We start from the raw sequence: 52,163 nt of genomic DNA on the forward strand, positions 1-52,163 counted from the left end.
ACCCTCAGATTTGGCGCTTACCTACAAGGTTATTTTGTCCTTGATTTATGCGGATTTATTGGCGTTGAAGTGGCGGGGTAAGGGTTTTATATGTCTCCCCTTAAAAATGACGTTCTATTGCGTAACATATATCTGGCAAATTATTGACAAAATATGCATAAGTATAGCATAATATTACTAATCTAATAAGCGGAGGGAAACAAAATGTTTTTTACAGAAAAATTCCAAGTAAGTAGTGACGCATTAAAGTCATATGGCGCTGTTGATATTTCTCTAATATGTGACGTCCCATTATTTGTTGACCCTATGCTGATTTTTAACAGCAATAATGAGAGATATACTGAATTACATAACAATATTATTCATTATTTTTATTTTTTATATACCAAAGCCACACAAGGGCTTACCCCTAAAGAAATTGACGCGTGGTTCAACTTTAGTGAAGTTCCAAATAACTGGTTAGGATATTCACTGTATGGAAATAAAGGATTAGCTCTAGGGAAAAAATATGCCAATTTTTTATATGATAATATAGCATTTGCGGTAGATTCACATAGTATATCTAAATCCACACATATAGAAAAAGTAATGCTCTTATATGAAGGCAGTGGAAAGGATAAAATCAGTGATTTGACTGTAAATTTAATAAAAGGTTTTCTTTGTGAGTATACAGAAACATTTGCCTTAAAATATATCAAAAAAGAGTTCCTTGAAACATTTCCTGTAGACAAGGCTTATTTTAACTATGATACAGAAAGTTTTGTTAGTAAAGAATTTATTCTGCCATACATCTACAATGAAGACAATAAAAAAGAATATGTCATTTTAACTCCATATGATATTTTAAGAGAGGACGAGCCAGCAATAAATAAAAAGGATTTTTTGAATAGTTATGACCGCATCCGTACAGTGATAGAAAATGATTCCTTAAGGGCTTATTTAAATAATTACATTGGTTTAGCTGTTAGGAGATATGAAGAAAATCAGCGAAAAAACAAAAGACCAATAAAAGAAAAGTCTATTGTAAAAATTGAAAAACAAGCATTTCAAGAAGTGGTAAGAGAATATCCAGAGCTTTATGATTACTATATTAAATTAAAAGAAACGGATACTGATGAAATACGTTTACAGTGCCAGGACGAGTTAGATACACAATTAAAGAAATTGTTTGTTGCATCAAAAAATATGATTACACTTTTTGAAAGCAAAAATTATCCCCAAAACGAAATGTTGACAGCAAGAGAGGAAGCAAAACAACGATTAAAATTTTTTAAGCATATTATTGAGGATTGTGATGGCTACAAAAATTTATATGTAAAAGGCGTTCAGATAGCCCAAGAGAATGATTTACAGAGGCTTTTCCGATTTGTTTGGTATGGAACAACTTACAAGGTAGATGCGGAATCGAATAATGGAAGAGGACAAACCGATTTTATTATTTCTAAAGGACAAGCTAATCAAAATATTGTTGAGTTTAAGTTGGCAAGTAATTCTAAATTAGCCCATGTATTTACGCAGGTAAAAATTTATGAGGCGGCAAATTGTGCAGACGGAAGCTTAATTGTAATATTCTACTTTTCAGAAGAAGAACAAGTTTATTCTGAAAAGGTAATTAAGGATGCAGGATATGAAGATATGATTGATGACGCTATTTTTCTAATTGATTGTAGAAATGATAATAAAATTTCTGCTTCAAAAGCATAGCCAATGATAAAAGAAGGGAGCAACCACATATTTACCATAGTGGTTGCTTCCCTCTTTTGCATACTGTTTGTCAGCGTTGATGATATGTTGTTGTGAATACTTCCTTATCACCATAAAACTAATACTAAACTGGATTGCTGTTTTGGTAGAGCATCGTTTGTTTCCTATTAAAACGCCTGTAGCTGGTCGGGCAAAGAAATACTTGATTGAGAACTTTGGCATCAATGTAAATGCATTTGATTTGATTATCGGATATCGTGCAGATGATTCTTACTTTGATTATGCGCAGCTTCTTCTTAATAATGGTCTCACGGTGGAGCAGCTTGCTTACGCTATGCAGCTTGGAAAGTTAGGCGAGCAGATTGTGATTAAATCAAGATTAGCCTTTTCTAATTTGATGTATAAAGGATTTAGCGCCGCTGAAAAAGATCAATATTATGTCCTTCGCAAAGCAAGAAATGATGAGGCAAATCAGCTATATTTAGAAATGCTTGAGAAAGAAAAGGACGGACTTTATATTCAGGATATTATGAGAGGAGGCATTAAAAACGATGACCCACGCATACCGAGAAATATATCTAAGTAATGCCCAGTCAGTACTTGGCGACGCCTTTGATTACGCAGTAAACACTTGCGGCATTAGCGGAAATGATTTTGTGAATCTGTTTATTGTGAGTTCTGTCAGCAAGAGAATGGAAAATGGAGAGCCTGCTTGTCTCACGGGGAAAAGCGGCATAGAAATCGCAAGAGAGGTTGTCCTGGAAACAAAGGGACAGGAACTTCAAAAGGCCCCGCAGGAACGTTTTGGACGTTCAAAGGAGTATTGGATTGGATGGGCAGTTGCCTACTACCAATGGGCTTCTGGCAGAAGATACAGCGAAATCTTTAGCGTTAATACCTTTGAGGACTTGCAGAAAATGTACGATACCCTTCATGAGGCGGATGTAACGAAATTCGCTGATATTGTAAATGTACGAATGAAAGAGTATTATTTTGAAACCAATTTGAAACGGATTCGTACAATTTATGGACTTACGCAGGCAGAGTTAGCGGAGCGTGCCGGTGTTACCCTGCGTTCTATCCAAATGTATGAGCAGAGGAATAAAAACATTAATAAGGCAAGTGTGGATACGGTGTATAAACTTGCAAAAACGCTTGGATGTACAATAGAGGACCTGATTGAGAAATGATTTTGAGAATCCTTACGGAAAAGAAGGACGTGCGGATATCGGTGCAGGCACATCATTCTTTTGTTGACGGCATACATGTCGGGAAATTTGAGGAAAGATTACAAGCGCATTTGAACGGGAAGATATAATAAAATGAAAAAATATAAAAAGAAAGACATAGAAGTTGCCCTCAAACAGATTGCAGAGAGTATCGCATACTGTAGAGCTCAGTTGGAAAATTTAATCAGGGATACACAAGAGTACCTCGAGTTTAGTAATAAAATAGAGGCTTTGCAAATTTCGGAAACCTTGGTGAAAGGTGGCGATGGTACCCAATATAGTTTGAAGGACTTGAGAAAATCCATTAATCTGGCAATGGTGGCTATTAATGATGCATTAGAGGAAGACTGCAATTTAACAAAAGAAATAGCAACGGCATTTGTTTCTGAGGAACTGTGTACGAGACTAATCAGAAAAGCCCAAGAGGAAGCTGTGCAGTGTAAGAAGGAACTGGAAAAGCTAAAAATGAAGTATGAAAAAGATTTTGATTTGTGGAGTTATGAAAAAGGACTTCATGTTGTTGCTCACAAGTATCATGAGAATTTTAGTATAAGCACGCTGTTTTCAAATACTGGGGAAGAATTATTTCGTGAAGGCAAAAAGGAAGAGGGCATGGCTTTCATTAAGGCAGCAATGAAAGATTTTGATGATATTTCTGATGAGATAACGTTATACCTTCTAGCGGGACAATATTATATCGAACATGGTGAAATTCAGGAGGGAAAAGAGTATCTGTTAAAACTCTGCACGGAAACTGCCGAGAATTATGAGGAAGCGATTGCGTCTCGCGGCCTGACTGATGTTTGGGAAGCGTATTGCTATTTGGTTGAGGAACAGATTGAAATGTCTGAAAAGCCAAATCAGCCAAAACCTATTGAGCAATGCACAATGCTTATTGGGGATATATTAAAATTACCAGAAGACAAAATGATTATTGCATTATCTGAACATTTAGATGAAAGAACTAGATACGGGGACAATCTCTCACATTTGAACCAATGGGAGAGAAATATCTATGACGTAATCACTCTGAGCGGCGAAGTGAATTCAGGGGGCTTTGATTTTTATTTGACGCATCACTGCCAGCGCTTTAATCAAGTGCGAAAAGCCCTGCTGGCTATGGGTGCTGTGAGCATGGTGCAGTTGTTAGATGATGTACAGGAAAAGTTTCCTACACAAAAAATACCAAGCAGTATGCGTCAAATTGAGGATGTTCTGGAAGAGATGACCATGCGAGGAATTGATTTTGAAAAAGAGGATATGCGTTATTATGACGCAGAAGAGGAAAATTTGATGGAAAAACTATATTTGTATATTGAGACAAATAGGAAAAAGCTTCGGTAGTTGGATTTAAAATAAAAAATTAAAGAACTGTTCGTTTTAGAGTGTGGCAAATCAAAATGAAATTTTCCTTTTCGGACAGCCAAAGTCTAACGGAATGGTAAGAGAGACAGAACTTTGACGTATTGAACAGATAATCAAACCGGAGGTATATATGAAACGAAACCCGATAAAACTGGACATCGAAGTATATCCTGAAGCAGTGACAAATTACATGAAGGATGCTGCGCTTTACGACAGCAGCTGTTCACCTCAGGCGAAGGTGATTTTTATCGATAGGGACGACGGCTATTTTCTGAAAGAGTCTGCGGCAGGAACGCTGAAGACAGAAGCGCAGATGACAGCGTATATGCACTCTTTGAAGCTGTCTGAAGAGGTGCTGTATTATGATACGTTTCATGGAAAGGATTACCTTCTGAGCCGGCAGGTGCAGGGCGAGGATTGTACTCATCCGGATTATTTGTCAGAGCCTGAAAGGCTTTGCGATACTATGGCGCTGCAGCTTCGAAGACTGCATGAAACGGACGGGAAAGGCTGTCCGGTGCAGAATAGAATTACGACGTATATGGAGGTCGTAAAGTGTGGACTTGACGGAAAAAGTTTTGAGCCGGATTTGTTCAAGGGAATTTGGCAGTTTGACTCCTTTGAAGATGCAAGACGCGCTGCCGAGGAGGGCATGCCCCTTTTAAAGAAAGAGGTTCTGATTCATGGGGATTATTGCCTGCCCAATATTATCCTGAACAATTGGGAGTTTTCAGGGTATATTGACCTTGACTGCGGCGGCATTGGAGACCGGCACATTGATGTACTTTGGGGAATCTGGACTCTGAACTATAATCTTGGGACGGCCCAGTACACGGAGCGTTTTATAGATGGTTACGGCAAGGATTTGATTGAGCCCGAAAAATTGAGAATGATTGCCGCTATGGAAATGATTGGAGGGTAACATCGAAAAAGTACACTTCGTCAGATAAAAAGGCTGCTATAAAAGAGGTGTTTTACACATTGCACAGTGGCATTTTGTGAAGTATAATAATATCAAATCAATTGGAAGGGAGGCGAACTGCTTGAAATCATTATCAGGTTATCTGATGTCAGAGGATAGAAGAATCGCCACAATTGAAAATGGAGAGATTGTTGCGGCTGACGATGCCTTGCTGCCGCTCTATTTAAAAAGGACAAGGAACATAGAGGGTTGGCTGGCAAGCCGTGCAATCGACACGCATAGGGCAAATTCACGCCTTCTGAAAAAAGTACTTCGCTTGCGCACAGCTGATGATGCGGAGACGGCGCTGTCGGTCAACGGTGCAACGATCACGGATACCTATTGGATTTGTCCTGCGGGTCAGTCGCTGAATTACGCGGATATTTGCTTTAAAGAAAATTATTTCGATGGACTTGCCCTCTGTGGTGACCCTAATAGCTTTTCGCTGAAACCGTCCAGAACGCCGGAACTTACTAATATAGGCAGTTATGAAAAGTGCTGGCGGCAAAAGGATGGCGTTTGGTGGCTTTACAAAGCAGGCACAATTCAGGAATACTTTTCAGAGCTGTTCATCTGCAGGCTGGGCATAGCGATGGATTTTTCTATGGCGTATTATGAGATGGACGGAGATTATATCAGAACCAAAGACTTTACAGAGGGTGCTAAAGTGAACTTTGAAACTGCTGACGGTTTTATGGGTGATGATGACGATTACAGCAGATGTTATGACCAGTTGTGCGAGATGGGTCCTGATTTGAGAGCGGACTACCTGAAGATCCTATGGCTGGACACGCTTTGCTTTAACATGGATCGCCACACAAAGAATTTTGGTCTGCTGAGAGAACAGGTTACCGGTAAAATTTTAAAAATGGCGCCGAACTATGATAATAATATTGCATTGATTTCCAGAGGATACAGTAAGGATGTTACGCGCAGCACTGATGGACTGATTCGATTCTTCCGTGAGTTTGTAGATGAAAATCCGGGCGCAAGGAAACTGCTTGGCGAAATGGTTCAGAATGGTGAAATTCCAATCGTAACAGAGGAAATGATTTTGCGGGTCTTTGCGGAAACAGATGCACAGCTGCTTGAGGCAGTAATTAATGAAACTTACGTGCGGGAATTTATAATGAATGGACAGGCACAGTTGTTGGATATGCTGAGAAATTCTTAAAGCAGCAGTAATAAAGCGGAAGGGAAAGAGATGAATTTAAGTATACCCCGGAGGATAGTAAAAGTTTCAAAGTATCCTCTTTTCCATGGGCAATACAGCGAGAGTGGTGAGGGTGCAATCGCTTGGGCAGGCAGTCGTCCCAATATTTTGAATGTAGCAGTTACAAGAGCAAAACAACGGCTTTACATCGTGGGAGATAAGGATAAATGGACAAGAGAGCGATATTCTAAGATTGCTTATAAATTTGTGAAAGGTAGTCCGGCCGCACTCCTGCAGAGTGTAAGTAACCCTCCCTCCTTGGGTCGTCCGTTCTTTGTGCATAAAACATTTTAAGGAGGAACTTTTATGGACAAGGTATCGGGAAAACTGACTGTATTCTTTGAGGAACCCTTTTGGGTGGGCGTCTTTGAGCGCATAGATAGGAACAGGCTGTCGGTGTGCAAAGTGACCTTCGGCGCGGAGCCGAAAAGCTGCGAAGTATACGAGTTTGTGCTAAAGAATTACAATCAGCTGCGATTCAGTCCGGCTGTGGAGACGGCGATAAAAAAGACCAGCCGCAATCCAAAGAGACTACAAAGGGAAGCACACAAACAGATGCAGAGCCAGGGTGTCGGAACAAAATCTCAGCAGGCTTTGAAGCTGCAGCATGAGCAGATGAAGGCAGAGCGTAAGCAGCAAAGTCTGGCTCAGAAGGAAGCTGAGAAAAAGCAGCAGTTCGCATTGAAACAGCAAAAAAAGAAAGAAAAACATAGAGGCAGGTGACTGTCTCTATGTTTTATTGCAAGAGAAAATAAAAACCGCAAAAAATGTTAGGCTTTTGTTACGGAACTTTGATATCCTTAAAACAGATTATAAAACAATTTAGAGCGAAAGGAGGCAGCTATAGAAAATGAACCGCAAGATATTAAACTGCTGCCTGCAATATATTGAAAGAAATTTAAAGGAACCGCTAAGTCTGGTGGCAATTGCAGAACACGCAGGTTATTCCGCATATCATTTTTCCAGACTGTTTCAAGAAGAAATGCGATGTACCGTTATGGAATATGTACGGAAAAGGCGTTTGTATAAAGCGGCAGAGGAAATTCTTAATGGAAAGAAAATTATTGATGCCGCTTGTGAGTATGGCTGGGAATCGCCAAACAGTTTTGCGAGAGCATTTAAGCAAGAATATGGTTTTGCGCCATCGCTTCTAAAGGCAATAAAACTAGGATTAGTGTTAGAAAAAGGAGAAGGGGAAACGAAAATGATCACATGTAAGAACATAAGTCAAACCGTAACAAAAGAGCAGTTAATAGAAATTTTAACAGAGACGATGAATGAAAAGGAAATTGATTATAGTTACAAAGAACTGGAGAAAATGTTTATGCTGAGTTGTCGGTCTTATGACGGTATGAAAAGATATTCCGGTGTCGAATACATCACCCATCCACTGCATGTGGCGATTTTACTGGCAGACTTAGAAGCCGAAGAGAAGCTGATTTATGGAGGCATGTTCTGTGATGTATTGAAGAAGACAGCGGGCAAGGTGCAGTACCTGGAAAAGGAACTTCCAAAAGATGTATGGGACTTAGTGAGAAGGGTTAACGACTGTGAAAGCATATGCGACAAAACGGACTCAGATGTGCTGCTGATAAAATTAGCAGAGCGGCTTCACAATATGAGAACCATTGAATTTTTAACACAGAACCAAATTGAAAGGAGAGCGCGAGAAACGCTTAACCTTTTTATGCCTATGGCAAGAAAATTAGGGAATCAAAAGATTGTTTCTGAGCTGAATGATTTGGTGATGAAATTTATGTAGTGAGGCTATAGCTACTGCGACAATTCGTTTTATGTAATCTTAAAAGAGAGATATAAGCCGGTATAGGGAAATGACCAGCCATATCTCTCTTTTTGGCTATTTTTACAATACCTCCTAGAAGTGCAGAAAACGCAGCCCGCTTCAAAGTGGCTGTACCACAGCAATCTGCACGCCTGCACCTTTGAGGGTGAAATTGAGGTTCAAGGAAGTGTCCACCTGCGCTGCATGGGTGGAGGTATAAGGCTGCGTACATAGCAGCTGATGCCAATGATTGCCCAGAGGACTCTGCTTGGGAAAGCCCAGCTGAGCCATATAGCTGAAGATGGAATTTTCATTAGTCAGAGAAAATCTGATCACTGTATATTTTCCTGATGGAAGGGAAAGGTTGAAATCCAGACTGAGTTCATCGACAAAGGCACTGATGATTTCATTGGTTTCATGAATGGTTGCATTTCGCTGGCATAAATTTTCCATCTCATCATTATAGTTGAAAGCAGTCAGGACATAGGCATAACTATCCTGCAGTGTGGTTTTTACAACAGAGTGATATTTGCTCCAGGAGATCAGGTCCCCTTTGACCGTAGAAAGCTGCTGATAGGCATAGAAAGAAGGCTTGCGAATCAGCCCTGAAGTGAGACAAGAGGGAGCGCCTTTCAAGATCGTTTCGATGTCTCCCTGGTCGCGCAGCTTGCATTGGACGAAGGCTTCCTTTGAGAGAAAATATTTTTTGGATAGGTGGATATATGCTGCGATGGAATCATAGCCGAAGGCAGAATCAAATGTCAGCTTGTTTTGCACCAGAATATTTGCGGTATCGCAGTATTTTTCTAATATCGCTTTCAGTCTGCATATTTCGGAAATCGGATCTGTATCTTTGACAGCCAAGCTGATCTTTGCGGGTGCAAGTTCGCGCAGCATAGGAAATAACATGTCGCCCATAAGCTGAAAGTCTTCCAGAGTGATGACGATATCCAGCTTATGATCGATGGACATGATGGAAGGGCTGTCTAGATCAATTTGAACATTTAACTGCATATGATTTACGATAGAGGCGTTGTTTTCCTGTCCGCTGACGGCAGAAAGGCAGCGCTTTGTTATATTGACAGCGTCATTATCAGATAATAGGTCAACCTTGGCAGGTCGATGTTCACTGAGAACGAGAGGGAGATTTTGCTCTCTGTGTATCTGCGGTGAATGACCGAACCATTTTTCGAAAAACTTTTCGTAGTAATAGGTTGTGGAAAAACCGGCATCCTTTCCGATTGCGCTGATGGTTTTCGTCGTTTCTAATAACAAAATTTCCGACAGCTCAACTCGAGCTAGGGAAAGCAGTTCGCGAAATGTGATACCGACATAATCTTTAATCAGATGCGAAATATAGTCGGTACTTAAGTGCTCGACTTCAGACAATTTTTCCAACGTAATCTTATCCGCATGATTTTCGTAGATATAATTGATGATGCGGCTGATTCGCTCTATGATGACGGGGTTGTCGCTTTTAAAATTGACGATGACTTGATCTTCGAAAGTGAAAAGGTTGAAATTTTCGTTCAAGTATTTAATGACGTCAATCATCATATAAGTGCATTGATTTTTATAGTTGAAGCTCTTCTGAGAATAATTCAGCAGTATTTGCAGCAGCATCTTACGCAACGCATCTAATTGGAGATACAAGTCGCGGTTGGCGTAGGTGAAATAGCAGCCTTTGTTCATTGCAGGAAAGTACTGTGTAAAAAAGCGGTTGCTGACCTGAATGATAGCGACAATATTTTCCTTTTCTGAAGCGGTAAGTCCGTGTACCTCGTGACCGCTGTTTGTGAAGATGTCTCCTTCTTTTAGGAGATAGTTGCAGTATCCATTTCGCAGCCAGATTTCACCTTTCAGGACGTAGACAAATTCCACATCCTGATGGTAATGAATCGGGTATTCCTCTACCCTGACGATTCTGATATTGATAGGAAAATCGTCCAGATAAGTTGTCTTCTCGTAAAGCACTGCAGCACCTCCTTTGATTCAATTATAGCTTATTTGTAATAAAATTTGCAAATTTAGCTTGACTTATTTTAGCGAAAAAATGAAATTTTATAACGATATAATTATTGTAAAGGCGATTTTTTGTTACTAAAATTGTGAATATCAGAAAATTGTTAAGTTTATTTCGCTCAAAAGTGTTAGGAGGGAAGGATATGTTAACCCCGAGAGTTAAGAGAATGAGGGAGAAGTATTTTGAAACAATTCCTCAAATTACAGCAGAGAGATTGGTATTGGCAACGGAAGCCTATCAGAAGTTTGCTGGTGATGCAGTGCCTGTTTTCAGAGCCAAGGTTGTCAATTATATCATGGAGAATATGACAACGCTGATTATGGACGATGAATTGATTGTGGGAACCGCAACCAACGCATACCGAGGCGCCAATCTGCATCCGGAATTTCAGTCCAGTTCATGGTATATCAGCGATATTGACGAGTTTTCTTCAAGAAGCAAGGATCCGTATTACATTTCGCCGGAGGATAAAGAGACGATTCTCGAAACCCTGAAATACTGGGAAGGAAAGTCCATGGAGGATCTGTCAGATGAAGCCATGCCTGCGAAAATTAAGGAACTTGAGAAGGACGACATCATCTGTGTTGGTCTGGAAAACGGTGTTTCGGGAGAAACTACCTGTGACCATGAGAAGATTTTGACCATAGGTCTCAGAGGATATATGGAAGAGTGCCAGAAAAATATCGACAGCATCATTCCGCAGACTATGGAGGAACAGGCTAAGGTGGACTTCTGGAAAGCTTGTATCATTCAGTGTCAGGGTTTGATTACATATGCGCACAGAATGGCTGAAGAAGCAGAGAGAATGGCTTTTGCATGCGCAGATGAGAAGCGGAAAAAAGAACTTCTGACCATTGCGGAAAACTGCAGAGTCGTTCCGGAAAATCCTCCTAAGACTTTCCAGCAGGCACTTCAGGCTGTGTGGTTCGTACATGTTTACTTTTATATCGAAGTTTGTACAACAGCTTGCGGATTCGGCAGATTTGACCAGTATATGTGGCCTTTCTATGAAAAAGATGTCATAAAAGAAAAGAACATCACTAGAGAAGAAGCACTGGAAATGCTGGAATGCCTTTATCTGAAGACCTGTGAAGTATATGAAGTGAGAGATAACTGGTACGCTACAGCTTTTGCAGGATATCCGATGTGGCAGATTCTGGTCGTAGGCGGGCAGACGCCGGACGGCAAAGATGCTACCAATGACTTGTCTTATCTTTGTCTTGAAGCAGCAGATGATCTTCAGATAAAGCAGCCTGTTATGGCGGTAAGAGTATGGGAAAATACGCCGGAAGATTTAATCCGCTTCGGCTGCAAGATGATTCAGGAAGGACAGGCAAATCCGGGATTTTTCAGCGACGATGCTGGAATAAAAATCAGTCTTGATAAGGGCAGAGGCTGCACTATCGAAGAGGCCAGAGATTGGACTATTGTCGGCTGCACACAGCCTGCTGCGGGCGGCGGTGCTTCAGACGGTTCCCCTGATGCAGGATATGTAAATATGGGAAAAATGATTGAGTTCGTTCTGCATAACGGTGTGGACCCAGCCACCGGCAAACTGATGGGACTTGAAACGGGAGATCCAAGAGAGTTTAAGAATATAGAAGAATTTAAGGATGCACTGAAAAAGCAGATTCTTCATCATTATGATCTGATCAGAACTGGTTACAATCTGATGCAGAGTATTCACATGAACAGATATCCTGTTATTTTCGCCTCCATGGTAACAAAGGGATGTGTGGAAAGCGGAAAATCTGTACAGCACGGTGGCGCCAAGTATTCCACGGCAGGTCTTTACGTTACGGGACCGGCTAACTTGGCGGACAGTATCGCAGCAGTAGAAAAATGCGTATTTGAGGACAAAGACCTCACCATGGATGAATTAATCAAAGCCTGCGATACCAACTTTGAAGGACAGGAAAGACTTCGTCAGCTCCTGCTCAATAAGCCGGAAAAATACGGTAACAATCAGGCGCATGTGGATGGCATCTACAAAGAGATGATGCATTTCATTGCAGAAAATGTGCAGCAGTGGCCGGATGCCAGAGGCGGATATTATGCTTTCGGCATCGACTCCCAGACCATGAATATTCCACATGGTCAGGTGACCGGCGCACTTCCTGATGGAAGACTGGCAGGCGAGCCTTTCTGTGACGCATCTTCTCCAATGATGGGAAGAGATATCAACGGACCGACTGCTACGGTAAAATCCGTTGCCAGTATGACACCGGCTGATCTCCATGAAGGTGCGCTGTACAACCTGCGTTTTGACCCGCATGGCGTACAGGGAGAAGAAGGAAAAGACCTCATAGAAGGTGTGATCAAAACCTATTTTGAAGACGGCGGACAACATATTCAAATCAATGTAGTAGATAATGAAACTTTGAAGAAGGCACAGGAAAAACCTGAAGATTATAAAGGTCTTATGGTTCGTGTTGCTGGTTACATGGCTTATTTTACTGAACTTGATAAGAGCGCGCAGGATGTAATTATTTACAGAACGCCGCACTTGAATCAGCGTTAGTAATCAAGTAGTCAGACTGACAGAAAGGAGGTTTCAATGAGTCATATAGCTGAAAGGGTTCTTGTGGGAAGCCTCCAAAAGTTCTCTGTTGAAGACGGACCGGGCATCCGGACAACGATATTTTTTAAGGGTTGTCCTCTTGACTGCAAATGGTGCCATAATCCTGAATTGATCGATGAAAGACAAGAGCTCATCAAGTCGCAAAATAATTGCATCGGCTGCGGACATTGCGTGAAAGCGTGTCCGCGGGATGCAATAACCATTAGTGCAGAAGAGGGCGTTATCATTGACAGGACAAAGTGTGATTTGTGTCTTGTCTGTGCAAATGAGTGTTATGCAAAAGCACTGCGCCCTGTAGCAAGATTCATGACTGTAGATGAGATTCTGGAGATTGCAGCACAGGATAAAGGGTTTTACGACAAAACCGAAGGCGGAATTACTGTCAGTGGAGGAGAGATCCTTATGCACGCAGGTTTTGTAGGAAGGCTCATCGATGAGGCGGGGAAACTGGGCATCAACGTGTGTGTGGATACCTCTGGATTCGGGGATTCACAGGCGCTTATGGAACTGGCACAGAAGAAAAATGTTACAAACATTCTCTACGATATGAAGTCAATCGATGATGAAATCCATAGAGCGTATACGGGTGTCAGCAACCGGCAGATTCTCGATAATTTGCGGCAGTTGTCAGCGGATCCGGAAATCGTGGATAAGCTGATTATGAGAATGCCGCTCATAAAGGGCGTCAATGACAGCGAGGATATCATTGTGCGTACAGGGGAGTTTTTCAGAGAACTTGGAATCAAGAAAGTCAATCTCCTGCAGTATCACAATCTTGGGATCAGCAAGAAGAGAAATATAGGAGGCGTGCAGGAGGAATTTCTTCCGCCAACAGAGGAGCGGATGAACGAAATAGAAGTTTATTTCAAAAATGAAATAAATCTAAAGGTGGAGATTTTGGGTAGAGTATAAAATTCAATGAAATGAAAAGGAGTAAACACTATGGATGGAACAAATTTAGGCATTCTCACCTTAATCCCTGTGGTGAGTTTCTTTGTCCTGGCGTTTCTGACAAAGAAATGTATTCTCAGTATTGTAGTATCCGGCATTCTTGGATACGCATTATACTATAAAGCGGGATTTTTTATGCCGATGCTGGATGCAATGCTGGACGCATCTTGTGATGGGGACAATAATTATATCGTAATCATTTGTTTGTTATTTGGATGTTTGGTACAGCTTCTCAGAGAGTCAAAGGGTGCGATTGCCGTAGGCGATTTAGCTAGAAAGTATGTCAAGTCGGAAAAGCAAGTGCTATTTTTGACATGGTTATGCGGAATTATAATTTTTATTGACGATTATCTCAGCATTCTTGTTACAGCTAACTGCGTATTAACTTTGTCGGATGAACATAAGACGCCAAGAGAAATGCTTTGCTACATCATCAACACAACTTCGGCGCCTGTATGCCTGATCATACCGATTTCTGCTTGGGTTGTATTCTTCTCCGGCGTATTTGGACAGCAGGCTGAAGCCGCAGTGGTTGGCGATAGTGCAATGGACATTTACTATCATATTATGCCATACTTCTTCTATCCTTTCCTCTGCGTCATCTTCGTACTTCTGGTTATTTTAGGCGTTGTTCCTAAGATGGGCGGTATTAAGAAGGCGTATAAGAGAGTGGAAGAAACTGGACAACTCTGGCCTGAATCAAGTAATTTACAGAATCAGGGAGATGAGCTTGGTGAAGTGATGGGCGCAGCTAGTACCAACAGCGGTAAGGAAGAAAAGGAAATCAAGCCGCACCTTTGGGCTTTTGTAGTACCTATGGCAGTGGTGATCTTCACAACGCTGTGGCTGGATGATATTCTTTACGGTGTAAGTATCGGTATTTTTGCTTGCTTTATTCTCTTCATTCCGACTAGAATTATGACTCTCGGCAAGTTCTGCGACGCTTGTTACAAAGGGCTGGAGGACATGCTCTTCATTGCGGTTGTATTGATTACATCGCTGTTCTACAGAGAGGCCATTAACCTGATTGGTCTGCCACAGTTCCTGATTGATGCAGCAGGTCCGTATATGAGTGCAGCATGGCTTCCGGCAGTTTCCTTTGTACTGATCGGTCTGGTATGCTTTGCAACAGGTAATATCTGGAGTGTGCCTGCTCTGTGTACACCGATTATTCTGCCGCTGGCTGCATCGACCGGTGCGAACATTCCGCTCACTTTGGGCGCAATTATTTCCGCAGCTTGTTTCGGTGCACAGGCTTGCTTCTATTCAGATGTAACCCTGATGTCCGCTTCTGCCTGCAGAATCAATAACGTGGACTATGCGGTTGCGCAGCTTCCATACATTGGAATTGTTACAGCGATTTCCTTTGTGGCTTATGTTATTGCAGGTTTTGTAATGGTGTAAACAAATAGAATGAAATGTAAGAGTCGTCCTTTATGTTGACGGCTCTTTTTTTATTTTTGTGGTATCATAAAATTTGACGATACTGCATCCTTTGATTATAATAATACCAGACAAGAACGTACAAGTAAGGAGACTCATATGCCAACTAAAGTCGGTGTAATTTCGGATACTCATGGACTTTTGCGGCCGGAGGTTTGCGCAGCGCTTTCTGTCTGCGACATGATTATCCACGGTGGTGATATCAATAAGCCGGAGATTATAGAAGAACTGGAGCGCATTGCGCCGCTTTATGTAGTGCGCGGCAATAACGATAAGGAATGGGCGGAGCATTTGCCTGCATCCTTAACTTTTACAATCGAAGACTGTAAGTTTTTCCTGATTCACAATAAGAAAGAAGTGCTGGGAAAGCCAGAGGCGCTGGCAGGAATTGATGTGGTGATTTACGGACATTCTCACAAGTATGCGCAGGATATGATAGATGGCAGACTTTGGCTTAATCCGGGCAGCTGCGGCAAGCGGCGCTTCGATCAGGCGATTACTTTTGCCATTATGGATGTGGATGGAAAGGATATCAACGTAGAAAAGATTACTATTTCGCATAACAACCCAATAAAATAATAGGTATTTAAATGAAGAGAAGCATTTCTTTAACTATGGCGGCAGCGGTTCTGATCATTTGGCTGGGCGCATCGATCAATATGATGATCCGGTATAACATGGACTGGATCGACTATACAAAATACAGCATGGATCTGACGCCTTCCCAAAAAGAGTATTTCAGCAAGGCGCATATTACTTGCGGTGTGCAGTACAATAGACTGCCCATTTCCTTTCTCAACGAGGAACAGCAGAATGACGGGATTTTTATCGATTTTATCAATCTGCTTTCTGTGGAACTGGAAAATGACATGGATATCAAATTGAATCAGGAAAGTGATTTGACTCGGGATTTTGAAACCGGGGCGATTCAGGCTGCCATTGTGGATAAGAGTCAGCTGCCGGCAGAGGACTTTCTTTTTACAGAGCCGCTGTATATCATGCACGGGAAGATACTGGTCAAGGAAAATTCGAGCTTTGATAATATTAATCAGCTTGCCGATGTGAGAATTGCAGTAGAAGAAGGAGAAGAAGATGTTGCAGAGCGGATTGAGGAACTTTACGGCGCCAAAGGCGTCAGCGTGGTCTTTGCAAAGGACTTTCAGCAGTCGCTGGACATGTTGGAAAATGATCGAGTGGCAGCGGTAGCAGGGGATGAGACGAAGCTGTCTTATCTGATTAACCAGCAGCGCAGCAATCGGTATTATAAATTCCTCAAGTATTCTTTTTCCAGAAAAGAGATCTGTGTGGCATTGAACAAAGATAACGAAGGGCTTTTAAACGCTTTTAATAAAGCGGTACTTTCCATGAAAAAGAAAAATCTCATTACCAAGACTCAGAGCAAATGGTTTGGTGCTATGGAGCCGGAGATTACCGACATGACGGAAGTAGATGTGATCTATAACATCGGTTTTTTCTTTATCATATGCGGTGCGGCTTTTACCATATGGAATTTGTCTACAGCGAAGAAGGTAACGGAAAAGACCAGAGAGCTGTTCAACAGCAAGGAACAGCTGCGGTTGATCATAGATACTTTGGACAGGGGGCTGATTATCGCTTCCGGCAGCGGAACGATTTTGGAGGTCAACGATGAGATCTGCAGGATCGCAGGCTGCAGCAAGAGGGAACTTTTGAAGAGCGATATTCATACCAACAAGTGGGTCATGCCTTATTTGCAGCAGGAGGACGAGACTGTCTACAAGCTGAAGGAACACTACTATATGAAGAATACCATGGATCTCAACGAAGGGGATAAAAAACTTTACATTGTGGAAGAGTGGACCCAGCGGTATATCAATGAGCGACGAAACATTCAGGAGGAAAAGATGATTGCGGTGGGGCAGCTTTCAGCAGGGCTTGCTCACGAGATTCGAAATCCTCTGGGGCTGATAAAAAGCTATATGTTCTTGATCCAGGACTTTGTAAAAGGTGAGGACGGCATTCATGCAGTGCGGGTTATTGATGACTCCATCAAGCGGATCAATCGCCTCATCGACAGCTTGCTGAAGTTTTCCAGGCTTTCCGGTGAGGATAATAAGGAAGTGGATATCGGTGAGCTGATCAGCAACATTTTGATTCTGGAAAAGAAACAGATGGACAGCAAGGATATTGATGTGACATTTTCTTTGAATGGAGAAAAGGCGAAGCCGGTGCTGCTTAATGAGGATCTTTTAAAGATTACTATGATCAATCTTTTGAATAATAGTATTGACGCACTCGCGGAGGTAGAGCGCAAGCGAAAAATTGAGATTCGTGTCACAATCTGGGAAAGGACGGTAAATATCGTATTTCGTGACAACGGATGCGGTATCGAAAGTGAAAGGCTTTCGGAAATTTTCAATCCGTTTTATACCAGCAAAGAGAGGGGAACCGGTCTTGGACTTTACCTGGTGCATTCTCAGCTGGAGCAGGCGGGGGGTGCGATTCGCGCAGAAAGTGTGCAGGGAGAAGGCTCTGTGTTTTATGTAGAAATTCCCGTTAAAATGGCTTAAAGTAGGAGGAAGAATATGAAGACAGGATACAATATTTTAATTGTTGATGATGAGTTTGAATATCAGAAAGTGGTGTCTATGATTTTAAGCCGGAAAGGATATCAGACCAGTACCTGTTCCAACGGGAAAGAAGCGTTGGCATATCTTAAGGATCATGAGGTCAATCTGGTGATTACCGATTTGCGCATGCCGGAGCTTTCCGGGGAAGAGCTGATTCGTACCTTGACCGCTGAAAACGAGGACATCGATATTATCGTCATGACGGCTTATGGATCCATTGAAAGTGCGGTGGATTCTATCAAATACGGCGCAAAGGACTATTTTGTCAAGAGCAGCGATCTGGAGGAACTGATTATGAAGGTAGAGCGGCTGGCGAAGCTGAAGCGCCTGGCGGAAAAGAGCGATATTCTCCTTCGGAACCAATACGAAGAAAACGTATTCCTGGAGTCCAAGAATCCGCAGTATTTGCGGCTTCTGGAACTTTGTGACAGGACCGCAGACACCAATATCAATGTGCTTTTACTGGGAGAGTCCGGTGTAGGAAAGGAAGTTTTTGCCAACTATATTCATAGCAAGGGGAGCCGAAGAAAGGAGCCTTTTGTGCCGATCAACTGTCAAAGCCTGCCGGAAAGTGTCATTGAGTCAGAGCTGTTTGGGCACGAGAAGGGCAGCTTTACCGGCGCTGTGGCGAAACGAGTCGGAAAATTTGAAGAAGCCAACTTTGGCACATTATTTTTGGATGAAATCGGAGATCTGCCTCTGGGCATGCAGGGAAAACTGCTCAGAGTACTGGAGAGCAGAAAGATTGAACGGATCGGGAGCAATAAGTCAATCGATCTGGACGTGCGGCTGATCTGCGCTACTAATAAATCCCTGGAAGAAGAAATTGCAGCAGGTAAGTTCAGGGAGGATCTGCTTTACCGAATCAACACCTTGACTTTAATTATTCCGCCTATTCGTCAGAGAAAAGAGGATCTGGAGGGGCTTATAGAGTTTTTTATCAGAAAGACGGAAGCGGAACAAAAGAAGAAAATCGAACATATTGACGGGCAGGTCATGTCTATGCTGCTGGGATACGACTATCCGGGCAACGTGCGGGAACTGAAGAATATCATTGAGCGCATGGTGGCGTTAAGCGATGGCGGCAGAATTACCATGGACGATTTGCAGCAGCCTTTGTGCGGAAAACTTCCAAAGGAACCATTATTTATGGGGGAACAGAAAGCTTTGAAAGAGGCTAGAGCGGATTTTGAGAAGTACTATATAGAAAGGGCATTGAAAAGCACAGAAGGCAATGTGACAAAATGTGCTGTGGTCTTAGGGATTACCTCGCGGCAGCTTTGGAATAAGTTAGGCGAATATGGAATAAATCCGAAAACTGTGAAATAAATTTCATCATGAAAATTATGAACCAGGAAATAAATTTCATACTACACTGGAAATGACAGCAGGTGCAGCGGCGAAATTCCTTGAAAAATGGGGATTTTTGTTTGTGGCACAGTTCTTGCTCTTAAATATACCTGAAATATCTAATTAAAGGAGGAAATTTTATGGGTAAGAAAAGAACCCCAAGGCTTCCTAAGGTTTGGGAAGCACTCGTTCCAATCGTTTTTATGATGGTTATTATTATTTTAAGTACTGTAAAATGGGGCTTGGATCCGCATATGCCAATTATAGCATCCTGTGTTGTGGCGTCCTTGATCGCAGTAAAATGCGGTTACAGCTGGGAGGATATCGCAGCAGGCGCATATGACAGCATTCGCAGAACTGTAGAAGCATTTCTGATTATCATGTGCGTTGGTATGTTGATCGGTTCCTGGGTTTGGTCAGGCACCATGCCGGCTATGGTTTACTATGGTCTTGAAATTATTTCACCGGGCGCATTTTTAGTAGTAGGTGCGATTTTGACTGCTATTGTAGGACTCGCAACGGGGTCTTCCTGGACTGCATCCGGTACGGTAGGCGTGGCTCTGATGGGTATTGCAATGGGTCTTGGCATTAACCCTGCTCTTGCAGCAGGTATGGTAATTTCCGGCGCATACACAGGGGATAAATTATCTCCGTTGTCTGACAGTACTAACGTTGCGGCAGCAGGGGCGGAAACGCCTTTGTATGATCATGTGGCTGCCATGATGACAACAACAATTCCGTCATTTTTGATTTCTCTGGTGCTGTACGGCATCGTGGGCGCTATCGTTATCGACGAATCCGGCTATGACGCTTCTTTGGCGATGGATATTCAAAATGCTATCGCAGATAACTTCTATCTGTCTCCTTGGATTATGCTGCCAGTACTGGTGGTTATCTTCGGTGCAGTAAAGAGGATTCCGGCAATTCCGTCGCTGCTTCTTGCTGCAGTTTGCGGCGGCGCAGTAGCAATGATTGCGCAGGGCGCGACTTTCCCGGAAGTGTTTGGTGGTATGCAGACCGGTTTCAGCATTGAATCCGGCAACGAAGTGACTGACAGCCTGCTCAACAGAGGTGGTATCGACTCCATGATGTGGACGATTTCCTTGATCATGTTCGCCTTGTTCTTTGGCGGCGTACTGGAAAAATGCGGATTTATCGAAGTACTGCTGGGCGGTCTTGTAAGAAGAGTAAAGAGTGTCGGCGGTCTGGTGCTGTGCACTATCGTAACCGGTATTATCTGTGATGTTGTGTTGACTGACCAGTATCTGGCAATTCTGGTGCCTGGCAGAATGTACATGAAAGCCTTTGATGAAAGAGGACTGAGCAGAAGCTTCCTGTCAAGAACCACAGAAGATGGTGCGACTCTCTGGTCACCAATGATTCCATGGAATGGCTGCGGCGCTTATCAGTCTGCAACCTTAGGCGTGTCCAACTGGGCATTTATGCCGTACGCATTTATGAACCTGATTAATCCGGTTCTGGCAATTACAATTTCATATCTCGGCATTGGTATCAAATACAAGGAATATGATGGAAAATCCAGAGCAGAGATTAAGGAATTAAAAGCAAAGAGAAAGGCAGAAAAACGCAATGGATAAAATCAAGGCATATGATGACAGAACAATGCGGAAATCCACAAAGTTTGCAGCAGTCATATTTGGCGCAGGGCTGATTGTGTTCAGCTTCTATTCTACAGTCAAATATTCTGCAATTATCGGTGTGGTGCTGCTTCTTGCGGTGGTTTTCCAAAAGGAAACCTATGTCAGCAAGGAGGGCGTAGTTCTGGCATATGACTTTATCCTGCGCAAGCATAAAATTGTGTGGTCTTTTGAAGAGATTACAGATATTCACATCGAATATGTGGCGGATCCAAATTACGTGGTGCTTCATTTTCTTAGAGATGTCATGTCGCGGAGACTGGTGTTTCAAAAGAGGGAGCTGGAGCAGGTTTTGGAACTTGCTCGCAGTGTGAAACCGGATATTCATATTGAAAATGTGAAGTGATTTTTAAAGTATAAAATTGAAAAAACAGTGGTCGAGGAAGGCCACTGTTTTTTGTGCGTGGATTAGTGAGACGTATTGTGATAGGAAGTGGCACTGCGACGAATTTAGGTAAAAATGTGTAATAACTATTAAAGAATAGCGTAAAAATGTGAAAATATTGATTGATAGACTGCGTAAAAAGTGGCATAATATATAAAAGATAGGAGGAGAGCTTAGCATGGAACGACTTATAATGCGGAAAATGATTGAATGGAAGAATAGCAAGTCCAGAAAGCCGATGATTTTAAAAGGGGCACGGCAGGTTGGAAAGACGTGGATTATGAAAGAGTTTGCAAGGAGATATTTCGGGAATTATGTCTACTTCAATTTTGATGAAGAGGAAGAACTCTCGTCTATCTTTGAGAAGAATAAGAATCCGCAAAGAATTATTGAATTGCTATCGTTAATTTCTGGGGAAAGAGTCGTGCCGGGGGAAAGTTTAATCATACTTGATGAAATTCAGGAATGTCCACAGGCACTAAACAGTCTTAAATATTTTCGTGAAAATGCAAATGAGTACCATGTGATTGTGGCAGGAAGCCTGCTGGGAACTTTGCTTGCGCAGCCGAAATCATATCCGGTTGGGCAGGTGAATCTCTTAGAACTTGGGCCGCTGAATTTTGAGGAATTTTTATTGGCAACGGACGAGGCGCTGTATCATTATTATCAGACCATAGAAAAGGGGCAGCCCATTGAAGAGATTTTTCACCAGAGACTTCTCGACAGCTATCACTATTATTTGATTATTGGGGGAATGCCGGAATGCGTATCATCATGGATTGATAGTAAAGATCCGCAGCAGATTCAAAAAATACAGAGGGAACTACTAGCGATATATGAGAATGACTTTTCCAAACATAATGGAAAAGTAAACAGTGGTCGACTGCTGATGGTTTTTCGGAGTATTGTATCGCAGCTTGCAAAAGTAAACGAAAAATTCATATATGGCGCAGTCCGCACTGGTGGGCGTGCACGAGACTTTGAGGAGGCGATAGAATGGCTGGTATCGGCAGGGATGCTGAATCGGGTCTACAATGTTTCGAAAGCGGAACACCCTTTACCAGCTTTTGATAAGCTGGACTGTTTTAAGCTGTACCTCTTTGATACGGGATTATTAAAATGCATGGCGGGGATAGATAACAGTGCCATTTTGTTAAAGTCAGATTATCAGTTCAAGGGTGCATTGACGGAGAATTTTGTTTTACAGCAGCTGAAAGGACAGTATGAACTGGCGCCTAGGTATTATGGAACACGCTATGGAGAGATAGACTTTCTGCTGCAGGATGGTCAAAATATTATCCCTGTCGAAGTGAAAGGTGGAGCAGATAAGAGTGCACCAACCTTTAAAAAGTATATAGCAGAGGTAAAACCAGTTTCAGCGGTTCGATTTTCGGAAATGGGCTATTTAAAAAATGGAATGATTACCAATGTACCGCTGTATTTGGCAGCTGACCTGAAGAGGGTGCTGTAGAAGTCTGCCTTATTATTGAAGGAATGTTTTGAGAAAGGATACAACAAAAAGATGAATTGCAAGGAATGTGGTGCGGTATTCAGTGATGAAGCTGCTTTCTGTCCAATGTGTGGCAAGCCTGTAGGTATTGGGTAATGGAAATGCTTTGATACAAAAAGCGGAAAATTTAACCATTGAATCGAATAAAAGAGGAAAGAAAGAGTTTGGTGATTGCAGTAGTAATTATTGCAGTGATAGGATTTGCATTAAATTATAGCCGCGTATCGGCAGAATACTACTCTAATATGGTGGACGCATACAACACCATGTTGAATGAATTTGTTGAGGGCGAAGAAGCAGCGGAATTGATTCATGATGTATGGTATAATGCTATTTGGGATTGGAGCAATAAAGATACATATAAATATGTAAAGGGAACTGATGATTTTAATGAGGCTTTGGAAAATTTGTTTGCAGACAAAAATTTTGTAAAAAGAATGGAATCAATTGGAAATAATATGTCAGGAACTTTGAGCTTGATGAAAACGCTGAATCATCCACCAGAACAATACGAGGAGGCTTATCAAGACCTGAAGGCATTATATGATTTTTATTTTGATTATAGATTATTAGCAACGAATCCTAAAGGTAGAACTATTATGGAGTTTACGGAAGAATATAACGATTTGGAACAGAAAATTTTAAAGAAAATGGCAGACGTATAACTGCATTTTGATTGACAACACACACAAGGGCGCCGGTAATTCTGCCGGCACCCTTGCTGCTGGAAGGGTACTTTTCCTAAGAGGAAAAGTCTCGAAAGAAAGTATTATGTAAATGAACTTAACTGCTTTGATCACTTCTGTCGAAAATAATCTTCTATTGCATCTGCAACCTGTTTCATTTCGGGAATGCCGTATCTTTGGTCGCACTGCAGCATCAGATTGTGTGCGGATAGATACTGCGCGTCCTCGCCCGGCGTGTAATACTCCGTTGGCAGAATCCACTGAATTTCCGGGATAATATTGTGCTGAACCAGATGCTGATAAAGTCCGTTGCGGTCATCAGCTAAAATAGTCAGCCCAAAAGGAACGCAGTCACCATCTTCACCGATATCCCTGCTGAGCATGGTAAGTTCCGGAATTTGAAGAAGTCTGCTATAGAGATAGCGGAAGTTTTCGATACGCCGTCTCATGAGTGCTTGCGCGTCAGTGTCAAAGAAAATTTGTTTCGACTCCTCGGTCATTTTCCTCGGGGTCAAATTGACATAGCGGCTGGCGTTAGCTTCTTTTTCGCAAGCTAGATAAGATTCTTTTTCTAACTCCGGATTCGACGCATACAGCGGTCGCATGACTGAAATCAAAAGTTCTTTATATACGCTTTCGTCATAAGCGCTGGCAAGGGCTGGAACTGAATCACGGCTTGCATCTTCAAACACGTCATTTCTAATGGCGCAAATGCCGCCGTCGGTCATTGGAAACCATTTTCTAGTGCTGCCGACGATGTAGTCGCCAAAACCCATGCGGCGAAAAGCCGAATCCTTCGACGTCTTAGAAAAGAGAGCCTGCGTGATGTCCTCCATAATTAGCAGATTGTGCACCTTTGCAAGCTGACAGAGATATTTTACGGTATCCGAAGGCTGCGGCATGCTGAAGTAGTGAATTACATAAATCATGCCGACAGTTTCGTCCAGCTTAGACTCCAGATCTGCAAGGTCGATTTCCAGATCCTTTGTGACCCGATAGAAATCGTAAGAAAGTCCTTCCCAGCGGACGGCGCTGATGATGGAAAGGCATAGATAGTCGGGAAGAAGCACTTTTTTTCCTTTCATTTTATCTGCGCAATGCTCCATGGCATAAACCGAAGCAGTACGTCCGTTATTGGTATAAACCTTGTGCGTATATTGAGAACTTTTGCTTGCCGAACAGTCCAGCCGCAGTGCAAAATCATTGTTTTTCGGGCGCTCCATAAGCAGCGCACCGTCAACGCTGTAAAATCCTCCGATTAACATGACTTAGTCCTCACAAACGGGATAAACAGGGATATCATCGCGTTTTAAAAATGCGGTCAGGCAATGAACGGAGCCGCCGCCTTTTTTGATTTCGTCAAGGTCCAGCTCGATGACTTCGATACCTTTCTTGTTCAAAAGTTCCACAGTGCGCGGAGATCCCTTTGGCATGATAATCTTGCCCGGCTCCAGTGCGACGGAGTTTGCGGCAAAATTAATCTTTTCTTCAAAAGTCGGAATTTCTACAAATTCAAATCCCCGCTTTTCCAGCTCTTCATAGATGATATCCGGTGTGATATATGGATATGTTACGGCAACATTGGTATCTACGATGGATAGGAAGCCATCCAGGTGGTTTTGGTTTCTGGCGATGCTGAGGGTGATGACATTTTTTACGCCCATGTGATGAAAGGTGTCTGCAACCTGCGCCAGTCCTTCTTTGTTGCAGCGGCTTCCAGTTCCTACGAAGACCGTTTCTCGGTCTACCCAAGTAGCGCAGGCGCCGTCAAAGATTCCGTTTCCATGGATGGTTTTGACGATGGGAACGCCGTGCTTAGAAACTTCCTGCGCAGCATATTTTACTTCGTTGTGGCGAATTTTAATTCCGGGTCTTGTTACGATGACGCCCTCCGGTGTGCCCAGTACTAAATCGTGGCAGTACATGGCGTTAGGGCAGCCTGGATCAGTTTCGTCGATATTGTAGACTGTAATGCCGTGATCGCGATAGACCTGTACCAACTGATCGTGTTCCCAGCGGGCTTTATCCACATCGATAAAATCACGGAAATAAATCGCAGACGGATCTGTGATGTTTTCAATTTCTTTGCCCGGACGATGAACGAGTACGGTGCGCAGTTTTCCGATTTCGGAAGTGACACTGAAATTGTCGCCCCAGACAGTGGGCATATCTTCATAAAATGTATTGAACTTTTCCATAAAAGTGAGTCTCCTTTTTTCTTAACCTCTTGCCAAAGTCGCGCTACAGCAGTGAACCGATCCCCAGCCCTTCAGCACTTCGTCGAAATCCAGACTGATGACTTCTACGCCGTTTTTCTCCAGCGCATCCTTAGTTTTAGGATTTCCCTGTGCCTGGATGACGACGCCGGGACGCAGTGCAACGATGTTCAGCCCCAGGGAAAATCTGGCTTCGTCCTGATCCGGCGCGTCGATGATATGATAGCCTGCGTTCATCAGGTACTCTACCACATCGTAAGACACTTGGCGTGTGTTGATGATGACCTTGTCCACATCGACAAAATTCATGATACCGTCCAGGTGCGCATTGGTATAAGGAATTGGAACTGTCAGAATGGTTTCCACGCCTTGTTCACGGAGTACGTGAGCAACCTGATTATAGCCGGATTCGTTGGTGCGGGAGCTTCGTGCCAGAATTGCTGTCTTTCTGTCTACCCAGAGACAGTCTGCTCCTTCAAAGGTCCCCGTACCGGTAATGGTTTTCACAATTGGCACGTTAATAGCAGCAAGTGCTTTTGCCATAGCGACTTCTTCGCCGCGGCGGCAAGGTAGTGCCGGTCTGCAAATAATAGCGCCTTCCGGCGTCATAAACATCAAATCTCGGCAGTAGACTGCGTTAGGACGGTCAAGCCGCTGGTCTTCAAGAAAGTGGACTTCCACGCCCTGACTTAGGTAAAGATCCACAAGTCTTTGATGGGCCTGTCTGAATTTATCGGGATCAATGCCTTCGCGGAAACGGGCTTCCTCCCAAGAAAAGTCATCGATTTCAGCACCGGGGCGCCTGAGCATGACGCTTTTTAAAGGTGCAACCTGGGAGCAAATACCAAAGTCGCCCCAGTAAGTGGTGAGCTGATCTAAAAAAGGCGTTTCATCACGCCGCAGATTTTTATCTTTGCTGAGTTCTAAAAATGCCATACAAAACCTCCAAGATGAAAAATAGGGCGAAGCCCTCCTGTATCTTTTACATTGGGGGGAAGGCAGGAGGCTTCGCTTCATAACTGTGCAAGAATTATGCTTCAACTTTCTTTCCGTAAAGTTTGGAAAGCGTAAGTACTGTTACGATCAGCAGGGCGATACCAACTGGCAGAGCGATCACGCTGCCGGTCATGCCTGCTACTGCGTAAGTCACGATTGATACACCGCCGACCATGAGTGCGTACGGAAGTTGAGTCTTGACATGAGCCAAAAGATCACAGCGTGCGCCGTTAGCGGATAAGATCGTAGTATCAGAAATCGGTGAGCAGTGGTCGCCGAAGAGACCGCCGGATAATACGGAAGCAATCGCTACGTGCATTGGTGCGTTCAGTGCCATAGCAGCAGGCACGGCGATGGTCATCATAATGGAGAAGGTTCCCCAGGAAGAGCCGGTGGAGAAGGAAATCACAGCACTGGCTACGAAGATAATCACTGGAAGAATCCAAGCTGGTACGCTATCCTGCAGCATATTTACAACAAATTCCGGTCCGCCCATCGTTTTTGTTACGCTGCTCAGTACCCATGCCAAAAGCAAGGTGATAAATACGCTGGCAATACTTTCAAGCCCTAATACGTAATCCCGACAAATGCTTTTAAAGGATTTGATTTTCAGTGCAACGACTAAAATGATGTTTGCGATAGAGCCGAACACGAAACCTGCAATCAGTGCGCCGCGAAGTGCGTCACCGTCAACAGACTTGAACGGGAAACCCTGCGGGCAGAGCATAAAGCACAAAGTGCCGATCATAACTACAAGAGGAATGATCATGACGATTGGGCGACTGTTTTCCAGCTTTGCGTCGGTGTCGATTTTAACAGCTTCAGCAACCTGTCCGCCAGGTGAAACCTGACCGGAAAGCGCACGCATTTCAGCCCTGTGCATTGGTCCGAACTCTTTTCTGGTAAAAGCAATCAGCGGCACCATCAGCAGAGAGAGCAGTGCGTAGAACTGGAAAGGCCAGGCCTTCAGCAGCATGTCCCATTCGGTGCTGGCATAGCCTGCTGCCTGAAATTCTGTACCCATCAGTCCCATGATGTAAGCACCCCAGCCGAGGAAAGGAACCAGAATGGAAAGCGGGGAGGCAGTGGTGTCAAGAATCCACGCCAGCTTTTCTCTGGAAACCTGCATCTTATCGGTTAGAGGCTGTACGATCGGACCTGCGATAATCGGGCTTCCGATATCGGAGAAAAATACCATGATACCAGCTACCCAGCCAGCCATCTGTGCTTTTGCGCGGCTGTTTACGAACTTCGTGACGCTTGATGCAAAGGCGTGAGCGCCGCCCGATACCTCCAGCAGTTTTACAAAACCGCCGATGAAAATCAGCAGTACCAGTACTTCTGCGCAATAGGAGTCTGTCATGTTCGGAACCAGATGATCGACAACGTAAGACATCATTGCGTCAAATGGATTTCCGCTGCACACGATCAGAAGCCCTGCAAAGGCGCCGGCAAATAGTGCGATAGAAATGTTTTTGAGCCACATGGCGATGACGATGGTCAGCGCGATGGGAAATAACGATAGAATACCATAATCCATAGTTAGTCTCCTTTCTGCTATGTTAATCTACGTCACACATATAGAGCAAAAAATATGCCATGTAGTTTTTGGGCGAATTTTGCAGAAAAGACGGATGGATATGTGATAAAAATTATCATAAAGGATAATTTTTATCAGTTTTGATAATCTTTCAGAATGCGATACAAGGTAGCAATACCGATACCCAGACTTGTCGCTGCATGTTTTTTGCCTTTGGTATCCCAGCCGTATTTATCGAGGGCTTTTAAGACTTCGTCAATTTCAGTTTTTCGTCTGGTATCACGGAGTCTTGCAGCAGCAGACGGCACAGTTTGCGCAAGCACGGCAGCTTCTGCCTGAATCAGCTCAGCAGAATAGATATCAGTATTCTTTTTCGGAGATTTAATTCTCGCCGGAATGCTGAAACTGGTGAGAATTTCTTGACTTTCCACATTGAGTGCGCATTCAATGGTATTTTCCAGTTCTCTGATATTGCCCGGCCAGTGGTAATCCATCAGAATTTTCGCAGCCTGAGGGGTCATATCGCAGACATGTTTGCGAAGGTGTCTTGAATATTTCTCCATAAAATGACGGGAAATGACCAAAATATCCTCGCTGCGCTCGCGCAGAGGCGGAATGAAAATCGGAATGACGTTGAGTCTGTAATAAAGATCACTTCGAAATTCTCCATCCTCCATCATCGTTTCCAGGTTTCGGTTTGTTGCAGCGATTACCCGCACATTGATGGAAATGCTTTTGTTCCCACCGACCCGTTCAATGGTGCGTTCCTGCAGCATGCGCAGAAATTTTACCTGCAGGAAAATCGGGATATCGCCAACTTCGTCGAGAAAGAGCGTGCCGCCGTTTGCCAGCTGACATTTACCGATTTTACCGCCTTTTTTTGCACCTGTAAAAGCGCCGTCTTCGTAGCCGAACAGTTCGCTTTCCAGCAGCGTTTCCGGGATAGCGCCGCAGTTGATGGCAACAAAAGGTCCATCCTTTCTGCTGCTGTGATTGTGAATGGCTCTGGCAAAGAGTTCTTTCCCGGTGCCGCTTTCACCGCGGATTAGGACGGTAGAGTCGCTGCCGGCGATTTTATGAGAAAAATCGATGACTTCACAGATGGCTTTAGATTCACCGACAATATCGCTAAATTCCACCTTATAGTCGGATTTGTGTAGGATGTTAGAGGCGATATTGCTAGCTTCTGTAAAGCTTTTTATGTTGAGAATGGTGCCGTGCTTAGTGCCGCTTGCCTCGATTCGCTTGGCAGTGAGCAGCACATTGACTTCGCCTTGCTCGTTGCGAATGGTGACTTCATTGTCGATATAGAAAGGCGTCTTCTGAATATCGGCGATAACTTGGTCCGGCAGCACACAGCTGATATGGCTTCCGATGAGTTTTTCTGTAATGCCGAAGTTTCTGGTGGCAGACTCGTTGATTCGATAGATGATGGAGTCGTTATCTACAGCGATGACGCCATCATGAACTGAGTTCAAAATAGCAAGGGTTTCGTTGAGATTGACCATGAGCTGATCAGCATATTCGACGGTCTCAATTCTGCTGGAAATCAGTTCGGAGAGTTTTTCGGTGAAGTTGACGAAGAGATCGCGACCGAAGAGACCGTTGTTTTTCTGTTCGTCAGTAAAGGCAATAAAGCCGATTGCGCCGCGAATCTCACCGTTGACGTGAAGGGGCGCATAAACTGCTGCCTTTTCTTTACAGTTATTCTTATTCTCGCAGTCGGCGCAGGCAGGTTCTTTGCCGGGACTGCTGATTACTATTTTCTGATTTTGCTCTATTACACTCTTGAATACGTTGGAGTTTTCCACTTTACTTCCGATTTCTGCCTTGTACAGACCAGTGCCTGTAGTTCTGATAAAGTCTGTGTCGATGGTGGTAATGACCACATTGAAAAGCTCAGAAACGATTTCACAGGTTTCCTGAATAAAACTGTACTTTTTATTTATCATAGCGTATTTCCTTCCTGCTTTACGTGTACCTGGTTTAAGATGATTATATTCGTTCACAAAAATTTGTCAAATTTTTTGATTGGCACAAAACTTGCGGTTAGGGATATGGTATCACGAGAAATTTTCAGAACAAGGGAGGTCAATCATGACAAATAAAATGAAGCAGAGTGTGAAAATGGACACCATTCCGTTTTCCGGTATCAGAAAAGTATTTGAAGCAGCAGGAAAGCTGGAAAAGGAAGGAAGAGAAATTATCAATCTGGGCATCGGGCGCCCGAATTTTGATACGCCGGAATTTATCAAAGATGCAGCAAAGAAAGCGCTGGATGATGGGTATACCTACTATACATCCAATTATGGGACGGAAGGTCTGCGGCAGGCAGCAGCAGATAAATTCAAAAGAGACAACGGCCTTGATATGACGATGGACGACATCATCGTAACAGTCGGTGCAAATCAGGCAGTTTCCATTGCAATGACAGGGCTTTTGGATCCGGGCGATGAGGTGCTTGTTCCCAATCCATCCTGGCTCCACTATTTTTACTGTGCAGAACTTGCCGGCGCAAAGACAGTGTCCTATCCGCTGTTAGAAGAAAATGATTTTAACGTGCAGATTGAGGACATCGAAAAACTAGTTTCGCCAAAGACCAAGATGATTATCGTAAACACCCCGAACAATCCTACTGGCTCGGTGCTCAGCATAGAAAGCCTGGAAAAAATTGCAAAGATTGCAAAAGACAACAATTTAATCGTGCTTTCTGATGAAATTTATGAAAAATTGTTATATGATGGAAGTACGCACACCAGTATCGCATCTCTTCCTGGCATGGCGGAGAGAACCATCATCATCAACGGTGTATCCAAGGCTTACGCGATGACGGGCTGGAGAATCGGTTTTGCGGCTTCCAAGAATGCCGAATTTATCAGCGCAATGATTCGTGTACTGCAGTATACTGTAACCTGCGCTACTTCTGTATCACAGTACGCAGCTGAAGCGGCCCTGGCAGGACCGCAAGGATGTATTGAGGAAATGCGTGTGCAGTTTGATAGGAGAAGAAAACTGGTCTATGAGTCCATCAATAAAATCGAAGGTCTTAGCTGCAATTGCCCAAAGGGTGCATTCTACTGCTTTATGAATATTAAAGGTCTTGGCATTACGGACGAAGAGGCTTCAGATTATTATCTGAATGAAGCCGGCGTCGCCATGATTCCGGGCTCTGCCTTCGGCGAATATGGAACAGGCTATCTTCGTATCGCTTTTTCTAATTCTTATGAAAACATCGAGAAAGCCATGGGCAAAATCAAGGAAGCGACAGAAAAGCTGTTAAAAAAATAAACTGAGTTGGAGGATATTCCATGTTAAAGGTATTAGATTTTGAAATTGAAAAAGGCGATAAATGGATAAAAGATATACCGGTTTGCGATGAAGCTGGGACTGAAACCAGTTTTCCATTTTATGTTATCGCCGGAGAAAAAGACGGACCAGTGCTTTGCATTACCTCGGGCGTTCATGGCACAGAATATCCGGGAATTGGCGCAAACCTTGCGCTGTATCATGAAATTGAGCCCAGCCAGCTTTCCGGCACTATCATCGGCGTGCCTCAGTGCAACTTCGCATCTTTTCAGGCGAAGGTGCCTTTTGTGAATCCACTGGATGGAAAAAATCTCAACGATACGTTTCCCGGCGATGCGGCAGGTACCATTACCGAGCGTCTTTGCTATACACTGGTTCATCAGGTTGCGGCAAAGGCAGACTATCACATCGACATGCACAGCGGCGACAGTATTGAGTGGCTGTACCCTTACGCCTTTTATCACATCAATGAAAAAGACGAAAAGGTAACAGAAACAGCACGGGCGCTGGCAAAGGTATATGGGCTGGATTATGTGTCTTATACGGAAACGGATGGGGCAGGCGCAACGGACAGAGGAAATTTCTATGCCGCAGTCAGCGACCTGGGCATTCCGAGCATTCAGCCGGAGATCGGAGGAATCGGACTCATCGAAGAGGAGACGAAAATGCTCCACTATGAAGGCGCAAAGAATGTGATGAAACACCTCGGCATGCTTTGCGGCAGTGTGGCGAAAAATCCGCGCCAAAAGGAACTTTCCAGATTTTACCGTCTAAAAGCTTCGCAAAACGGTATTTATAACTGCCGCGTAACCCCGGGTGAAAAAGTGAAAAAAGGCCAGTTGCTGGCAGTTTTGACAGACTACCATGGAGATGAAGTTTACAGAGAGTTTTATGCAGAAGAAGACGCAGTGATTTTATGGGTAATGTCTACTTTTGCTGCATGTGAGGGTGACAATCTCATGGCAATCGGTGTAATTTAAAGGAGGACGTGAATTTTGAACATAGGAATCATTGGTTATGGCGGTGTGGGAAAGGCACTGGTGCGACTTTTGAATATGCAGAAAGAAATGCTGGACGCGGAAGGGCTCTCTGTTACGGTCAGCTATATCGTCGATTATTATGGCGGCATCTATGCTGCAAAGGGAATTGATTTAGCTGCCTTGGAAGTTTTTACGGAAAGAGAAAAGGATATTACCAAGTTTTCCGGCGGAAGTGCAGATATTACTGCAGCTGAGATAGCAGCGGATCCTGCGGTAGATCTGGCAGTGATTATGACGCCAACCAATAAGGAGACAGGACAGCCAGGGCTTTCTTATGCGGAAAGTCTGCTGAAAGCAGGAAAACACGTGGTGATCTCCGATAAGGGACCGATCATGCTGGCTTATCATAAGCTGGCAGCACTGGCAAAAGCCTGCGGTGTACAGCTTGGAATCGGCTGCACTACAGGAGGCGCTCTTCCATCCGTCAACGCCGGTGTCATGGACCTTGCGGGAAGCAGTATTACTTCCATTGAAGGCGTGCTGAACGGAACGACCAACTTTATTCTAAAATATATGGAAGATCATCACTGTGAATATGAGAAGGCATTAAAAATTGCTCAGGAGTACGGTATTGCCGAGACCGATCCGACTCTGGATGTGGAAGGCTGGGACACTGCCGGAAAGCTCCTGATTTTGACAAACGTGCTGATGGGCGAAGACAAAACGCTGGCTGACATCAAGGTAAGCGGAATTACTGCTCTCTCTGTAGCGGATATAGAAAGTGCAGCGGCAGCGGGGTTGAAATATAAGTTGGTCGGCAAAACCGTCAGAAAGGACGGACAGCTTCACATGTCTGTAGGCCTTGAGAGACTGCCGGCTGAACATCTGCTTTACAGTGTCGAGGGAAAGAACAAAGCAGTTCGTTATGTTTCAGACACTTTGGGGGAACTTGCGATTATCGGAGGCGCCAGCGGTGTTATTCCGGCAGCAGCATCAATTTTGCGCGATATCGTCAATATACACAGAGGATATCAGTTTATCAGATAGGAGGCAAGAAATGCGTTTAGCGACTATTCAAATAAAAGGCGGGGAATTTGCAGGAATTGTAACGGAGAAGGGCATCGTTCCCATAGAAGAAGTCAATGCTGCCTGCGGCACATCCTGGGAAACTCTGCTGTATGATTTAATCTGCACCGGACAGCTGGAAACTTTGACGGTCTGGTACAATGACGGCGGAAAAGAAAAGCTTGCAGAGATGAACTGTGTACCTTTTGCAGAAGTGAAGTACGCACCTCTTTACAGAAATCCCCAGAGAATTTTTGGAATCGGCTTAAACTATGTGGATCACGCCGGAGATTTAGGTGAAGGTGCGCCTAAGGGCTTTCCGGGGAGTTTCTACAAGCCGGCTTCTTGCATCGTAGGGCCGGGAGATGAAATCTGCATTCCTGCCATGGAAGAGGCACAGAAAACCACCGGAGAGGCGGAACTGGGCATCATTATGGGAAAGAAGTGCAAGTTTATCGGTGAAGATGAATGGCGGGACTATATTGCCGGCTATACTACAATTCTGGATATGACAGAGGAATCTATTTTGCGTCAGAATCCGAGATTTCTGACCCTTGTTAAGGGCTTTGACACCTTTTTCAGTTTTGGTCCGCATTTGATTACGCCGGACGAAGTGGAAGATGTATCTGCCCTGGAAGTGCAGACGGTGCATAACGGAGAGATTCATGCGGCAAATACAGTGGACAACATGACCCACAGTCCATCGAGACTGGTTTCGCTGATTTCTCATATGCAGGGGTGGCTGCCGGGTGATATTCTATCCACGGGAACACCGAGAGCAGTGCATATCCAGGACGGTGATAGCTTGGAGTGCCGCATTTTTGGACCGGACGGCTTTGCCATGGAACCGCTTGTGAATCCGGTCATGGATTTAAAATTGCAGAAAGAAAAATAATGAGGAGGGAATATCTATGGATTTAGGTTTAAAAGATAAATGCACTCTGGTGCTGGCATCAAGTTCAGGACTTGGAAAGGCAGTAGCAAGGGAACTTGCGGCAGAGGGAGCAAAGGTTATGTTGTTCAGCCCGTTTTTGGAGCAGCTACAGGAGGCTAAGGCGGAATTGATCAGTGAAACGGGAAATGAAAATGTGGACTTTTTCTGCGGCGATATGACTCACCTTGCGGATATCAAAGCACTGGTTGCTGCCACCTGTGAGAAATTCGGACCGATCTATGCGCTGTTCAACAATGCAGGCGGACCGCCGGCAGGACCACTTAATTCCTTTGACGATGAAGCGTGGTACAAAGCTTTTGACTTGACGCTGCTTTCTTATCAGAGAGTAGTGCGGGAGGTTGCACCGATTATGATGGAAAACGGTGGCGGAAGAATTGTCAACTCCACATCTTCTTCTGTGAAGGCAGTTCTCGACAATCTGGGGCTATCAAACACCATGCGTGCCGGTGTAGTAGGCTGGTCCAAGACTGTTTCTCAGGAGCTTGGAAAATATAACATTCTGGTCAATGTCATCGGACCGGGACGCATCGGCACTGCAAGAATCGATCAGCTGGACAAAATGCGTGCAGAAAAACAGGGTATTTCCGTAGAACAGCTGCAGGAAAACACTTGGAAGACCATTCCGCTGGGAAGGTACGGAAGACCGGAAGAATACGGCAAACTGGCAGCATTCTTGCTGTCATCTACTGCAAACACCTATATCACAGGGCAGACTATCTTAGTTGATGGCGGACTGGTAAAGGCGCTGTAACGAGTGGAAGGCTGCCTGAGCTAGTGTGCATAAATTTTAAAATAACTCTCAAAATATGCACACGGGCGTGCATAAATTTAAGAAAAACGACTGAAATATGCAGAAACGGCGAGGTTTATTCGGGATTATCCTATAAACCTCGCCTGTTTTTGGCAAAAATCTGCATATATAGCGAATTATTATGGAAAATATGCACGGATTTCTGAAGAGATGTGCATATTTTAGAGAAAATTTTCGATTATATGCACAACGGGAAAAAGGCGATGCAAGTGACTGTAAACCACTGCTACTCCATAAATGTTATCTTTCCCTGATATAAATCGGCAATGTTGATTTTTACTACCTTATCTTTCAGACTCAGCGTAAAATAGCTTTGGTCTGTGATATGGGTTTTGTTGCCGAAGGAATCATAAATGGTATCTTTGTTGATGAAGGTGTAGCCAAAGTAAGCCTTATTGCGGAGGACTTTTTTAAATGGATTTTTGTGGAAAGCTTCCAGCTCTACATAATCGACCTCTGCCTCACCGGCATTCTGGTGATAGCCGCCGACATAGCTGTTTAATATCACATTCTGCGATTTTGATGTAAAGGTAATATCTACCATACCATCGAATTTTTCACAAGTAATGGTGATATCATTGATGTCAGGGCTAAAGCCGTGGGCAAAATAGTAAGTGCCGCCGCCGAAAATCAGCAGCAGGGTAAGGATTGTAATTCCCACCGCTCTGCGGGTACGCTTTCTCAGTTTGAGAAAGGGCTTAATATCGTGGTCGGCATCTGCTGCGGCGTTTTCTTTTTCCGAAGGCAGCTGGGGCATTTCAACAGCAGCTTTCATATCTTCTGCAATTTGCGCGCAGGCAGGGCATGTCTTTAGATGGTTTTCGATGGCTTCGCTGCTGGCAGGACTTGTTAGTCCCTCTAAATAGCTGGGAAGCAAATCTCTGGTTAATTCGCAAATAATTTCGTTTCTCATTCCTGTTACCTCTTATTCTTTCGATATTTTCTGCTTAGCGCGATAGAAGGTGACACGTGCCCAATTTTCTGTTTTTTCGACGATATCGCCGATTTCCTTAAAAGAAAAGGCGCCGGTCAGTCTGAGCAGAACGACTTCTTTTTCGATGTCAGAAAGCAGATGCACTTTGCGAAACAGCGCCATTTTTTCGTCTTTAACAGAAAATGCCTGTTCCAGCGTAAGTGCATCTGACACAAGGGCTTCACCGCTTAAATCTGCCAGCGGCACTGCTGATTTTCTCTGCCGCCGTGCAAGCTCCTGATACCAAAGGTGCTTGGCGATTTGACAAAGCCAGGTGGAAATTTTGCAGGAACCGTCGTATTTGTTTGCTGCGCGCACAGCCTGATAGAAGGTTTCCTGTGTCAGCTCCTCCGCCGTATTTTCTTCCATGCAAAGTGTCATCAAAAATTTGAACACGTAGTTGGCGTAGTCCTTGTATGCGGCGTCCATATCCAACATTTTATCACCTCTCTTTGTCCATATATCGGAAAAGATCGAATTTCGTTACAGGAATTTTAAAATTTATTATCGCAGGCTTTCCTCAGCCTCATCAATTGTCGCGTAGCCGTAGAGGTGCACCATGGAGTTTTGAATCATGATAGCAAGAGATTTGCCTTGGGATTTCAATTCTTTCAGATAGGCGGCGTAAAGTTCCAAAAGATCGGTCGGGTAGGTTGCAAGTTCGCCTCTCGCATAGGTTTCCTGAGAGGTAAAGCCAGTGCTGTCGCCGTCTGCGGTAATAGGTCTTCCTGCGCCGGAAAGTTTCGGATACTGCTTTGCAAAATCCTTTTCCCATTGGATCATGGTTTCCACGATTTCGTTGATTAGACGGTAATTTTTTACTGGCACGAAAGGCATATGGGATGCAACGTACTTGTTGTAGTAGTGTAGATCGGTGTATTCCATCATACGACCGTACTTCTCGGTCACCAGATTTCTGCCGTCAGCTTCGCAGGAACAGGCATACGCATAGTAGCGGGTGAGCATTTCGTCTGACCAGTTTTCGTACTGACTGCGACGCATGATATAAAAGGTTTCAAAATCATCCTGACAGCTTGCTCTGCCGCCGATGTTTTCGACCTTTTGAAACATATTCCATTCTAAATCGATAATGTCTTCGATGAGCTTGATATCTTTTTCCATGTGAGATTTCCTTCCTTATATAATTAGTTAGGGCAGTCCGCCATGGGGTGCATGGCGGCAAGCTGCGGGTCCTTAATTCCTGCCATAAGACTTGCAAGGTGGCTCTGCAGGAAGTTATCTTCTTCCTGTGAAAGTCCCTGTGCGCGAAGCTCTGCTGCGACTGCAGCGCAAATTTCTTCCGTCAGCTTAAAGGCTGTGTCGTGGAGTTTTGCTGTAGGCTCTTTTTTCAGCAGAGCAGGAATGTCTGCAAGAGCTGTAAGCAGCGGTGCGACAGTGTCTGCCAGCCTCGGCAAAGTCTTCATGCTGAAAAATGCCCATTTATAAAATGGTGTATACCGCTTGTTCAAAAGATGCACCATAGAGATAGTCGCTTCTGTAAAGCGGGCAAGGGCAAGGGTTACCGCCACTTTATCCTGACGCTTAATTAGGCGGAGAAGATTGTATTGACCTGCCTGCGACATGATGGCGGCGCGAGCAGCAATTTTCTTGCGGCGAACATCTTCTGGATAAAAAGCGAGAAGGCTCTCCCTCACCATAGAAAAGTCTCTGTTCTTATTGTGAAAAAGCTGACCGTTTGTGGCGACAGCAAGCTGTGCTTCCGGGGTCATGAGCCAATCTAGATTGTTCTCGGGACCAGTAGGACTTCCAGTAAAACGCTGATAAAAGCTGCTGCTTGTCATCACACCCAGTCTGTCATCTGCGATGATATTTTCTCTTGAAAAGCCGCAGAAACTGTGGGGAAGCTTTTCATAAGCCTCCCGCAGTGCTTGTCCATAGCGGGCAAAGTCTTCTTCTGTGAGCCAGATGCAAAATCCCGGCGCAAAGTCGTGATCCTGAGAAATCGTATCGTCGAAACCCATGCACTGGGAGCCTTCGCCGCAAAGTCCTGCGGAAATCCGCTCAAAGAGGGGCGGCTCTACACTTTCAATCATTTCTTTTCCATAGGTTTCGTAATACTTTCTTGATAGCTCTAGTCCGTTCATTTTCCAATCCTTTCGTAAATGGCGGCGGCTTTGTCTGCGAAGGATTTTGCAAGGTCTGTATCGCCTAGCTGCGTGTAACAGCGGGCAGTATTGTCTGCGAGGACGGCATAGCTTGCGTTATCATCGCCGAAATCTCTTGCCATAAGCTCCATCGCTTTTTTGAACTGATCGATTGCTGCTGCAAATTCGCCCTTTGCATAGCAGATTTCGCCAAGAACATTGACCGCTGCGGCATAGTGGACATCGCTGTCACCGCCGGCTTTTTCAAAGGACGCAAGTGCCAGCTGTACTTTTTCTTCGGCATCTTTTAGACGCTTTGTGGCGAGACAGAGCTGCGCCAAGTTGGTGTAGGTGATAGCAACTTCAGCTTCGGTTTCTGTCATATTTTCTAAAACGGAAAGTGCAAGACGCAGATATTTTTCCGCATTTTCAAAGTCTTCAATATCCTGATACACAGAGCTGATGTTGTTGTATAAAGTCGCCATGCGGTAGTCTGCAGTCAGACCCTTTGCGGTAAAAATTTCGGCGGCTTCCTGGTAAAAGGAAAGTGCTTTTTCCTTTTCGCCGGTCAGCGTGCAGGTGGTGGCATAATTCATCAGGGTGGTGGCGTGGTGTTCACTACCGGAAAGTCCCAGCTGTTTCAAATAGCCGAGGGCCTTTTCGTAAAGAAGGATTCCCTCATTGTAGCGGGATAGCATGCGATAGTAGCCGCCAAGCTCACTGCAGATTGCGATGGCGGAGCCGAAATCGCCAGTGCTTTCTGCACTCTGCAAACTCTCTTTCATATATATTTCTGCCTGCTGCATTTCCTTGTTTGCAAAGAGTGCATCAAGCTTTGTAAAAAACTGATTTATATCCATAAGAAACTCCTTTCCATTGTACCTAATAGTATACCACAAAATTCCATAGGTGAAACCGGAAGATTTGGATAGGCGGGGTGGAGGGTTTTGCAAGTATATAATGATGTTTTAACTTATATTAATTTTTTTAGGGAAAAATGTATAAGTGAAAGTGTAAATCTTAACCGAGAATTGGAAAACGTGAAAAAAATGTATAAAAACACTTAGGAAAGACGATTCAATTTGAATCCAGGCAGGGCTTTATAGCCGATTTTGCAATGAAAGCTTGCATATTATGCAATATTTTGTGATTATGTTTAATATCTTGCAAGAACGTTTATACACTTTTTTCGAAATTACGCAATTTAGGTTAAATCACTTTTTTCATTTTTGTATGTTTATTGTAGAATAGGAATTGATAAAAATAAGGAAACATTGCGGACAAAGGGGAAGAAGTCTTATATTGACGAAAGAACGCACGTTTGTTATAATGAAATGACAGATGAGAAACAGGTAGTAAGCTGGAGACAGCTTCACATACCAGGGATAGAAATGCCGTTGGGCGGTTTGGTCACTCTCCAAAAGAGGGGGTGATGCGATGAACTACATAACAATATCTGATTTGCTTCAGTATACGTTAGTACTCATTGCCCTTGCGACCTTGTATAAAGGCCGCAAGTAGAGAAAACCGCCAAACGTGATTGTTTGACGGTTTAAGACAATGCTTTTGGACTAAGCCGCTCTACCACAAACGGCATATCCTTGTTAATAACAATATACCATACCACAGTCAGATATGTCAAGGGAATGGAATTGATAAAATATAACAGAATAACACATAGTAAGGAGAACTGATGATAAAAGGTTTTGTCTTTGATATGGACGGGCTTCTCTTTGACTCAGAGCGGATTGTGCAGCGCAGCTGGAATGCGGCAGGCAGTGAACTGGGCTATGAAGGCATCGGGGAGCAGATTTACAACACGCTGGGTTTTAACAGAGCGCGGCGGGCGGTATATTTTAAAGAAATTTACGGAGATGACTTTCCTGCTGAAGCGTTTCAGGAAAGGGCGGCGCGGCACTTTGTACAGATTGTAGACCTCGAAGGCATGTCCATGAAAGAGGGCGCTCGGGAGGTTCTAAAGTTTGCAAAGGAAAAAGGAATAGCTGTGGGGCTTGCTACTTCTTCATCGGAGGGCTATGCACGCGGCAATTTGCAGAGAGCTGGGATTGAATCGTATTTTGATGGACTGATTTCGGGTAATATGGTGGGACGCAGCAAGCCGGATCCGGAAATTTATCTCAAAGCCTGTGCAACTATAGGGGTAGCGCCGGCAGAGGCGATAGCCTTTGAGGATGCAGCTGCAGGCATTTTATCTGCAAGCAAGGCGGGGCTTAGGACGGTTATGGTTCCAGATTTGGTGCAGCCTGCAGAAGAAATTTTAGAAAAAGTATGGATGCTGAAGCCCTCTTTGACGGAGGCGCTGGAAGAATTAAAGAAAATTTTGTGAGGAAATGAAATGAAGAAGAGCAAGTATATTGTCATAAGTTTATGTTTGGCGCTGGTGCTGGCATTGACCGCATGCGGCGGAGAAGAAAAAAACTACGGACCGCTTTTGGAGCAGGCAAAAGAGGCAGAACTTTATGTTGGGAGTCTGACGACAGGGCTGATAGGGGACACTTTGTCCAACAGTTTCTTTGAATGGACTGTGAAAGATGTTCGAACCGAAAAGGAAATCTATGGAAAGACAGCAAAAGATGGCAAGAAATTTGTTATCGTAGATATTTCTGTGACCAATACAACTGATGAGGAATATGAAATCGGCAATTATGATTTTGTCGCCTATGTAGCGCCGGATATGGACAGCGGTTTGACAGATACTATGGACAGCTTTGATGACAGCATGTACCCGGATCAGGAAATGCTGGCTGCCGGGGAAAACAGAACCGGAGAACTGATCTTTGAGGTGGACGAGTCAGTAGAGGAACTGATTGTCGATTACATCGAATTTTTCGGGGATGAGGAGATGGGAAATACTAACTGGTTTGATTTGTTTGTGTAGAAATTACAAGAGGGAAGTGTAAATGCTAAGACGCAGTGATATTAAAGGTATGGCGGGGAATTCAACCTACGGGAGGGGCATAGAGCTGTACCAGAAGAGCAAGGTTTTGCAATACCATGTTGAGACAGATATGATAGATTCGGATTTTGAAAATGTCATTGCAAAGGTTAAGGGAAGCGGACGCAACACCTATACCGTTGAGATTACTTATGATACTGCAGGGGATGAAGTTGAGTCGACTTATTGTGACTGTCCGGCCTTTCAAAGCTATCGTGGGATTTGCAAGCACTGTGTGGCGGCGCTTCTTGAATATATGGAATATCAGCAGGAACAGGAGGGAAGATATAAGGCAGCTGCTGTGAAGCCGCAATATCCCGGAATGGTATCTAAAAACAGGCTGGATGCTGCCTGTCGGCAAGCGAAGGAAAGAGATACGACGGCAACATTCAAAGCTTTAATAGAAAAAGAGATTGCAAGAAGGACGGCACCTGCGCTGCAGCCGCAGCTACAGGGGCAGATTCGGCTGCAGCCCTACCTTGAAATGTCTGAGAATGCAGATATGCAGGTTTCATTTAAAGTGGGAAGTGAACATCTATATGTTTTAAGAGATATCTTTCAGTTTGTGGAGCGTATGCACAGGCAGGAAGAGTATGCTTACGGAAAAAAGCTCTCGTTTATTCATACACTGGAGGCTTTTGAAGAGGAGTCACGGGCTTATGTTGTGTTTCTAATGGACTGGGTGCGGGAAAATAAGAAAAGCTATCTGAAATCAAAGGGCTATTATAGTTTCTATTATGATACAGCACCGGCAATGCGATACATGGCACTTACAAGCAGTTCTTTGGAGAAACTTCTGGAAGCGACGCTGGGGCGGAGCATTGAAGCTTTTATCCCTGCTGCCAGTGCAAGAAACTGGGAAGTTTGTCAGGGAAAACCTGACCTGTCTTTAACCATTGAGGGACAGGAAAACGGCGTTGAAATGCACTTAAATTGCCCAACTGTTTACGAAAGCAGTCAATATCTGATCTTCTTTAAGAAGGGTGTAATTTATTTGCACAGGGACAGGGAAAATGCAGAACTGATGGAACTGATTCGCAGTTTTGCAGCGTCGGGAAAGACTGTTTATGTAAAGAAGGAGGATTTACCTGCGTTTTGCAGCCAGCTTCTGCCGAAGATAAAAGATTGGATGGAAGTGCAGTACGAGAACTTTGAGCCAAACGATTATGCTGCCGAGGAGGCAGCCTTTGAATTTTATTTAGATGCACCAATAAAAGATGTGATTACCTGTCAGGCAAAAGGTGTTTATGGAATGGAAAAATATAACCTTTTGGATCCATCTGTAGATTTAACCCGAAGAGATTTAGCAAAAGAGGCAGAGGTGCTCAGGCTGATTCGTCCATATTTTGAATCTGCAGCAGAAAAAAAGGATTGCCTTGCGGTGGAGAGAGACGAGGAACTGATTTTTGCGCTTCTTACAGAAGGTCTTGATAAGCTGCGGGAGATGGGCGATGTTTATATATCTGATGCTTTGAAAAAAATCAATGTGCATCCGACGCCAAAGGTATCTGTACAAGTGTCTGTATCTGGAAGTCTGCTGGATTTATCGCTGCTTTGCGGGGATATGTCAAGGGAAGACCTTGTGGACATTTTGAGTCGCTACGATAAAAAGAAAAAATATCATCGCCTGAAAAATGGAGATTTTATCAATATCGATGACGAGGGCATTGATATGCTGGCGGAATTGAAAGAAAGTTTGCATTTGTCGGCAAGGGAACTTTTGGGAGACAAAGTTTTGCTCCCTAAATACAGGGCGATGTACCTCGATCAGGCATTAAAAGAAAAATCTTCACTTCCCGCTGAGAGAGACAGGGAATTTCGTGCGTTGATTCGTAATATGCGTACGACAGAGGATAATGATTATGAACTGCCTTCCGGAATTTGTGCGGTTCTGCGCGAATACCAGAAAAGAGGTTTTTTATGGATGAAAACTTTGTCCAGTTATGGATTTGGCGGCATTCTAGCAGATGATATGGGTCTTGGAAAAACACTGCAGGTGATAACCTATCTCCAGTCTGAATGGGAGGATAAAGGTCGGGGGCAAAGACCTCACCTGATTATTTGCCCTGCATCTCTTGTTTACAACTGGGAAAGTGAACTGCAGCGATTTGCGCCGGCGCTTCCTGTTCGAGTCATCGCAGGAAATGCGGCCGAGAGAAAGAGGGAAATTGCTGCTATTGAAAATGGAGATGTTTGTATCACTTCCTATGAACTTTTGCGAAGGGATATCACAGCGTATGAACAGAAGATCTTTGGCTGTCAGGTGATTGATGAGGCACAGTACATAAAAAATCACGGGACGCAGAGCGCAAAGGCAGTGAAATTGATTCGAGCGTCTTTTCGTCTGGCGCTGACGGGCACTCCAATCGAAAATCGCCTCAGCGAGCTATGGAGCATCTTTGACTATCTGATGCCGGGATTTTTGTTTGGATATGAGAGATTCCGCAAGGAATTGGAAATTCCAATTGTGCAGAGCAGTGATGAGGCTGTGATGCAGCGGCTTAGGAAAATGGTTCAACCATTTGTTCTTCGCAGGCTCAAGGCGGATGTGCTTCGGGATTTGCCGGATAAAATTGAAAAGAATACGTTTACCAGATTGACAGGTGAGCAGCAGGAACTCTATGATGCGGAAGTAAAGAAACTGCAGCTTATGCTGACGCAGCAAAGCGACGAAGACTTTAACACATCAAAGATAAAGGTGTTGGCAGAGCTGACGAGACTGCGCCAAATTTGCTGTGATCCGGGACTTTTTCTGGAAGGATATAAAGGCGGTGCATCTAAGATGGAACTTGCTATGGAACTGATTGAAAATGCTGTATCCGGTGGACATAAAGTTTTATTGTTTTCTCAATTTACGTCGCTGTTCCCGCAGCTTATGCAAAAACTGACCGCGTCGGGGCATTCCTATTATATGCTGACTGGAGCAACGAAAAAAGAGGAAAGAACCCGGATGGTAAATGCTTTTAATCAGGATTATACCCAGGTGTTTCTAATTTCGCTGAAAGCAGGAGGAACGGGGTTAAACCTGACCGGCGCAGATGTAGTCATTCATTTTGACCCGTGGTGGAATCTGGCGGTGCAGGATCAGGCAACCGACCGGGCACACAGAATTGGTCAGAAGCGTGTTGTGAATGTGTATAAGCTCATTGCAAAGGACACCATAGAGGAAAAAATTTTGGAGATGCAGGAGAAAAAGAGACAGCTTTCGGAACAGCTTCTTTCAGGCGGCGATATGAGTGGGACGATGCTCACCAGAGAAGAATTGCTGGATCTCCTCAACTAAGAAAACCTTGTGAAAAAAATATTTATCAAAAAAGGCTGAAAAGGTTCAAATTTGCCCTTGAAAAAGGTCGCCAAATAGTATAAAATTATTGGCAACACTTTACGGCAGGAGACCTTTTCCGCCGTTTAATTTATAAGTAATTTGTTTAACATATTTTATTATTTTAGGAGAGGAGTAACATACATGGCACACTATTTCAATGAACCTTCAAGAACTTTCAACGAGTACCTTTTGGTACCTGGCTATTCTTCCAAGGAATGCAGAGTAGAAAATGTTAGCTTGAAGACCCCGATTGTTAAATTTAAGAAAGGTGAAGAACCTTCAATTACCGCAAATATTCCACTGGTTTCCGCAGTCATGCAGGCCGTTTCCGATGATAAGATGGCAGTTGCACTTGCTAAGGAAGGTGGAATTTCTTTTATATTTGGTTCTCAGTCTATTGCTAGCCAGGCGGAGATGGTTCGCAAAGTAAAATCCTATAAGGCGGGTTTTGTAAAGAGCGATACCAACCTGAGACCGGATCAGACTTTGGAGGATGTACTGGAACTGAAAGCAAGAACTGGTCATTCCACCATTGCGATTACCGAGGACGGTACAGCAGAGGGAAAAATTGTCGGTCTGGTAACCAGCAGAGACTACCGTGTCAGCAGAATGTCCACCGACACCAAGATCAGCGAATTTATGACACCGTTTGAGAAGCTGATTTACGCCAAGGACGGATGCACTTTAAGCGAAGCTAACGATATTCTTTGGGATAACAAGCTGAACGCAGTGCCGGTCATCGACGATAAGCAGAGACTGACTCATTTCGTATTCAGAAAGGATTACGACAACCACAAATCCAATCCGAATGAGCTTTTGGATGCTCACAAAAGATATGTAGTGGGCGCCGGCGTAAATACCCGTGACTACGAGGAAAGGATTCCGGCTCTGGTCGATGCAGGAGTGGACGTGCTTTGTATCGACTCTTCTGAAGGCTACTCCGAGTGGCAGCTCGACACCATCAAATGGGTCAGAGAAAAATACGGCGACACTGTGAAAATCGGCGCTGGCAACGTTGTTGACCGCGATGGTTTTAATTTCCTGGCAGACGCTGGTGCAGACTTTGTAAAAATCGGTATTGGCGGCGGCTCCATTTGTATCACAAGAGAACAGAAAGGTATCGGCCGCGGACAGGCTTCTGCAGTAATCGAAGTTGCTGCTGCAAGAGATGAATACTTTGAGAAAACCGGTGTATACGTGCCGATTTGCTCCGACGGCGGTATCGTGTATGATTACCATATGACTTTAGCGCTGGCTATGGGTTCTGACTTTATCATGCTGGGCAGATACTTTGCCAGATTTGACGAATCACCGACCAACAAGCTGAATATCAACGGCAACTATGTAAAGGAGTACTGGGGCGAAGGCTCCAACCGTGCCCGCAATTGGCAGAGATACGACCTGGGCGGCGATCCTAGAATGAAGTTTGAAGAGGGTGTAGACTCTTACGTGCCTTATGCAGGACCGCTTCATGATAACGTGACGCTGTCTCTGAATAAAGTAAAATCCACCATGTGCAACTGTGGTGTTCTGACCATTCCAGATCTGCAGAAAAATGCGAAGCTGACGCTGGTATCTGCGACTTCTATCGTAGAGGGCGGCGCACATGATGTGATTCTGCGTGACAGTTCTCAGAATGCGATTAGATAGAGGCTGTCAAAATGAATAAAGAACTGATTATTGTTTTGGACTTTGGCGGGCAGTACAATCAGCTGATTGCCCGTAGGGTCCGTGAAGCAGGGGTTTACTGCGAAGTGCACCCTTATACAATGCCTTTGGACGAGCTAAAGGCGAAAAATCCCAAAGGGATTATTTTGACAGGAGGTCCTAACAGTGTATACGACATGGAGTCTCCTCATTATGACAAAGCGCTTTTCAGCGCAGGTATTCCGATTTTGGGCATTTGCTATGGCGCACAGCTGGTTGCCTGGGCTCTCGACGGCAAGGTGGAAACTGCGCCGGTCAGCGAGTATGGGAAGACAGAAATTACGATTGAAAATAAGGACGGGATTCTCCGTGATGTAGACGACTCTACTATCATGTGGATGAGTCATACCGATTATATTGCTAAAGCGCCGGCAGGTTTTGCGGTGACTGCAAGCACGCCGGTGTGCCCGGTGGCTGCGATGGAAAACGCAGAGGCGAAAATCTATGCGGTACAGTTCCACCCGGAAGTAACCCACTCGGTACAGGGAACTGAGGTGTTGTCTGCTTTCGTTTACGGTCCGTGTGGCTGCAAAGGGGACTGGAAGATGGACGCTTTCGTCGAAAACACTATCGCAGAAATCCGTGCCAAAGTGGGAAATGGAAAAGCGCTGTGCGCTCTGTCCGGTGGTGTGGATTCTTCCGTTGCGGCGGTTATGATGTCCAAGGCCATCGGAAAGCAACTGACCTGCGTCTTTGTGGATCACGGTCTTCTGCGTAAAAACGAAGGGGATGAAGTAGAAGCTGTATTTGGTCCTGAAGGTCCGTATGACCTGAATTTTATCAGAGTCAATGCGCAGCAGCGTTTTTACGATAAGCTGGCAGGAGTGACCGAGCCGGAGGAAAAGAGAAAAATCATCGGTGAAGAATTTATCCGTGTCTTTGAAGAAGAGGCGCAGAAAATCGGTGCTGTGGATTTCCTGGTGCAGGGCACCATTTATCCGGATATCATTGAATCGGGATTAGGCGATTCTGCGGTAATCAAGAGCCATCATAACGTGGGAGGGCTGCCTGATTATGTGGATTTCAAGGAAATCATCGAGCCTCTTCGTATGCTGTTTAAGGATGAAGTTCGCCGTGCAGGTCTGGAATTAGGCATTCCGGAGTATCTGGTCTTCCGTCAGCCGTTTCCGGGACCGGGACTTGGTATTCGTATTGTCGGTGATGTAACTGCCGAAAAGGTAAAGTTGGTGCAGGACGCTGATGCGATTTACAGAGAAGAGATTGCTGCTGCTGGTCTTGATAAGGAAATCAACCAGTATTTTGCGGCCCTGACCAATATGCGTTCCGTCGGTGTCATGGGCGACTTCCGTACATATGATTATGCGGTGGCGCTTCGCGCTGTTACCACCAGCGACTTCATGACCGCTGAGGCAGCAAAACTGCCTTGGGAAGTCATCGAAAAAGTGACTACGAGGATTATCAACGAAGTGGATCACGTGAACAGAGTGTTCTATGACTGTACGGGAAAACCGCCAGGGACGATAGAGTTCGAATAGTACGAGGGTGCATTATTTACATTATATGGCAGGTAGTCTATAGGAGTACTTGTTGTGTATTGAGTGTGTTATTGTGTTTATAAAAATGTTGCCATTAGTAACTGACTTATACAAAAATGATGAAGAGGATATTGTAATGAGTGAAGATAAAGTATCTATTTTTCCTGATGTTGTTACCTCTGTATCTGAGGCGGCACAGAAAAATATTCCAGAAACTGTAAGGCAAACAGATGGAACACTATCAACAGTTGTGGGCTTTTTTAATAATGTTGTTTTATATCCTGTAAAAAAAGCTAATATAACATTTCGATATAAATTAGAAGCATTTGAAGATGACTTGAAAGAAAAAATAAAGGATATTCCAGAGGAAAATTTACAAGTTCCTCCTACGAGGGTGGCAGGACCAACCCTTGAAGCATTAAGATATGCGTATGATGAGGAAGAACTTCGAGAAATGTTCGAGAATTTATTGGCATCTTCAATGGATAATAGAACGGATATAGAGGTGCATCCAGCATTTGTAGAAGCAATTAAACAAATGAGTACTTTAGATGCAAAAGTATTAAGTAAAATTTTAGATTTAAGACAGATGAAATGTGTTGACATAAAATTTGCCATAACGAATTCTACAAAGGTTTATAGCAAAGGAATGCCCAATTACTTTGTTGCTGAATTATGCGATTTATCAGATCCTTTTTTGATTTCATCGTCATTAGATAATTTGGATCGACTTGCATTAATTAAGATAACAGAGGGCGGTATTCAAGGAGCAGATTATGAAAGCATAAAGGAGCATCCTTATGTCAAATCGCGAGAAACACTATTTAAATCATTTGGAGAAAAGTTTGATATTAAAGTAGGACGACATGCAGTTATTATTACAAATCATGGAGAGCAATTCGCCAGAACATGTCTAAATAAAAATATCTAGGTAAAAAATTACGCGGCAACATTTTGGCAACAGAAAATCAGCAAGCCAGAATAATTGATGTAATTGAAGTAAAAATAGGTGTGTATTTGTGTGAAAATTAAGCAAAAATAGTTAGGAACAACAAAGAACACGCCGAGTTCGAATAACGGATAAAATCCCGGAAATGCTGATAAAATGGGCGTTTCCGGGATTGCTTTATGCCTGTTGGCTCTAAAATGGCTCTAATTATTCATGACAATAGAAAGTTTGCGAAGCGGACTTTCTATTGTATGATGAATACTGGATTTCGGGCGGGTATCATGATACCTGATTTTTAATACAGAGGAATTTCGCCCTCATAGTTGTCGGCTCTTTCCAACAGAGGACCGGTTGCACCCATTGTAAAAGCTATATCACTGCTTCGGATAGACAATAGCTCCATTCCAATCTTCAGATTAAGAAAGTCTAATATCTGCTGATTAAGCTGAATTACACCATTCTCTGAAATATTTACCCAACAGTATGACCGCCCTTTGTATTTGACAAATTCGCCCTCTGCGGTCTGATAATTCAGTAAAGCCGGATTATCAGTAAGAATGTGTCCTAACTTTGATGGTTCTAACAATCCTTTTCTTGTCACACAAAAGCCGCCAGTGACCTTGCTTCCAGTAAAAAGATAGACTTTTCTCTCTGCTGTGGCGTTGTACTCTGTAAGAGCCTGTGTTGGGAGATGGATTGTCAAGTCATCTCGTATCAGCGATTTTCCGAAAATAAATTTACCGCCTTTATTCATCTGTGGCATATATCATCAACTCCTTTTCTTAAAAGTGGAAATCTACTATACCACAAGAAAGTTCAAATGTCACTAAGGCTCTCTAAAGTGTGGCAAATATTTTTCGGTATAGTGAGAATGGCTAATTTTCGGGATAAATTTTTACAGATATACCTCTAACACCTTTTTTAACAATCTTACTGTCATCAAGAATACTCTGCTTAACAGCGTCCAAATCCTTTGAGAGTGCTTCAATCGCCCGTTGGTGTTCTTCTTCTGACGAGAAGCGTTCCGTATCATTCAAAAGGTTCTCCTGCAATTCTCTTGCTTTCATGTATACGCCCAACTTATGATTGAGCAGGGAGTTCTTGAAAGATATTTTGATTGTAGCGGGATTAAAACTTCCGTCCTCGTACCTCTCAGCTTCAAAGTTCATATCTAATTGTTCGTCCATTTTCAAAATCAAAGACAATACATCTGACACTGTTTCTATATCAAAATCCATGAAAACATTGATACTGATACCCAAAGCATTTGCAATTTTCAGCAGTTGGTCGGGCTTGGGATTGCGGATGCCATACTCATACTTTTTAATTGTGGCGGAATTAATGCCGGAAAGCTGTCCAAGCGTTTCCTGTGATATGCCGCGCAAATTCCGAAAGTGTTTAATCTTTTCCCCGGTAGTCATGACAATACCTCCAATTTATGTGATTTTCGTTAGTGCTTAGTCTAATTCTATCATACTAGGACACATTTGTGTATAAAAATTTAAAATAAATACTTGACGTTCACAAAAGTGTACCGTATAATAAAAACATAAAGGTCACATATGTGTACCTAAAATAAAAAAGGAAAGGACAGGACTATATGGAGAATGGAAAGAAAATGTATGTAACGGTAGAGGAAGCGGCTGAAATGCTTGGTGTATCAACGGGTTATGCCTATAAGATTATCCGGGGGCTGAATGAGGAACTGAAAGCAAAGGGCTATCGGACAATCTGCGGCAAAGTCCCGACAAAATACTTTGAAGAAAAATTCTACGGTCTGACCGTAGCCATGTAGGAAAGGAGAGATTTTATGTCAGCGACAAGGGACGGAAAGATGTGGCGTTGCCAGTTCTATTATAAGGACTGGCAGGGCGTAAGCCACAAGAAGAACAAGAGGGGATTTAAGACAAAAGCGGAAGCGGAATAGTGGGAGCGTGACTTCCTGCAACAGCAGCAGAGGAATTTAGACATCAATTTTGAAAACTTCGTACAAATCTATTATGAGGATATGGAACACCGTCTGCGTGAAAACACCATGCGTACAAAGAAATTCATTATTGACTTGAAAATTATTCCGTATTTCAAGAAAAAGAACATGAATGAGATTAAGGCTTCCGATATTCGGGCGTGGCAAAATGCACTGATGAAAAAAGGATATTCGGAAACGTATCTGAAAACGGTCAATAATCAGTTGTCGGCAATCTTCAATTATGCGGTTCGGTACTATGACTTGAAAGACAACCCTTGCAGGAAAGCCGGGAGTATCGGAAAGAGCCACGCCGGGGAAAAGGAGTTTTGGACGAAGCAGGAGTTTAAGCAGTTTCTTGTGACTGTGGAGAACAAGCCGGAAACAAAAATGGCATTTTTGCTCCTTTACTGGACAGGCATGAGGATTGGAGAATTACTTGCCCTTACCTACAATGATATTGACTTAGAGAAGCGTACTATTTCCGTAAACAAGTCCTATCAGCGGATAGAGGGCAGGGATATTATCACACCGCCCAAAACGCCAAAGAGCAAGCGTGTCATAACGATACCGCCGTTTCTGACAGAGGAATTAAAAGAGTATACTTCGCACTTATACGGAATTATGGCAGACGAAAGTATGTTCCGTTTTACAAAATCCTATATGGAGCATGAGATTATCAGAGGTATCAAGGCTTCGGGAGTGAAAAGAATACGCTTGCACGATATTCGTCATTCCCACGCTTCGTTACTCGTGGAAATGGGTTTTACACCATTAGCGATTGCGGAACGGTTGGGGCATGAGAAAATCGAAACAACATTAAATACTTATTCACATTTATATCCCAACAAGCAGGGGGAACTTGCGGATAAATTGGAGATTGAGAACAGCAGGGAGGAAGAAGAATGAGTGGAGTGCATAAATACCCAACAATCAGCTTTCGCATTTCCCCCAGAGAGAGGGAAGAAATCGAAGCGAAGATTTTAGCAAGCGGACTTTCTAAGAAAGATTATTTTGTCCGTTCCTGCATTTATAACCGGGTGTGCGTGGTTGGTAAAAAAGAATTGGTTTATCAGTTGGTAGAGGAACTAAAGATAATGCAGACAAATATCCGGGAAGTGACGGAAGCGTTTGAAAAGACAGAGATTGATTTAACGCCGGAGGAATTGGAAGATATGCGGAATGACTGTCTTGATATGCTGAAAGCTATCCTGTGGGTGTTGGACGGAGCAAAATATCTGTGGCAGGGAAACGCCAACGGAGAAGAAAAAAGCCCCGACAGCGGCAACTCAATGGCATTAAGTTAAGGGATTTAAAGAGAAGTTAGTATTGTTCGCGATATTAACTTCTCTTTTTTTCCTTTGAT

Annotated in this window: 48 protein-coding genes; 35 read left to right on the forward strand and 13 right to left on the reverse strand. The window is 43.8% G+C overall.

Going from position 1 to position 52,163, the window contains the following annotated elements:
* The first annotated feature begins 204 nt into the window (after window positions 1-204).
* The 9 genes from NFR88_RS13070 (at window position 205) to NFR88_RS13110 (ending at window position 8,234) form a co-directional block, all read left to right on the forward strand.
* On the forward strand, window positions 205-1,704 hold the full coding sequence (locus NFR88_RS13070) for a hypothetical protein (protein ID WP_251616572.1): 1,500 nt from the start codon (window positions 205-207) through the stop codon (window positions 1,702-1,704).
* A gap of 79 nt (window positions 1,705-1,783) precedes the next feature.
* On the forward strand, window positions 1,784-2,290 hold the full coding sequence (locus tag NFR88_RS13075; protein ID WP_285813890.1) for a DUF3990 domain-containing protein: 507 nt from the start codon (window positions 1,784-1,786) through the stop codon (window positions 2,288-2,290).
* On the forward strand, window positions 2,256-2,894 hold the full coding sequence (locus tag NFR88_RS13080; protein ID WP_251616577.1) for a helix-turn-helix transcriptional regulator: 639 nt from the start codon (window positions 2,256-2,258) through the stop codon (window positions 2,892-2,894). The genes NFR88_RS13075 and NFR88_RS13080 overlap by 35 nt, the downstream gene beginning before the upstream one ends.
* 132 nt (window positions 2,895-3,026) lie before the next feature.
* Window positions 3,027-4,277 (forward strand): DMP19 family protein, encoded by a 1,251-nt coding sequence (locus tag NFR88_RS13085; protein WP_160203137.1) that lies wholly within the window; start codon window positions 3,027-3,029, stop codon window positions 4,275-4,277.
* A 151-nt stretch (window positions 4,278-4,428) separates the two neighbouring features.
* Entirely contained in the window at window positions 4,429-5,220 is a 792-nt protein-coding gene (locus tag NFR88_RS13090; protein WP_251616580.1) for an aminoglycoside 3'-phosphotransferase, read from the forward strand.
* A 121-nt stretch (window positions 5,221-5,341) separates the two neighbouring features.
* Window positions 5,342-6,433 carry a hypothetical protein gene (locus NFR88_RS13095; RefSeq protein ID WP_251616583.1) on the forward strand — a complete coding sequence of 364 codons (1,092 nt, stop codon included), beginning with the start codon at window positions 5,342-5,344 and terminating at the stop codon, window positions 6,431-6,433.
* Window positions 6,434-6,463: 30 nt separating this feature from the next.
* Window positions 6,464-6,766 (forward strand): hypothetical protein, encoded by a 303-nt coding sequence (locus tag NFR88_RS13100; RefSeq protein ID WP_251616586.1) that lies wholly within the window; start codon window positions 6,464-6,466, stop codon window positions 6,764-6,766.
* A gap of 12 nt (window positions 6,767-6,778) precedes the next feature.
* Window positions 6,779-7,195 (forward strand): YjdF family protein, encoded by a 417-nt coding sequence (locus NFR88_RS13105; RefSeq protein WP_251616589.1) that lies wholly within the window; start codon window positions 6,779-6,781, stop codon window positions 7,193-7,195.
* A 127-nt stretch (window positions 7,196-7,322) separates the two neighbouring features.
* Window positions 7,323-8,234, forward strand: a complete 912-nt coding sequence (locus tag NFR88_RS13110) for an HD domain-containing protein (protein WP_160203142.1) — start codon at window positions 7,323-7,325, stop codon at window positions 8,232-8,234.
* Between the two features lie 141 nt (window positions 8,235-8,375).
* Here NFR88_RS13110 and NFR88_RS13115 read toward each other — a convergent pair whose 3' ends face one another.
* The gene (locus NFR88_RS13115; protein WP_251616592.1) at window positions 8,376-10,229 is read right to left on the reverse strand and encodes a helix-turn-helix domain-containing protein; all 1,854 of its coding nucleotides are present in this window, start codon (window positions 10,227-10,229) and stop codon (window positions 8,376-8,378) included.
* Window positions 10,230-10,420: 191 nt separating this feature from the next.
* Between NFR88_RS13115 and NFR88_RS13120 the strand changes: the two genes are divergently transcribed.
* From NFR88_RS13120 to NFR88_RS13165, 11 genes are all read left to right on the forward strand, one after another.
* Complete coding sequence (locus NFR88_RS13120; RefSeq protein WP_251616595.1) at window positions 10,421-12,799, forward strand: glycyl radical protein; 2,379 nt, start codon at window positions 10,421-10,423, stop codon at window positions 12,797-12,799.
* A gap of 36 nt (window positions 12,800-12,835) precedes the next feature.
* Window positions 12,836-13,771 (forward strand): glycyl-radical enzyme activating protein, encoded by a 936-nt coding sequence (locus tag NFR88_RS13125; RefSeq protein WP_251616599.1) that lies wholly within the window; start codon window positions 12,836-12,838, stop codon window positions 13,769-13,771.
* Window positions 13,772-13,801: 30 nt separating this feature from the next.
* On the forward strand, window positions 13,802-15,214 hold the full coding sequence (locus NFR88_RS13130; RefSeq protein ID WP_251616600.1) for a Na+/H+ antiporter NhaC family protein: 1,413 nt from the start codon (window positions 13,802-13,804) through the stop codon (window positions 15,212-15,214).
* Window positions 15,215-15,352: 138 nt separating this feature from the next.
* On the forward strand, window positions 15,353-15,832 hold the full coding sequence (locus NFR88_RS13135; RefSeq protein WP_251616602.1) for a metallophosphoesterase family protein: 480 nt from the start codon (window positions 15,353-15,355) through the stop codon (window positions 15,830-15,832).
* Window positions 15,833-15,843: 11 nt separating this feature from the next.
* Window positions 15,844-17,802 carry an ATP-binding protein gene (locus tag NFR88_RS13140; protein ID WP_251616603.1) on the forward strand — a complete coding sequence of 653 codons (1,959 nt, stop codon included), beginning with the start codon at window positions 15,844-15,846 and terminating at the stop codon, window positions 17,800-17,802.
* A gap of 15 nt (window positions 17,803-17,817) precedes the next feature.
* Window positions 17,818-19,191: a sigma-54-dependent transcriptional regulator gene (locus tag NFR88_RS13145; RefSeq protein WP_251616605.1), complete on the forward strand. Its 1,374-nt coding sequence runs from the start codon at window positions 17,818-17,820 to the stop codon at window positions 19,189-19,191.
* 161 nt (window positions 19,192-19,352) lie between these two features.
* Window positions 19,353-20,810: a Na+/H+ antiporter NhaC gene (gene nhaC, locus NFR88_RS13150; RefSeq protein ID WP_251616607.1), complete on the forward strand. Its 1,458-nt coding sequence runs from the start codon at window positions 19,353-19,355 to the stop codon at window positions 20,808-20,810.
* Window positions 20,803-21,216, forward strand: coding sequence for a hypothetical protein (locus tag NFR88_RS13155; RefSeq protein ID WP_160203052.1), 414 nt, complete (start codon window positions 20,803-20,805; stop codon window positions 21,214-21,216). Before nhaC ends, NFR88_RS13155 begins: the two co-directional genes overlap by 8 nt.
* Before the next feature lie 217 nt (window positions 21,217-21,433).
* The gene (locus NFR88_RS13160) at window positions 21,434-22,726 is read left to right on the forward strand and encodes an ATP-binding protein (RefSeq protein ID WP_251616609.1); all 1,293 of its coding nucleotides are present in this window, start codon (window positions 21,434-21,436) and stop codon (window positions 22,724-22,726) included.
* Between the two features lie 51 nt (window positions 22,727-22,777).
* Window positions 22,778-22,861 carry a zinc-ribbon domain-containing protein gene (locus NFR88_RS15185; RefSeq protein ID WP_371874475.1) on the forward strand — a complete coding sequence of 28 codons (84 nt, stop codon included), beginning with the start codon at window positions 22,778-22,780 and terminating at the stop codon, window positions 22,859-22,861.
* 38 nt (window positions 22,862-22,899) lie between these two features.
* Window positions 22,900-23,430, forward strand: a complete 531-nt coding sequence (locus tag NFR88_RS13165) for a hypothetical protein (protein WP_251616611.1) — start codon at window positions 22,900-22,902, stop codon at window positions 23,428-23,430.
* A gap of 131 nt (window positions 23,431-23,561) precedes the next feature.
* Here NFR88_RS13165 and NFR88_RS13170 read toward each other — a convergent pair whose 3' ends face one another.
* From NFR88_RS13170 to NFR88_RS15105, 5 genes are all read right to left on the reverse strand, one after another.
* The gene (locus NFR88_RS13170; RefSeq protein ID WP_251616614.1) at window positions 23,562-24,716 is read right to left on the reverse strand and encodes an aminotransferase class I/II-fold pyridoxal phosphate-dependent enzyme; all 1,155 of its coding nucleotides are present in this window, start codon (window positions 24,714-24,716) and stop codon (window positions 23,562-23,564) included.
* 3 nt (window positions 24,717-24,719) lie between these two features.
* Window positions 24,720-25,649 carry a dimethylarginine dimethylaminohydrolase family protein gene (locus NFR88_RS13175; RefSeq protein WP_251616617.1) on the reverse strand — a complete coding sequence of 310 codons (930 nt, stop codon included), beginning with the start codon at window positions 25,647-25,649 and terminating at the stop codon, window positions 24,720-24,722.
* 21 nt (window positions 25,650-25,670) lie between these two features.
* A complete protein-coding gene (locus tag NFR88_RS13180) occupies window positions 25,671-26,603 on the reverse strand; it encodes a dimethylarginine dimethylaminohydrolase family protein (protein ID WP_251616619.1) in 933 nt (310 codons plus the stop codon).
* A gap of 94 nt (window positions 26,604-26,697) precedes the next feature.
* Window positions 26,698-28,203: a Na+/H+ antiporter NhaC family protein gene (locus tag NFR88_RS13185; RefSeq protein ID WP_251616620.1), complete on the reverse strand. Its 1,506-nt coding sequence runs from the start codon at window positions 28,201-28,203 to the stop codon at window positions 26,698-26,700.
* Between the two features lie 134 nt (window positions 28,204-28,337).
* Window positions 28,338-30,155: a sigma-54 interaction domain-containing protein gene (locus tag NFR88_RS15105; protein ID WP_285813892.1), complete on the reverse strand. Its 1,818-nt coding sequence runs from the start codon at window positions 30,153-30,155 to the stop codon at window positions 28,338-28,340.
* A 145-nt stretch (window positions 30,156-30,300) separates the two neighbouring features.
* On the opposite strand from NFR88_RS15105, the gene NFR88_RS13195 reads away from it, so the two are divergent.
* From NFR88_RS13195 to NFR88_RS13215, 5 genes are read left to right on the forward strand one after another with little or no spacing between them, the layout of a single operon-like run.
* The gene (locus tag NFR88_RS13195; protein ID WP_251616621.1) at window positions 30,301-31,491 is read left to right on the forward strand and encodes a pyridoxal phosphate-dependent aminotransferase; all 1,191 of its coding nucleotides are present in this window, start codon (window positions 30,301-30,303) and stop codon (window positions 31,489-31,491) included.
* A gap of 20 nt (window positions 31,492-31,511) precedes the next feature.
* Window positions 31,512-32,489: a succinylglutamate desuccinylase/aspartoacylase family protein gene (locus NFR88_RS13200; protein ID WP_251616622.1), complete on the forward strand. Its 978-nt coding sequence runs from the start codon at window positions 31,512-31,514 to the stop codon at window positions 32,487-32,489.
* A gap of 15 nt (window positions 32,490-32,504) precedes the next feature.
* The gene (locus NFR88_RS13205) at window positions 32,505-33,536 is read left to right on the forward strand and encodes a Gfo/Idh/MocA family oxidoreductase (RefSeq protein ID WP_251616623.1); all 1,032 of its coding nucleotides are present in this window, start codon (window positions 32,505-32,507) and stop codon (window positions 33,534-33,536) included.
* Between the two features lie 10 nt (window positions 33,537-33,546).
* Window positions 33,547-34,449 carry a fumarylacetoacetate hydrolase family protein gene (locus tag NFR88_RS13210; RefSeq protein ID WP_251616624.1) on the forward strand — a complete coding sequence of 301 codons (903 nt, stop codon included), beginning with the start codon at window positions 33,547-33,549 and terminating at the stop codon, window positions 34,447-34,449.
* Between the two features lie 16 nt (window positions 34,450-34,465).
* Entirely contained in the window at window positions 34,466-35,260 is a 795-nt protein-coding gene (locus NFR88_RS13215; protein WP_251616625.1) for an SDR family oxidoreductase, read from the forward strand.
* Between the two features lie 286 nt (window positions 35,261-35,546).
* Here NFR88_RS13215 and NFR88_RS13220 read toward each other — a convergent pair whose 3' ends face one another.
* The 5 genes from NFR88_RS13220 to NFR88_RS13240 all read right to left on the reverse strand — a co-directional run bounded on the left by NFR88_RS13220 (window position 35,547) and on the right by NFR88_RS13240 (window position 39,258).
* Window positions 35,547-36,233, reverse strand: coding sequence for an anti-sigma factor family protein (locus tag NFR88_RS13220; RefSeq protein WP_160203040.1), 687 nt, complete (start codon window positions 36,231-36,233; stop codon window positions 35,547-35,549).
* 12 nt (window positions 36,234-36,245) lie between these two features.
* Window positions 36,246-36,731: an RNA polymerase sigma factor gene (locus tag NFR88_RS13225; RefSeq protein ID WP_251616627.1), complete on the reverse strand. Its 486-nt coding sequence runs from the start codon at window positions 36,729-36,731 to the stop codon at window positions 36,246-36,248.
* A gap of 66 nt (window positions 36,732-36,797) precedes the next feature.
* The gene (locus tag NFR88_RS13230; protein WP_251616630.1) at window positions 36,798-37,415 is read right to left on the reverse strand and encodes a DUF4125 family protein; all 618 of its coding nucleotides are present in this window, start codon (window positions 37,413-37,415) and stop codon (window positions 36,798-36,800) included.
* A gap of 23 nt (window positions 37,416-37,438) precedes the next feature.
* Window positions 37,439-38,398: a DUF4037 domain-containing protein gene (locus tag NFR88_RS13235; RefSeq protein WP_251616633.1), complete on the reverse strand. Its 960-nt coding sequence runs from the start codon at window positions 38,396-38,398 to the stop codon at window positions 37,439-37,441.
* Entirely contained in the window at window positions 38,395-39,258 is an 864-nt protein-coding gene (locus tag NFR88_RS13240; protein WP_251616636.1) for a tetratricopeptide repeat protein, read from the reverse strand. The genes NFR88_RS13235 and NFR88_RS13240 overlap by 4 nt, the downstream gene beginning before the upstream one ends.
* An 833-nt stretch (window positions 39,259-40,091) precedes the next feature.
* Here NFR88_RS13240 and NFR88_RS13245 point away from each other — a divergent pair.
* The 6 genes from NFR88_RS13245 (at window position 40,092) to NFR88_RS13270 (ending at window position 48,813) form a co-directional block, all read left to right on the forward strand.
* On the forward strand, window positions 40,092-40,745 hold the full coding sequence (locus NFR88_RS13245) for an HAD family hydrolase (protein WP_251616638.1): 654 nt from the start codon (window positions 40,092-40,094) through the stop codon (window positions 40,743-40,745).
* Window positions 40,746-40,754: 9 nt separating this feature from the next.
* Window positions 40,755-41,297 carry a DUF4352 domain-containing protein gene (locus tag NFR88_RS13250; protein WP_251616640.1) on the forward strand — a complete coding sequence of 181 codons (543 nt, stop codon included), beginning with the start codon at window positions 40,755-40,757 and terminating at the stop codon, window positions 41,295-41,297.
* A 22-nt stretch (window positions 41,298-41,319) separates the two neighbouring features.
* Complete coding sequence (locus NFR88_RS13255) at window positions 41,320-44,637, forward strand: DEAD/DEAH box helicase (RefSeq protein ID WP_251616642.1); 3,318 nt, start codon at window positions 41,320-41,322, stop codon at window positions 44,635-44,637.
* 183 nt (window positions 44,638-44,820) lie between these two features.
* Complete coding sequence (locus NFR88_RS13260; RefSeq protein ID WP_160203099.1) at window positions 44,821-46,329, forward strand: IMP dehydrogenase; 1,509 nt, start codon at window positions 44,821-44,823, stop codon at window positions 46,327-46,329.
* Between the two features lie 11 nt (window positions 46,330-46,340).
* Window positions 46,341-47,882: a glutamine-hydrolyzing GMP synthase gene (gene guaA, locus NFR88_RS13265; RefSeq protein WP_251616644.1), complete on the forward strand. Its 1,542-nt coding sequence runs from the start codon at window positions 46,341-46,343 to the stop codon at window positions 47,880-47,882.
* Window positions 47,883-48,018: 136 nt separating this feature from the next.
* A complete protein-coding gene (locus tag NFR88_RS13270; RefSeq protein WP_251616647.1) occupies window positions 48,019-48,813 on the forward strand; it encodes a DUF4393 domain-containing protein in 795 nt (264 codons plus the stop codon).
* A gap of 313 nt (window positions 48,814-49,126) precedes the next feature.
* Here the strand turns inward: NFR88_RS13270 and NFR88_RS13275 are convergent, their stop codons facing one another.
* Both NFR88_RS13275 and NFR88_RS13280 read right to left on the reverse strand, forming a co-directional pair.
* The gene (locus NFR88_RS13275) at window positions 49,127-49,594 is read right to left on the reverse strand and encodes a hypothetical protein (RefSeq protein ID WP_016281900.1); all 468 of its coding nucleotides are present in this window, start codon (window positions 49,592-49,594) and stop codon (window positions 49,127-49,129) included.
* A 112-nt stretch (window positions 49,595-49,706) separates the two neighbouring features.
* A complete protein-coding gene (locus tag NFR88_RS13280) occupies window positions 49,707-50,252 on the reverse strand; it encodes a helix-turn-helix domain-containing protein (protein WP_161907798.1) in 546 nt (181 codons plus the stop codon).
* 179 nt (window positions 50,253-50,431) lie between these two features.
* Here NFR88_RS13280 and NFR88_RS13285 point away from each other — a divergent pair, with 179 nt between their 5' ends.
* From NFR88_RS13285 to NFR88_RS13295, 4 genes are read left to right on the forward strand one after another with little or no spacing between them, the layout of a single operon-like run.
* Window positions 50,432-50,626, forward strand: coding sequence for a helix-turn-helix domain-containing protein (locus tag NFR88_RS13285; RefSeq protein ID WP_251616650.1), 195 nt, complete (start codon window positions 50,432-50,434; stop codon window positions 50,624-50,626).
* A gap of 15 nt (window positions 50,627-50,641) precedes the next feature.
* Window positions 50,642-50,758 (forward strand): Arm DNA-binding domain-containing protein, encoded by a 117-nt coding sequence (locus NFR88_RS15245; protein ID WP_330588250.1) that lies wholly within the window; start codon window positions 50,642-50,644, stop codon window positions 50,756-50,758.
* A gap of 42 nt (window positions 50,759-50,800) precedes the next feature.
* On the forward strand, window positions 50,801-51,706 hold the full coding sequence (locus tag NFR88_RS13290; RefSeq protein ID WP_465250589.1) for a tyrosine-type recombinase/integrase: 906 nt from the start codon (window positions 50,801-50,803) through the stop codon (window positions 51,704-51,706).
* Window positions 51,703-52,104, forward strand: coding sequence for a plasmid mobilization protein (locus tag NFR88_RS13295; RefSeq protein WP_251616653.1), 402 nt, complete (start codon window positions 51,703-51,705; stop codon window positions 52,102-52,104). Before NFR88_RS13290 ends, NFR88_RS13295 begins: the two co-directional genes overlap by 4 nt.
* Window positions 52,105-52,163 lie beyond the last annotated feature (59 nt).

Source organism: Senimuribacter intestinalis (assembly GCF_943192965.1).
Taxonomy (GTDB): Bacteria; Bacillota; Clostridia; order Peptostreptococcales; family Anaerovoracaceae; genus Senimuribacter; species Senimuribacter intestinalis.

Coding starts and splice junctions, on each gene's coding strand:
- NFR88_RS13070 (WP_251616572.1), top strand. CDS start 205: ATGTTTTTTACAGAAAAATTCCAAGTAAGTAGTGACGCATTAAAGTCA.
- NFR88_RS13075 (WP_285813890.1), top strand. CDS start 1,784: ATGATATGTTGTTGTGAATACTTCCTTATCACCATAAAACTAATACTA.
- NFR88_RS13080 (WP_251616577.1), top strand. CDS start 2,256: ATGACCCACGCATACCGAGAAATATATCTAAGTAATGCCCAGTCAGTA.
- NFR88_RS13085 (WP_160203137.1), top strand. CDS start 3,027: ATGAAAAAATATAAAAAGAAAGACATAGAAGTTGCCCTCAAACAGATT.
- NFR88_RS13090 (WP_251616580.1), top strand. CDS start 4,429: ATGAAACGAAACCCGATAAAACTGGACATCGAAGTATATCCTGAAGCA.
- NFR88_RS13100 (WP_251616586.1), top strand. CDS start 6,464: ATGAATTTAAGTATACCCCGGAGGATAGTAAAAGTTTCAAAGTATCCT.
- NFR88_RS13105 (WP_251616589.1), top strand. CDS start 6,779: ATGGACAAGGTATCGGGAAAACTGACTGTATTCTTTGAGGAACCCTTT.
- NFR88_RS13110 (WP_160203142.1), top strand. CDS start 7,323: ATGAACCGCAAGATATTAAACTGCTGCCTGCAATATATTGAAAGAAAT.
- NFR88_RS13120 (WP_251616595.1), top strand. CDS start 10,421: ATGTTAACCCCGAGAGTTAAGAGAATGAGGGAGAAGTATTTTGAAACA.
- NFR88_RS13125 (WP_251616599.1), top strand. CDS start 12,836: ATGAGTCATATAGCTGAAAGGGTTCTTGTGGGAAGCCTCCAAAAGTTC.
- NFR88_RS13130 (WP_251616600.1), top strand. CDS start 13,802: ATGGATGGAACAAATTTAGGCATTCTCACCTTAATCCCTGTGGTGAGT.
- NFR88_RS13135 (WP_251616602.1), top strand. CDS start 15,353: ATGCCAACTAAAGTCGGTGTAATTTCGGATACTCATGGACTTTTGCGG.
- NFR88_RS13140 (WP_251616603.1), top strand. CDS start 15,844: ATGAAGAGAAGCATTTCTTTAACTATGGCGGCAGCGGTTCTGATCATT.
- NFR88_RS13145 (WP_251616605.1), top strand. CDS start 17,818: ATGAAGACAGGATACAATATTTTAATTGTTGATGATGAGTTTGAATAT.
- nhaC (WP_251616607.1), top strand. CDS start 19,353: ATGGGTAAGAAAAGAACCCCAAGGCTTCCTAAGGTTTGGGAAGCACTC.
- NFR88_RS13155 (WP_160203052.1), top strand. CDS start 20,803: ATGGATAAAATCAAGGCATATGATGACAGAACAATGCGGAAATCCACA.
- NFR88_RS13160 (WP_251616609.1), top strand. CDS start 21,434: ATGGAACGACTTATAATGCGGAAAATGATTGAATGGAAGAATAGCAAG.
- NFR88_RS15185 (WP_371874475.1), top strand. CDS start 22,778: ATGAATTGCAAGGAATGTGGTGCGGTATTCAGTGATGAAGCTGCTTTC.
- NFR88_RS13170 (WP_251616614.1), bottom strand. CDS start 24,716: ATGTTAATCGGAGGATTTTACAGCGTTGACGGTGCGCTGCTTATGGAG.
- NFR88_RS13175 (WP_251616617.1), bottom strand. CDS start 25,649: ATGGAAAAGTTCAATACATTTTATGAAGATATGCCCACTGTCTGGGGC.
- NFR88_RS13180 (WP_251616619.1), bottom strand. CDS start 26,603: ATGGCATTTTTAGAACTCAGCAAAGATAAAAATCTGCGGCGTGATGAA.
- NFR88_RS13185 (WP_251616620.1), bottom strand. CDS start 28,203: ATGGATTATGGTATTCTATCGTTATTTCCCATCGCGCTGACCATCGTC.
- NFR88_RS15105 (WP_285813892.1), bottom strand. CDS start 30,155: ATGATAAATAAAAAGTACAGTTTTATTCAGGAAACCTGTGAAATCGTT.
- NFR88_RS13195 (WP_251616621.1), top strand. CDS start 30,301: ATGACAAATAAAATGAAGCAGAGTGTGAAAATGGACACCATTCCGTTT.
- NFR88_RS13200 (WP_251616622.1), top strand. CDS start 31,512: ATGTTAAAGGTATTAGATTTTGAAATTGAAAAAGGCGATAAATGGATA.
- NFR88_RS13210 (WP_251616624.1), top strand. CDS start 33,547: ATGCGTTTAGCGACTATTCAAATAAAAGGCGGGGAATTTGCAGGAATT.
- NFR88_RS13215 (WP_251616625.1), top strand. CDS start 34,466: ATGGATTTAGGTTTAAAAGATAAATGCACTCTGGTGCTGGCATCAAGT.
- NFR88_RS13220 (WP_160203040.1), bottom strand. CDS start 36,233: ATGAGAAACGAAATTATTTGCGAATTAACCAGAGATTTGCTTCCCAGC.
- NFR88_RS13225 (WP_251616627.1), bottom strand. CDS start 36,731: ATGTTGGATATGGACGCCGCATACAAGGACTACGCCAACTACGTGTTC.
- NFR88_RS13230 (WP_251616630.1), bottom strand. CDS start 37,415: ATGGAAAAAGATATCAAGCTCATCGAAGACATTATCGATTTAGAATGG.
- NFR88_RS13235 (WP_251616633.1), bottom strand. CDS start 38,398: ATGAACGGACTAGAGCTATCAAGAAAGTATTACGAAACCTATGGAAAA.
- NFR88_RS13240 (WP_251616636.1), bottom strand. CDS start 39,258: ATGGATATAAATCAGTTTTTTACAAAGCTTGATGCACTCTTTGCAAAC.
- NFR88_RS13245 (WP_251616638.1), top strand. CDS start 40,092: ATGATAAAAGGTTTTGTCTTTGATATGGACGGGCTTCTCTTTGACTCA.
- NFR88_RS13250 (WP_251616640.1), top strand. CDS start 40,755: ATGAAGAAGAGCAAGTATATTGTCATAAGTTTATGTTTGGCGCTGGTG.
- NFR88_RS13255 (WP_251616642.1), top strand. CDS start 41,320: ATGCTAAGACGCAGTGATATTAAAGGTATGGCGGGGAATTCAACCTAC.
- NFR88_RS13260 (WP_160203099.1), top strand. CDS start 44,821: ATGGCACACTATTTCAATGAACCTTCAAGAACTTTCAACGAGTACCTT.
- guaA (WP_251616644.1), top strand. CDS start 46,341: ATGAATAAAGAACTGATTATTGTTTTGGACTTTGGCGGGCAGTACAAT.
- NFR88_RS13270 (WP_251616647.1), top strand. CDS start 48,019: ATGAGTGAAGATAAAGTATCTATTTTTCCTGATGTTGTTACCTCTGTA.
- NFR88_RS13275 (WP_016281900.1), bottom strand. CDS start 49,594: ATGCCACAGATGAATAAAGGCGGTAAATTTATTTTCGGAAAATCGCTG.
- NFR88_RS13280 (WP_161907798.1), bottom strand. CDS start 50,252: ATGACTACCGGGGAAAAGATTAAACACTTTCGGAATTTGCGCGGCATA.
- NFR88_RS13285 (WP_251616650.1), top strand. CDS start 50,432: ATGGAGAATGGAAAGAAAATGTATGTAACGGTAGAGGAAGCGGCTGAA.
- NFR88_RS15245 (WP_330588250.1), top strand. CDS start 50,642: ATGTCAGCGACAAGGGACGGAAAGATGTGGCGTTGCCAGTTCTATTAT.
- NFR88_RS13295 (WP_251616653.1), top strand. CDS start 51,703: ATGAGTGGAGTGCATAAATACCCAACAATCAGCTTTCGCATTTCCCCC.